Origin of the sequence: Streptomyces sp. NPDC048718 (genome assembly GCF_043198875.1) — a bacterium.
Classification (GTDB): domain Bacteria; phylum Actinomycetota; class Actinomycetes; order Streptomycetales; family Streptomycetaceae; genus Streptomyces.
In genome coordinates this window covers 285,810-343,480 of the sequence record NZ_JBICVG010000002.1, presented here as the reverse complement: position 1 = coordinate 343,480, position 57,671 = coordinate 285,810, and the positions used below count along the sequence as shown (strand labels likewise).

44 protein-coding genes and 1 pseudogene (2 of these 45 cut by a window edge) are annotated in these 57,671 nt (G+C 73.9%); 25 read left to right on the top strand and 20 right to left on the bottom strand.

All coding sequences use genetic code 11. The features are described 5' to 3' along the window. The 7 genes from ACGFRB_RS04535 to ACGFRB_RS04505 all read left to right on the top strand — a co-directional run. Positions 1-336 carry the end of a zinc-dependent alcohol dehydrogenase family protein gene (locus ACGFRB_RS04535; protein ID WP_393238892.1) on the top strand. The gene continues 771 nt to the left of window position 1, outside the view, so the window shows 336 of its 1,107 coding nt (coding positions 772-1,107); the start codon falls outside the window, past its left edge; it ends in the stop codon at positions 334-336. Further along, on the top strand, positions 333-1,277 hold the full coding sequence (locus tag ACGFRB_RS04530) for an HAD family hydrolase (RefSeq protein ID WP_393238889.1): 945 nt from the start codon (positions 333-335) through the stop codon (positions 1,275-1,277). Before ACGFRB_RS04535 ends, ACGFRB_RS04530 begins: the two co-directional genes overlap by 4 nt. Before the next feature lie 158 nt (positions 1,278-1,435). Beyond that, on the top strand, positions 1,436-3,898 hold the full coding sequence (locus ACGFRB_RS04525; RefSeq protein ID WP_393238885.1) for a glycoside hydrolase family 65 protein: 2,463 nt from the start codon (positions 1,436-1,438) through the stop codon (positions 3,896-3,898). 357 nt (positions 3,899-4,255) lie between these two features. Beyond that, on the top strand, positions 4,256-4,924 hold the full coding sequence (locus ACGFRB_RS04520; RefSeq protein WP_393238882.1) for a DedA family protein: 669 nt from the start codon (positions 4,256-4,258) through the stop codon (positions 4,922-4,924). Positions 4,925-5,022: 98 nt separating this feature from the next. Next, complete coding sequence (locus ACGFRB_RS04515; protein ID WP_393238880.1) at positions 5,023-6,252, top strand: sensor histidine kinase; 1,230 nt, start codon at positions 5,023-5,025, stop codon at positions 6,250-6,252. Continuing rightward, positions 6,243-6,887 carry a response regulator gene (locus ACGFRB_RS04510; protein ID WP_393238877.1) on the top strand — a complete coding sequence of 215 codons (645 nt, stop codon included), beginning with the start codon at positions 6,243-6,245 and terminating at the stop codon, positions 6,885-6,887. Before ACGFRB_RS04515 ends, ACGFRB_RS04510 begins: the two co-directional genes overlap by 10 nt. Positions 6,888-6,986: 99 nt before the next feature. After that, on the top strand, positions 6,987-7,424 hold the full coding sequence (locus tag ACGFRB_RS04505) for a VOC family protein (RefSeq protein ID WP_393238874.1): 438 nt from the start codon (positions 6,987-6,989) through the stop codon (positions 7,422-7,424). A 113-nt stretch (positions 7,425-7,537) separates the two neighbouring features. Here ACGFRB_RS04505 and ACGFRB_RS04500 read toward each other — a convergent pair whose 3' ends face one another. The 9 genes from ACGFRB_RS04500 to ACGFRB_RS04460 form a co-directional block, all read right to left on the bottom strand. Next, positions 7,538-8,875 carry a hypothetical protein gene (locus ACGFRB_RS04500; RefSeq protein WP_393238871.1) on the bottom strand — a complete coding sequence of 446 codons (1,338 nt, stop codon included), beginning with the start codon at positions 8,873-8,875 and terminating at the stop codon, positions 7,538-7,540. Beyond that, entirely contained in the window at positions 8,876-9,079 is a 204-nt protein-coding gene (locus ACGFRB_RS04495; RefSeq protein ID WP_363003947.1) for a hypothetical protein, read from the bottom strand. Positions 9,080-9,157: 78 nt separating this feature from the next. Beyond that, positions 9,158-11,059 (bottom strand): ABC transporter ATP-binding protein, encoded by a 1,902-nt coding sequence (locus ACGFRB_RS04490; protein ID WP_393238868.1) that lies wholly within the window; start codon positions 11,057-11,059, stop codon positions 9,158-9,160. 191 nt (positions 11,060-11,250) lie between these two features. Further along, entirely contained in the window at positions 11,251-11,976 is a 726-nt protein-coding gene (locus ACGFRB_RS04485) for a dienelactone hydrolase family protein (protein WP_393238865.1), read from the bottom strand. Between the two features lie 249 nt (positions 11,977-12,225). Then, complete coding sequence (locus tag ACGFRB_RS04480; RefSeq protein WP_393238862.1) at positions 12,226-14,172, bottom strand: hypothetical protein; 1,947 nt, start codon at positions 14,170-14,172, stop codon at positions 12,226-12,228. Further along, a complete protein-coding gene (locus ACGFRB_RS04475) occupies positions 14,169-17,801 on the bottom strand; it encodes a DUF5682 family protein (RefSeq protein ID WP_393238859.1) in 3,633 nt (1,210 codons plus the stop codon). The genes ACGFRB_RS04480 and ACGFRB_RS04475 overlap by 4 nt, the downstream gene beginning before the upstream one ends. 131 nt (positions 17,802-17,932) lie before the next feature. Then, positions 17,933-19,087, bottom strand: coding sequence for an AAA family ATPase (locus ACGFRB_RS04470; protein ID WP_393238857.1), 1,155 nt, complete (start codon positions 19,085-19,087; stop codon positions 17,933-17,935). Positions 19,088-19,247: 160 nt separating this feature from the next. Beyond that, entirely contained in the window at positions 19,248-24,251 is a 5,004-nt protein-coding gene (locus tag ACGFRB_RS04465; RefSeq protein ID WP_393238854.1) for a DNA-binding protein, read from the bottom strand. Beyond that, the gene (locus ACGFRB_RS04460; protein WP_393238851.1) at positions 24,248-25,120 is read right to left on the bottom strand and encodes a DUF4132 domain-containing protein; all 873 of its coding nucleotides are present in this window, start codon (positions 25,118-25,120) and stop codon (positions 24,248-24,250) included. Before ACGFRB_RS04460 ends, ACGFRB_RS04465 begins: the two co-directional genes overlap by 4 nt. 466 nt (positions 25,121-25,586) lie before the next feature. Here ACGFRB_RS04460 and ACGFRB_RS04455 point away from each other — a divergent pair, with 466 nt between their 5' ends. Then, positions 25,587-26,201 carry a hypothetical protein gene (locus ACGFRB_RS04455; protein WP_393238848.1) on the top strand — a complete coding sequence of 205 codons (615 nt, stop codon included), beginning with the start codon at positions 25,587-25,589 and terminating at the stop codon, positions 26,199-26,201. Positions 26,202-26,229: 28 nt separating this feature from the next. Here ACGFRB_RS04455 and ACGFRB_RS04450 read toward each other — a convergent pair whose 3' ends face one another. After that, positions 26,230-27,243 (bottom strand): zinc-binding dehydrogenase, encoded by a 1,014-nt coding sequence (locus ACGFRB_RS04450; protein WP_393238845.1) that lies wholly within the window; start codon positions 27,241-27,243, stop codon positions 26,230-26,232. A 122-nt stretch (positions 27,244-27,365) separates the two neighbouring features. On the opposite strand from ACGFRB_RS04450, the gene ACGFRB_RS04445 reads away from it, so the two are divergent. From ACGFRB_RS04445 to argF, 3 genes are all read left to right on the top strand, one after another. Beyond that, positions 27,366-27,965: a TetR/AcrR family transcriptional regulator gene (locus tag ACGFRB_RS04445; RefSeq protein ID WP_393238842.1), complete on the top strand. Its 600-nt coding sequence runs from the start codon at positions 27,366-27,368 to the stop codon at positions 27,963-27,965. 250 nt (positions 27,966-28,215) lie between these two features. Next, positions 28,216-28,788, top strand: a complete 573-nt coding sequence (locus ACGFRB_RS04440) for a hypothetical protein (RefSeq protein ID WP_363003925.1) — start codon at positions 28,216-28,218, stop codon at positions 28,786-28,788. 337 nt (positions 28,789-29,125) lie between these two features. Beyond that, the gene (argF, locus tag ACGFRB_RS04435) at positions 29,126-30,121 is read left to right on the top strand and encodes an ornithine carbamoyltransferase (RefSeq protein ID WP_393238839.1); all 996 of its coding nucleotides are present in this window, start codon (positions 29,126-29,128) and stop codon (positions 30,119-30,121) included. A 91-nt stretch (positions 30,122-30,212) separates the two neighbouring features. Here argF and ACGFRB_RS04430 read toward each other — a convergent pair whose 3' ends face one another. Continuing rightward, complete coding sequence (locus tag ACGFRB_RS04430) at positions 30,213-31,529, bottom strand: RICIN domain-containing protein (protein ID WP_393238836.1); 1,317 nt, start codon at positions 31,527-31,529, stop codon at positions 30,213-30,215. Between the two features lie 441 nt (positions 31,530-31,970). On the opposite strand from ACGFRB_RS04430, the gene ACGFRB_RS04425 reads away from it, so the two are divergent. After that, positions 31,971-33,335: an alkaline phosphatase gene (locus ACGFRB_RS04425; protein ID WP_393238833.1), complete on the top strand. Its 1,365-nt coding sequence runs from the start codon at positions 31,971-31,973 to the stop codon at positions 33,333-33,335. Positions 33,336-33,517: 182 nt separating this feature from the next. Here ACGFRB_RS04425 and ACGFRB_RS04420 read toward each other — a convergent pair whose 3' ends face one another. Further along, the gene (locus ACGFRB_RS04420) at positions 33,518-33,730 is read right to left on the bottom strand and encodes a winged helix-turn-helix domain-containing protein (protein ID WP_393238830.1); all 213 of its coding nucleotides are present in this window, start codon (positions 33,728-33,730) and stop codon (positions 33,518-33,520) included. 58 nt (positions 33,731-33,788) lie between these two features. Between ACGFRB_RS04420 and ACGFRB_RS04415 the strand changes: the two genes are divergently transcribed. The 3 genes from ACGFRB_RS04415 (at position 33,789) to asnB (ending at position 37,402) form a co-directional block, all read left to right on the top strand. Then, complete coding sequence (locus ACGFRB_RS04415) at positions 33,789-34,790, top strand: alpha/beta fold hydrolase (protein ID WP_393238828.1); 1,002 nt, start codon at positions 33,789-33,791, stop codon at positions 34,788-34,790. Then, a complete protein-coding gene (locus ACGFRB_RS04410; RefSeq protein ID WP_393239445.1) occupies positions 34,703-35,101 on the top strand; it encodes an alpha/beta hydrolase in 399 nt (132 codons plus the stop codon). The genes ACGFRB_RS04415 and ACGFRB_RS04410 overlap by 88 nt, the downstream gene beginning before the upstream one ends. Before the next feature lie 459 nt (positions 35,102-35,560). Beyond that, positions 35,561-37,402, top strand: coding sequence for an asparagine synthase (glutamine-hydrolyzing) (asnB, locus tag ACGFRB_RS04405; protein WP_393238825.1), 1,842 nt, complete (start codon positions 35,561-35,563; stop codon positions 37,400-37,402). A gap of 78 nt (positions 37,403-37,480) precedes the next feature. Here the strand turns inward: asnB and ACGFRB_RS04400 are convergent, their stop codons facing one another. Further along, complete coding sequence (locus tag ACGFRB_RS04400; RefSeq protein WP_363003913.1) at positions 37,481-38,200, bottom strand: FCD domain-containing protein; 720 nt, start codon at positions 38,198-38,200, stop codon at positions 37,481-37,483. Between the two features lie 58 nt (positions 38,201-38,258). Here ACGFRB_RS04400 and ACGFRB_RS04395 point away from each other — a divergent pair, with 58 nt between their 5' ends. From ACGFRB_RS04395 to ACGFRB_RS04380, 4 genes are all read left to right on the top strand, one after another. Further along, on the top strand, positions 38,259-39,047 hold the full coding sequence (locus ACGFRB_RS04395) for a gamma-glutamyl-gamma-aminobutyrate hydrolase family protein (protein WP_393238821.1): 789 nt from the start codon (positions 38,259-38,261) through the stop codon (positions 39,045-39,047). Then, complete coding sequence (locus tag ACGFRB_RS04390; protein ID WP_393238814.1) at positions 39,044-40,522, top strand: amino acid permease; 1,479 nt, start codon at positions 39,044-39,046, stop codon at positions 40,520-40,522. The genes ACGFRB_RS04395 and ACGFRB_RS04390 overlap by 4 nt, the downstream gene beginning before the upstream one ends. Positions 40,523-40,618: 96 nt before the next feature. Beyond that, positions 40,619-40,945 (top strand): DUF6087 family protein, encoded by a 327-nt coding sequence (locus ACGFRB_RS04385; RefSeq protein ID WP_363003907.1) that lies wholly within the window; start codon positions 40,619-40,621, stop codon positions 40,943-40,945. A 320-nt stretch (positions 40,946-41,265) separates the two neighbouring features. Next, the gene (locus ACGFRB_RS04380) at positions 41,266-43,872 is read left to right on the top strand and encodes an Ig-like domain repeat protein (protein ID WP_393238811.1); all 2,607 of its coding nucleotides are present in this window, start codon (positions 41,266-41,268) and stop codon (positions 43,870-43,872) included. An 87-nt stretch (positions 43,873-43,959) separates the two neighbouring features. Here ACGFRB_RS04380 and ACGFRB_RS04375 read toward each other — a convergent pair whose 3' ends face one another. The 4 genes from ACGFRB_RS04375 to mvaD all read right to left on the bottom strand — a co-directional run bounded on the left by ACGFRB_RS04375 (position 43,960) and on the right by mvaD (position 48,495). Continuing rightward, positions 43,960-45,111, bottom strand: coding sequence for a terpene synthase family protein (locus tag ACGFRB_RS04375; protein ID WP_393238808.1), 1,152 nt, complete (start codon positions 45,109-45,111; stop codon positions 43,960-43,962). Between the two features lie 38 nt (positions 45,112-45,149). Further along, positions 45,150-46,238: a terpene synthase family protein gene (locus tag ACGFRB_RS04370; protein WP_393238805.1), complete on the bottom strand. Its 1,089-nt coding sequence runs from the start codon at positions 46,236-46,238 to the stop codon at positions 45,150-45,152. A 164-nt stretch (positions 46,239-46,402) separates the two neighbouring features. After that, on the bottom strand, positions 46,403-47,479 hold the full coding sequence (locus ACGFRB_RS04365) for a mevalonate kinase (RefSeq protein ID WP_393238802.1): 1,077 nt from the start codon (positions 47,477-47,479) through the stop codon (positions 46,403-46,405). Beyond that, positions 47,476-48,495, bottom strand: a complete 1,020-nt coding sequence (gene mvaD / locus ACGFRB_RS04360; protein ID WP_393238799.1) for a diphosphomevalonate decarboxylase — start codon at positions 48,493-48,495, stop codon at positions 47,476-47,478. Before mvaD ends, ACGFRB_RS04365 begins: the two co-directional genes overlap by 4 nt. Before the next feature lie 200 nt (positions 48,496-48,695). Here mvaD and ACGFRB_RS04355 point away from each other — a divergent pair, with 200 nt between their 5' ends. From ACGFRB_RS04355 to ACGFRB_RS04335, 5 genes are all read left to right on the top strand, one after another. Next, on the top strand, positions 48,696-49,874 hold the full coding sequence (locus ACGFRB_RS04355; RefSeq protein WP_393238796.1) for a hydroxymethylglutaryl-CoA reductase, degradative: 1,179 nt from the start codon (positions 48,696-48,698) through the stop codon (positions 49,872-49,874). A gap of 44 nt (positions 49,875-49,918) precedes the next feature. After that, complete coding sequence (gene mvk, locus ACGFRB_RS04350; protein ID WP_393238793.1) at positions 49,919-50,953, top strand: mevalonate kinase; 1,035 nt, start codon at positions 49,919-49,921, stop codon at positions 50,951-50,953. Positions 50,954-51,297: 344 nt separating this feature from the next. Continuing rightward, positions 51,298-52,395 (top strand): polyprenyl synthetase family protein, encoded by a 1,098-nt coding sequence (locus ACGFRB_RS04345; protein WP_393238790.1) that lies wholly within the window; start codon positions 51,298-51,300, stop codon positions 52,393-52,395. Positions 52,396-52,743: 348 nt separating this feature from the next. Beyond that, on the top strand, positions 52,744-53,172 hold the full coding sequence (locus ACGFRB_RS04340; protein WP_393238787.1) for a hypothetical protein: 429 nt from the start codon (positions 52,744-52,746) through the stop codon (positions 53,170-53,172). A 242-nt stretch (positions 53,173-53,414) separates the two neighbouring features. After that, positions 53,415-54,311, top strand: coding sequence for a 4-hydroxy-tetrahydrodipicolinate synthase family protein (locus ACGFRB_RS04335; protein WP_393238784.1), 897 nt, complete (start codon positions 53,415-53,417; stop codon positions 54,309-54,311). Here ACGFRB_RS04335 and ACGFRB_RS04330 read toward each other — a convergent pair. Then, a complete protein-coding gene (locus tag ACGFRB_RS04330) occupies positions 54,193-54,438 on the bottom strand; it encodes a 3-deoxy-7-phosphoheptulonate synthase (RefSeq protein ID WP_393238780.1) in 246 nt (81 codons plus the stop codon). The two genes, ACGFRB_RS04335 and ACGFRB_RS04330, sit on opposite strands and share 119 nt — an antisense overlap. 274 nt (positions 54,439-54,712) lie before the next feature. Between ACGFRB_RS04330 and ACGFRB_RS04325 the strand changes: the two genes are divergently transcribed. Beyond that, positions 54,713-55,192, top strand: coding sequence for an AAA family ATPase (locus tag ACGFRB_RS04325; RefSeq protein ID WP_393238777.1), 480 nt, complete (start codon positions 54,713-54,715; stop codon positions 55,190-55,192). Positions 55,193-55,658: 466 nt separating this feature from the next. On the opposite strand, the pseudogene ACGFRB_RS04320 reads toward ACGFRB_RS04325, so the two are convergent. Both ACGFRB_RS04320 and ACGFRB_RS04315 read right to left on the bottom strand, forming a co-directional pair. Then, positions 55,659-55,994: pseudogene (locus tag ACGFRB_RS04320) on the bottom strand (class I SAM-dependent methyltransferase); the annotation flags it as partial. A 493-nt stretch (positions 55,995-56,487) separates the two neighbouring features. After that, on the bottom strand, positions 56,488-57,671 hold the 3' portion of the coding sequence (locus ACGFRB_RS04315; RefSeq protein WP_363004310.1) for an ABC transporter ATP-binding protein. It continues 679 nt past the right edge of the window; 1,184 of the gene's 1,863 nt are visible here — the last part of the coding sequence; its start codon lies off the right edge, out of view; the stop codon is at positions 56,488-56,490.

Below are 57,671 nucleotides of genomic sequence, written 5' to 3'. Positions count from 1 at the left end.
CCGGTGGGCCGGGTCGCCAACATCGGTGTGCACGGCGAACCCGTGACCCTCCATCTCGAAGACCTGTGGATCAAGGACGTCACGATCACGACCGGCCTCGTCGACACGTTCTCCACACCCATGCTGCTGCGCATGCTCGCGGCCGGCCGGTTGCCGGCGGAGCGGCTGATCACCCACCGCTTCGAACTCGGGCAGATGGAGGAGGCGTACGACGTGTTCGGCCGGGCGGCCGAGACCGGCGCCCTCAAGGTCGCCCTCGGCGGCCCGCAGCACACGGCCGTCGAGGTCTCCACCGGCAGTAGCGGCAACGGCAGCAGCGGGCCGGTCGCCGGATGAGCGGGGCGTCCGCGAGCCCCGCGCCGCCGCGCGCGGTGGTCTTCGACACCGACGGCGTCCTGCTCGACTCCGCCGTCGTGCACGCGGCGGCGTGGAAGACGGCGTTCGACGCCTTCCTCGCCGAGACGGCGCCCGGCGGGGCGCGGGAGGCGTCCGGGACGCCGCAGGCACCCGGGACACCCGGGACGCCCGAGGCACCCGAGGCACCCGATGTGCGCGAGGGGCACGGGGCTGCCGAGGCGCCCGGGCCGTCCAGGGCACCGTCGCCCGGCCTCGCCGGGTCCGTCCCGCCCTCTACCTCGCCCACCTCCGACGCCTGGGCGCCGTTCGACGCGGACGCCGACTACCGCCGGTACGTCGACGGCAAGTCCCGGTTCGACGGCGCCGAGGCGTTCCTGACCGCCCGAGGCATCCGCCTGCCGGCCGGGCGGCCCGACGACCCGCCCGGCCACGACACGATCTGGGCCGTCGCCGCCCGGAAGGAGGCCGCCTTCCAGGACGCCCTCGCCGCCGCGCCGCTCGCCGCCTTCACGGACGCGGCGGAGGCACTCGCCCATCTGCTCGCCCTGCGGATCCCCTGCGCCGCCGTGTCGGCCTCCCGCCACGCGAGGGCGCTGCTCCGGGCCACCGGACTCACCCCCTTGCTCGCCACCATCGTCGACGGCGAGGACGCCGCCCGGCTCGGCCTCGCCGGAAAACCGGACCCCGCGCTCTTCCTGCACGCCGCCGGTCTGCTCGGCCCCGGCCCCGGCGACACCGCCGTCGTGGAGGACGCCCTCGCCGGAGTCCGGGCCGGCCACCGGGGCGGCTTCGGCCTCGTCGCAGGTGTCGACCGTACGCCCGACGGACACGGTGCCGCCGCCCTGCGCGCCGGGGGCGCCGACCTGGTCGTCCCGGACCTCATGACACTGGTCGGGCAGGTCTGGGGGGAGATCGTATGACCGGCACCCGCAAGGCGGCGCGCCGAACGCCCCGGACGCGCCAGAGGCCTCGGACACTCCGCACACTCCGGAAATCCCGAGCGCCCCGGACGAACGGCGGCCGACCCGCGCGCGCCGCCCGGGCCGCCCGGGCCGCCCGGTCCACCCCCACCCCCTGGGTGGCACGCACCCGCCGTACCGCCCGCACCCCGCGCACAGCCACCGGCTGGACCTGGACCTACACCTCCTACGCACCCGAACGCGAGCAGCTCGTCGAGGCGCTCTGCACCCTCGGCAACGGCCGGTTCGCCACCCGCGGTTCCGCCCCCGAATGCCCCGCCGGCCCCGTCCACTACCCGGGCACCTACCTCGCGGGCTGCTACGACCGGCGCACCTCGCTCGTCGCGGGGCGCGAGGTCGAGAACGAGGATCTCGTCAACCTCCCGAACTGGACGCTGCTGCGCTACCGCCGGCTGCCCGTCGACGGACCGCCCGGCGACTGGCTGACCCCCGACTCCGAGGAGCTGCGGCACTACGAGGTACGGCTGGACCTGCGCGGCGGGGTGCTCACCCGGCACCTGCTCTTCGAGGACGGCCACGGACGCGGCCTGCGCGTCGTCCACACCCGGCTCGTGCACATGGGGGACGCCGGGCTCGCCGCCCAGCGCACCGTCTTCCACGCCTATGGCTGGAGCGGCACCGTCGAAGTCCAGTCCGTCCTCGACGGCGCGGTGACCAACGCGGGCATCGAGCGCTACCGGAACCTCGAAGGCCGTCATCTCACCGGCCACCGCGCCGGGTTCGCCCCGGGCGGCGTCGCCTGGCTCACCTGTCGTACGACGGACCCCGGCACCCGACTCGCCCCCGCCGTCCGTACGGTCACCCGCCCCGCGCGCCCCGCCGAACGGTCGGCCACGAACACCGGCACCGTCCAGACGTACCGGCTGCCGGTCGGCCCCCACCGCTCCGCGAGCGTCGTCAAGACCCTCGCCCTGCACAGCGCCCCCGACCGGCCCGCGGCGGCGCCCGCGACCGCCCCGCTCGCCGCTTCTCCCGATACAGTCCTGGACGCCGCCCTCGACGCGGTCACCCGCGCCCCCGCCTTCCCCGGGCTGCTCGCCGGCCACCACGCGGCCTGGCGGCGGCTGTGGGAGCGCGGCGATCTGCGCGTCCCCGGCGAAGCGGGCCGCATCCTGCGTCTGCACCTGTTCCACCTGCTCCAGACACTGTCCCCGCATACGGCCGAGCTGGACGTCGGCGTGCCCGCGCGCGGACTGCACGGCGAGGCGTACCGGGGGCACGTCTTCTGGGACGAACTCTTCGTCCTGCCGTACCTCGACCTCCACTTCCCCGAAGTGGCCCGCTCGCTGCTCCTCTACCGCCACCGCCGGCTCCCCGCCGCCCGGGAGGCGGCGCGCGAGGCGGGTCAGACCGGCGCCATGTACCCCTGGCAGAGCGCGAGTTCGGGCCGCGAGGAGACCCAGCAGCTGCACCTCAACCCGCGTTCGGGCCGCTGGCTGCCCGACCACTCCCGGCTCCAGCGCCATGTCGGCTCGGCCATCGCGTACAACGTGTGGAGGTACGCCCGGACCACCGGCGACCTCGACTTCCTGTACGGGCCCGGGGCCGAGACCCTGCTGGAGATCGCCCGGTTCTGGGCCGGGGCCACCCGCTACGACCCCGCTCTGCGGCGCTACCGGATCCAGGGGGTCGTCGGCCCCGACGAGTACCACGACGCCTATCCGGACGCCACGGCCCCCGGCATCGACGACAACGCCTACACCAATGTGACCGCCGCCTGGGTGCTGGCCCGCGGCCTCGACCTCCTCGACCGGCTGCCCGCCGCCCGGCGTGCCGAACTCTGCGAGCTGCTGGCGCTCGACGCGACCGCGATCGAGCACTGGGAGGACGTCTCCCGCCGCCTGCATGTGCCCTTCCACCAGGGCGTGGTGAGCCAGTTCGAGGGATACGGGGAGCTGGCGGACCTGGACTGGCCCGGCTACGAGGAACGGTACGGGGACATCCGCCGGCTCGACCGGATTCTGGAGGCCGAGGGTGACTCGGTCAACCGCTACCAGGCGTCGAAACAGGCCGACACCCTCATGCTCGGCTACCTCTTCCGGCCCGAGCACCTGTCAGGCCTGTTCGACCGGCTCGGCTATCGGCTGGACGACGAGACCTGGCGCGCCACCGTCGCCTACTACCTGCGCCGCACCAGCCACGGATCGACGCTCAGCAGCCTCGTGCACGGCTGGATCCTGGCCCGGCAGCAGGGCGCCGACGCCTGGCGCCACTGCGAGGAGGCGCTGCTCGCCGACGTGGCCGACATCCAGGGCGGCACCACCGGAGAGGGCATCCACCTGGGCGCGATGGCCGGCACGGTGGACCTGGTCGAACGCGGCATCACCGGGCTGGAGGCGGGCTCGGAGGGCCTGCGGATCGCCCCGGTCCCGCTGGCCGAGATCCCCCGCTTCACCTTCACCGTCGGATTCCGGAGCCACCGGGGCATCCGCCTGCGCGTCCTGCCGGGCCGCCTCGCCGTCCGGGTGCCCGCCTCGCCGCCGGGCGCGCTGACCGTCGTCCTCCCCGGGGAGCGGCGCTTCACCGTCGAGCCGGGGGAGGAGCGGTGGTTCCGCCTCTAGCGGCCGCTCGCCGAGCTTTCCCTCAGCGCAGCCGGGGGAGTGTGGTGCGCGCGATGTCGGCAAGAGCCTTGTAGACCGCGGGAGTCCGATCGGCGTGGAGAGGGTCCTCCGACAAGAGGAGTGGCTTTCAGCGGACGCGTACGGAGGTACCCGCGCCCGGTGGGCCAGGCGCGCCGCACCCTGTGGGAAACCGCAGGGTGCGCCCTGCGGGGAACCCCACCGGGTCCGACGGAGATCCGCATACCGGCGCCGGCCGTTCGATTCCTAGCGTGAGGGATGCCACCGGCGCGATCCGCTCCCGCCGGTCCAGGCCCGCCGCCCGTCCGGGCCGTATCCCACCTGTCTGGAGACCCGACCATGCCGCACCACTTCATGACCCTGGCCCTGGCCCAGGAGCCCGCCGGCGGATTCGCCGGCTGGGCCGCCGGCCTCGTCGACACCATGGGCGGGCCGGGAGCCGGGCTTGCCATCGCCCTGGAGAACCTCTTCCCGCCGCTTCCCAGCGAGGTGATCCTGCCGCTGACCGGATTCGCCGCCGGGCAGGGCGTACTCACCCTGGTCTCGGCCCTGTTCTGGACCACGCTCGGCTCGGTCGCCGGCGCCGTGGCGCTCTACTGGACCGGCCTGCTCTTCGGCCGCGACCGCATGCACGCGATCTGGGGCCGGCTGCCGCTGGTGAAGGCATCCGACCTGGTGAGGACCGAGGAATGGTTCGTCAGGCACGGCACCAAGGCCGTGTTCCTGGGCCGGATGGTGCCCATCTTCCGCAGTCTCATCTCGGTGCCGGCGGGCGTGGAGCGCATGCCGCTGCCCCTCTTCCTGATGCTGACGGCGCTCGGCAGTCTGATCTGGAACAGCGTTCTCGTCATGGCCGGTTACTGGCTGGGCGACCAGTGGGACGTGGTCGAGACCTACGTCGACGTCCTGTCGAAGGCCGTCCTGGTGCTCGTGGCCGTGGCGGCCGTGGCCTATCTGGCGGTACGGCTGCGCGGACGCGGCGCGGCCCGGCACCGGCGTACCCGGTGACCCTCCACCCCGCCGTCCTCCCGGCGGGGCCCCCGCCCCGCTCCGCGCGGCCCGGACGATCTTGCCCGGGCCGCGCGGCCGCATTAGGGTCGAGGGCCGTGGACGACGACTCGCCAGGCAGGACGGCCGGGCGGACGGCCCTCCCCGGAGGCACCGCTCGCGAGGCCGGACGGGCCAAGGGTGAGAGCCCGCGCCCCGGTTGGCCGCGCCGGGGTGCCGGTGTGCTGCTCGGCTGCGGCACGGCCCTGACCGGCCTGGTGTATTTCCTCGTCCTCGGGACCGCCCTCGGTGCCTTCCTGCTGTGGCCCCGCACCCGCCGTGACGCGCTGGGGGTCCTCATGGGCGGCGCCCGCCGCCTGGCCGACCTCGAACGCGCCCGCCGCTCCGCGTTCTTCGGCGACCGCTTCCCGGAGCACTACCAGGCGTCCGACCCGAAGATCCTGCGCTTCCTCGCCGTCCGCTGCTACGCGGGCCTGCTGTGTGCCGTGGTGCTCGGCCTGCTGGCCTTCGGCGCCGCGCTCGCCGTCCTCCTCGCCCGGGGAGCGGTACGCGGAAGCCTTGCGTGGACCGAACTTCTCACCCAGGTACTGCTGGGCGGGGTGCTGCTCTTTCTCGACGTGCAGGGCCTCCTCGCGCTGACAGCCCTCGACGCGCGCATCGCCCGTGAGTGTTTCGGCCCGTCCGAACGCGAGCTGCTGCGGCGGCGCGTCGACGAACTGGCCACCAGCCGCGCCGCCGTCGTCCAGGCCGTGGACACCGAACGCCGCCGTATCGAACGGGACTTGCACGACGGCGTCCAGCAACGCCTGGTGGCCCTCGCCATGCTCCTCGGCCGGGCCCGGCGCAGCCGCGAACGCGATCCGGACCTGGCCGACACCCTGACGGCGCAGGCCCACGAGGAATCCCGGGGCGTCCTGACCGAACTGCGCGAGGTGGCCTGGCGGGTGTATCCGTCGGCGCTGGACAGCCTCGGCCTCGAAGAGGCACTGGGCGGGGTCGCCGAGCGGTGCGGCATTCCGCTGCGCATCGACTTCGCCGTGACCGGCCCGCTGCCCCAACCGGTCGAGACGGCCGCCTACTTCGTGGTCTCCGAGGCGGTGACCAACGCGGCCAAGCACTCCGGGGCCACCGCCGTCCACGTCCGCGTGCACCGGCTGGGGCCGGTCCTGACCGTACGGATCGAGGACGACGGTACGGGCGGCGCCGACCCGGCGGGCACCGGACTGACCGGACTGCGCGGCCGGGTGACCGCCCTCGACGGACTCCTGTGCGTCGACAGCCCCCTCGGGGGACCCACCACCCTCACCGCGGAGCTGCCATGCGCGTGATCCTCGCCGAAGACTCGACCCTGCTGCGGGAGGGTCTGGTCCGGCTGCTCGTCGAAGAGGGCCACGAAGTGCTCGCCGCGCTGCCCGACGCCGAGTCCCTTCTGCGGGAGACCGAGGAGCGGCGGCCGGACATCGTCGTGGCCGACATCCGGATGCCCCCGACCCACACCGACGAGGGGCTGCGGGCCGCGGTGGCAATCCGCGCACGCTGCCCGGAGACGGGCGTCCTCGTCCTGTCCCAGCACGTCGAGCGCGCCTATGCCGCCCGGCTGCTGGCGGTCGGCGCGGAGCGCGTGGGTTATCTGCTGAAGGACCGGGTGGCGCAGGTGGAGGAGTTCCTGGACGCGCTGGAACGGATCCACGCCGGGGGCGCCGCCATCGATCCGGAGGTGGTGCGACACCTCGTCGTCCGTACGGCGCACAGCGACCCGCTGGCGCGGCTCACGCCCCGCGAGCGCACCGTCATCGAGGCGCTGGCCGAGGGCCTTACGAACGCGGCGATCGCGAACAGGCTGCACATCTCGCAGAGTTCGGTGGAGAAGAACCTCAACGCCGTATTCGACAAGCTGGAGTTGTCTCATACCGAGGGCTACAGCCGGCGCATCCTCGCGGTGCTCCGCTATCTGGAGTCGTGACACCGGCCCGTCCGCGGGTCCCTCGCGCGCTGCGGGTCCAAAGCCGCCGGAGTGTTAACCGGTTGAGCCCCTGGCGGGCGGATGGCAGACTTGCCCGCCGTGACGACGACGATCAAGAAGTTCCAGGTCACCTTCGACTGCGCGGAGCCCGAGCGCCTGGCGCGCTTCTGGTGCGAGGTGCTGGGGTACGTCGTACCCCCGCCGCCCGAAGGGTTCGCGACGTGGGAGGCGCACCGTGACGCGCTGCCGCCCGAGGAACGGGACACGGCGTTCGCGTGCCTCGACCCCTCGGGTGTCGGCCCGCGACTCCTCTTCATGAAGGTCCCCGAGGGCAAGGCCGTCAAGAACCGCGTCCATCTCGATGTGCGGGTCGGCACCGGGCTCGTGGGCGAGGAGCGTCTCGCCGCACTCGAGACCGAGTGCGCTCGGCTGGAAGCGCTGGGCGCGGTGCGAGGCACCCTCCTGCGGGCCGACGGCGTGAACGAGTCCTGTCAGAACATGCAGGACATCGAGGGAAACGAGTTCTGCCTCGACTGACGCCGTCGCGGTCTCGGCGGGATCTGCGAGCGCTCGCCCCACGGCATGACAAGCGGGCCGCTCCTGCGGCGTATCGCCTCAGGAGCGGCCCTGTGTCCAGCCGGTCCGCCGCGTCAGGGACGGCCCTCGTCGGTCCGGGTCAGATGCGTGACGGCCTCCTGCCAGGTGCCCGCGAGGACGGGTACCTGCCGCAGCGAAGCCGCCAGTGTGTGGACGGAGTCGGCGGCGGCCGGCCGGGCGATCCAGTTGACGATGGACGCCAGAAGCCGGGGCCGGCTGGGCGGGGCGCCGCCCTCGGGAGCCTGGGTGAGGACCGCGGTGACCGCCGGGCCGGGCTGCCCGGCTCCGCCCGCGCCGGGCAGATGGAGCGCGGCGGTGTCGGGGGCGGTCCGCAGTAGGGTGTACGGCTCGGGCCGCAGTCGCCAGCCCGCCTGGTCCAGTTGCCGGGCGCGCTTGACGAGGTCCGACATCCAGCTGCGGGGGAAGAGCACGGCGCCCCCTCCCTCGCGTACGGCGGCCCCGCACAGCACCGGGATCTCGTCCCGCTCCGGGGCGGCGAAGCGCGCGTACCCGGCCAGCACGGCGTCGAGGACCTCGCGCAGGGCCTCGGGCGTGCGGGCGCGGGCGAGGAGTTCGCCGCCGCGGAAGAGGAGATGGAAGGTCTCGGGCCGCTCCAGGGTGAGGGTGACGGGTGTGTAGCCCTCCTCGGCGACGGCGCCGGTGGCCTCCTCGGCGATCCGGCGGGCCTCGGGGCCGCGGACCGCGATCCCCAGACGCGTCTTGCCCACCGTGGCGGTGAGGACCGCGTCGACGGGCTCGGCGGCGACGTTCACCGAACAACTGGTGGGCGCCTCCACGGTCGTGGCCTTCGGATCGGCGCCGCTGAGGGTGATCAGCGCGTTGCTGACCTCGGCGAACCCGGTGAGCACCTCGGCCGGCCGGTCGCGGGACAGCAGGACGGCGGTGGGCGTGCCCCGCCGCGCGGCGTCCTGGCCGAGGCGGATCAGGCCGGGGTAGGCCGGGATGTACAGCGAGCGGCCCAGCAGCCGGGCGCCGTCGGCGTCCACGAGCAGGACGGAGGCGTCGAGGCGGGCGAGAGCGGCGGCGTTCGCCGCGAGGTCGGCGCCGAGCTGATCGCAGAAGCCGCAGGCCTCTGCCATGGCCACCACGAGCACGGGATGCCCGGGCAGGGCCGCGAGTGCGGCCGCCTGTGCCTCCAGCGAGCCGGGTTCGTCGGTTGTGGTGGACGCGTTGCCCGAGGAGACGAGGCCGGCGGAGCGCCACTGGGTGAAGCAGTGCGCGTGCTGGTCGTGGTGTTCGGGGGCGGGTGGTTGGCCCTGAAGCCAACCAAGGGCGGTCGGGCTGACATAGGCGGCGGCGGGACTGCTGGTGTTCAGCAGGACCGCGCTGCTGCCCAGTTCGGCCACGACCACCCCTGGCGACAACATCACCTACGGCTGCTGGCAGAAGCCGCTGTAGCCGTTGGTGGAGATACACACGAGGCCCGGGCAGCACCCGACGGCTCCCGTGCAGCCTTCACCCTGCACCCGGCACGCCATGGGGGCGAGGAAGGTGTCGGTGAAGATCTCTTCGATTTCGGCGATCATTTCGGTGTCTGGCGTGAGAGACAGTGTCTCTTCCGTGTAAGTGACCATAAATCCAGCATGGGGGTGTCTGTCCGAAGCGTCTAGAGGGGGCGACTCGTAGGAGTGGGGCCCTGGATGGGCGTGCGATTATCCGGTCGTGGAGGTGTGACGGGCGGGGGCGCCGGGCCGCGCGGTGCCCGTGCTCCCGAACGCCTCCGCCTGCGCACGGAAGAGATCGGCGTAAGGGCCGCCCGCGTCCAGCAGCGACGCGTGATCGCCCTGCTCGACGACCTGGCCGCCCCGCAGCACGTAGATGCGGTCGGCGTGCCGCACGCTGCGCAGCCGGTGGGAGATCAGGACCACCGACCGGCCCGTGAACAGTCCCCGCAGCCGCGCGAAGAGCCGGTCCTCGGCGTGCGCGTCGAGGGCCGCGGTCGGCTCGTCCAGGATGACGAGGGGAGCGTCCCGGTAGAAGGCGCGGGCCAGGGCCAGCCGCTGCCACTGGCCTCCGGAGAGATCCGCGCCCCCGGTGAACTCCTTGCCCAGCGAGGTCTCCAGACCATCCGGCAGCTCCGTCAGGAACTCCAGCGCCCCGGCCCGCCGGGCCGCCTCCCGCACCCGGGCCGGGTCGGCGTCGGCGTGCGGACGGCCGAAGACGATGTTGTCCACGGCCGGCAGCTTGTAGCGGGTGAAGTCCTGGAAGACCACCGCCGTCCGCTCGCGATGGGCGGCAAGGTCCGTGACCGGCTCGCCGTCGAGCAGCAGACAGCCGCTGTCCGCCGGATAGAGCCCGGCCAGCACAGCGGCGAGCGTCGTCTTGCCCGAGCCGTTCACCCCCACCAGGGCCACGACCTGCCCCGGCCGCAGCTCCAGACTCACGTCCCGCACCGCCGGGGTGTCCGCGCCGGGATAGGTGAAGCACAGCTTCTCGGCGCGGAATTCACCGAACGGGCCGAACGAGGGGCTTTCCCCTGTCTTTTGACGTGGCATCAAAGTGGGCCGGGGCGTCGCGGCCGGGTCCTTCCGGGCGCCCGTCCCGGTCGTCTCCGCCGCCGACGTGGTGAAGTCCTTCAGATCGATGAGACGGAGCAGGTTCTCGCCGATGCCGCTGAGCATGCCGGCGAAGGTATTGATCCGTACGGAGAGCAGCCACACCCCGGCCACCGCCGCTCCCGCCACGGACAGAGGCAGCAGATGGCGGTCGGCCATCCACCAGAGGCTCCCCACCGCCAGACAGGTGATCGCCGCCCCGGCGCCCTGGGCGACCATCCGGCGTCTGGCGTGCGTCCTCAGCAGACTCTCGGTCTCGCGGATCTCCCGCGCGTACTGCTCCTCCCAGCGCTCCGTCAGCACACCCCCGAGGTCGAGCGCCCGGATCTCCCTGGCCTCGTCCCGGCCGGTGAGCAGCCGCTCCAGGTACTCCCGCAACCGCCGGTTCTCCGACAGTCCGTGGTGCAGATCGTGGTGGGCGCCGCGCTGCGAGCCCGCAGCCCTGAGCGCGGGCACGGCGCTGAGCAGGACGAGCGGCAGCAGCCACCAGGCCATGAAGAGGAACGCGCCGCCCACCGCGAGCACCGTCAGTGCCGCCTGGAACGCGGTGACGAGCAGGACGACGGCCAGGGCGGGCTGGCGGCGCGAGGCGAAGACGGCCCGCTGCAGCCGGTCGTGAAAGCCCGGATCCTCGAACTGCCGCAACTCGGCCGCCACCGCGGCCTCCAGGACCATGCTCGCCACGAGATGGTCCACCTTCACCGTGAGCACCGCCATCCGGGCCGTCCCGGACAGCCGCAGGGCGCCGAACGCGGCGCCCGCCACCAGTACCCCGATCACCGCCGGCACCAGCGAGGGAGACCGCCCGGCCGCCGCCGGCCCGTCCGTGAGCACCGCTCCGAACACCCTCTGCGTCACCACCAGCGCCGCGGCCATCCCCGCCGCCGCCAGCACCTGCACCACGAGCACATGGACCAGGGCCCGCCGGTCGGCCAGCCAGGCGAGACGGACGGCGAAGACCGCGGAGGACACCATGGCGCGCGTACGCCGTTCAGCCATCGAGGGCCACCTTTCCAGCCCCGCCGGCCACACCAAGGGCGGCATTCGTACCAACGGGCGCATATCGCCATCACTGCCCCAGGAGACCCCGGATCACTCGACGATCTTCCCGGCCCGACAGTGCCTGCGCCCGCCGCTCGGCCCGGAGCCGGACGGCGATGGTCAGGGGCGGGCATCAAGAAGCGATCGGATCACTCCGTGACGGGCAGGCACTCGGCGAGCAGAGCGACGATGTCCCGCCAGGCTCGACGCGCGTGCCGGGGGTGGTAGCCGACGCCGGGAGGCGTGGCGTGGGCGACCGTCGGGTGATGGAAGGCGTGCAAAGCCCCGCCGTAGACCACGAGGCGCCAGTCGACGCCGGCGGCCCGCATCTCTTCGGCGAACGCGACCCGTTGCGCGGGCGGCATGATCGGGTCTTCCGAGCCGACCCCGGCCCATACCGGGCAGCGAATGCGTGCCGCCTCGCCCGGTCGGCCCGTGGTCAGCGCGTTGACCGTCCCGATCACGCGCAGGTCGACGCCGTCGCGGCCGAGTTCCAGCGCGACCGCGCCCCCGGTGCCGTAGCCGATGGCGGCGATCCGGTCGGGGTCGGCCCGTGGTTCGGCACGCAACACGTCGAGCGCGGCGTGACCGATTCCTCGCATCCGGTCGGGGTCGGCGAGCAGCGGCAGGCAACGGGCCAGCATGTCCTCGGGGTTGTCCAGATAGCGTCCGCCGTGGAGGTCGAAGGCCATTGCCACGTACCCCAGTTCGGCCAGTGCCTCGGCCCGGCGGCGCTCGACATCGCTGAGCCCCATCCCCTCGGGCCCGATCAGGACCGCGGGCCGGCGCTCGGCACCGGCCGGGAGCGCGAGGTGTCCGATCATCGTCAGATTGTCGGCCGGGTATTCGACCGTGCGGGTGGTGACCGTCGTCATGTGGCTGGACGGTAATGGCCGTTGCGCCCGCTCGGGGGCGGTGTTCACCGATGGCAGACAGCGGTCTGTCCCGCCCTCATGCCCGACCTCATCGCCGGCGAGGAGGACAGCCCCGCACCGGAGCCGACCGTCATCCTTGGCACGCCCGACAAGGCCGCCGCCTTCCCCGCCCGATACGGCCGCCGGGCGGGGCGACCGGCTCCCGCATGTCACCCCACCCGGCGGCCGGGCGTCCTGCTTCCAGGCGCCTCAGTTCCAGGAAGCGGCCACCAGGAAGCGTTCCGCGGCGGCCAGATGGACGGCCGAGGCGAGCCAGGCGCGCGCGTAGCCGTCGGCCGACGGGTCGAGGAGACGGCCGAAGGAGTCGCGGGGGCGGCGGTCCGCCTCGGCCGTCAGGTCCTGGGCCAGCCGGGCCGCGCCGACGAGCCCGGCCCGGCGCAGCGGCACGGCGAAACCGGCCGCCTCCGTGCCGCGCGCCGCCTCGGCGACGGCCCGCCGACCGCCCGCGACGCCGGTCTCCAGCAGCCGTCGCACCCGCCACAGCGGGGCCTCCGCCAGCGGATCAGGACCGGCCGAGACCGGACCGGGGCCGGTGCGCGAGTCCGCGCCGGCCGGTGCCACCCGCGGGACGTTGTCGCCCTGGAGCCGGTCGTAGCCCAGATCGGCCCGCCCCCGCCACTCCTCCGGCAGCCGCAGGGTGTGCGTGGTCCCCGGCACCGGCCCCACCGCCAGCGGGCGGAGCGTCGCCGCCCGGTCCAGATCGGGCCGGCCGAGGACCCGCAGCGCCAGCCCCGGGAACGCGGCGATCAGCCGCAGATTGGCCGCGTGCGGCAGCTCGGGGTGCGGATGGGCGGGGCGCAGCCGCACCAGCGGTCCGCCGCCGAGCACCCGGGCCACCAGATGGTCCCCGGCCGCACCGACCACCTCGACATCACAGCCCAGCAGCCCCGCACCCGGCGCGTCCGGGCCCGTCCCGCTCTCCGCGGCCACCGCGAGCGCCTCGGCCACCGCCTCGTGCACCGGCCGGGCGAACAGCGCCGCCACGGGCGCCTTCGACCAGTCCACCCCGCGCAGCGGCGTGGCGCGTACACTCCGGCCCGCGCCGAGCCGGCCATCGGCCGAGACGGTCGCACCGGCGATCAGCAGCCCCCCGCGGGCCAGCCCGGCGTGGTCGAGGATCCCGCCCCCGAGCGCCACGGAAGCGGAGCCCGCGCCCCTGGCCCGGCCCAGGCCACCGGGCCGTACGTCGGAGAGGGTGTAGCCGCTGCCGTCGGCGCCGAGCAGATGGGTCGTCACACCGCCGTAGCCGGTGGCGGACAGCACGGGTTCCCGGCACAGGCCGTACACGCGCAGGCTGCCGCCCTGTTCGTACGCCCGGCGCGCGCCCCCGGCCCACGCGGCGCCGGCCGTGCCGGAGGCGAGCGGCGCGGCACCGGCGAGCAGTGCGCGGAAGGCGTCCGCGAGATCGCCGAGCCGCTGCCCCTGGCTCCGGTCCCGCGCCGCGCGCAGGCCCCGTACGACCCGCAGCGCGGCGGCCTCGGCGCGGGGCAGCCCGGCAAGCCGCGCGCTGTGGGCGGCACGCAGGAGTTCGGCCTGGACGACCGCCCCGCCGGCCGCGACCCCGGCGGACAGGGCCTCGGCGGCCGCTTCCCACAGAGCGGTTCCGGCCCGGGTCTGCGCGGGCGTGAGCGCGGTCTCCCCGGCTCCCTCAGAAGGTACGGACCCGGTGGACGACGAGGGGGAGGACGAGGGGGAGGGCGACGAAGGGGCGGGTGACGCGGGGGAGGGGACGTACGGTGCGGTGGGCCGGGCCGGGACGGCGGCCGGTTCCCCGTCCGCCCCGCCGCCGGACCGGGCCGACGCGTCCGCCCCGGGCTCGGTCGGTCCGGACAGGCCGGACACCTCCGCGATCGGGGCCGCCCCCAGCACCGCCGCCCGATGCAGACAACGCGGCGCCAGAAGGCAGCTGCACACGGCCTGTCCGGCCTCCGTGACCGCGCCCGCCGGACCCGGTCGCAGGGTGACCACCGTGTCCTCGCCGAAACGCACCTCGACCGCCCCGTCCGCACCGGCCGCGGCCCGTTCGCCGCACTCCGCGATCGTGGCGTCGAGCTTCTTGCGGAGCCGCGCGGTCAGCTGCTCCACGGCCCCCGCGAGGACCTCGGGGGCGACGGGCGGCAGGAGTTCGGTGCTCAACGGGCTTCTCCACGAAGGCGGTCGCCGACCCAGCGGGCGAGGGCGAGCGGACTGAGGGCGGCCACCGGCATGCCGGCGGCGACGAGCTGGCGCGCCACCGGAACCGAGTAGCGGGGCGTCCCGGTGTCGTCGAGGGCCGCGCACCCGAGCAGATGCGCGCCGGACGAGGCGAGCGCGCGGACCTCGGCGAGCAGCCCGGCGACCGGCGCGCCCTCCTCGAAGTCGCTGACCACGACGACGAGGGTGCGGCTCGGCACGGTGATCAGCGAACGGGCGTGCGCGAGCCCGGCGGCGATATGCGTCCCACCGCCGACGCGGACCTCCAGCAGCAGGGACAGCGGGTCCTTCACCCGGTCGGTCAGATCCGCCACCTGCGTGGAGAAGGCCAGGAAGTGCGTGGACAGGGTCGGTACGCCGCCCAGCACCGCGGCGGTCAGCGCCGACCAGATCACCGAGGCCTCCATCGAACCGGAGACGTCGACGACGAGGACGAGCCGCCAGTCCGCCTCCTTCGCCGACCGGCTGCCGAACACGGGGCGTTCGGGGACGACGACCACCCGGCCGTCGTCCGTGCGGCGCGTGTGCGCCAGATTCGCGCGCAGGGTACGGGCGAGGTCGAGACGGCCACCGGGGCGCCGGGTGGGACGCGGGGTGGAGAGTCCGGACAGGGCCGGGCGTACCCGGGTGGCGAGTTCCCGGGCGAGTTCGTCGACCAGTCGCTTCACCAGTGGCCGCAGCCGGGCGAGCCGGGCCTCGGGCAGGCCGCCGGCCAGGGACAGCACCGAACTCAGCAACTCCACCGACGGGCGCACGGACGCCGGGTCCAACTCGGCGAGGACATCGGAACGTCCCGCGCCGGCGGCGTCCGCGAGCACCTCCTCGCGGACATCGGGGCCGAACAGCGCCCGGAGTTCCTCGGACCACTCGCGGGCCGTGGGGAACGAAGCCTCCCGGCCGCCTTTGGACCCGCCGCCGAGATCCTCGGCGCCCTCGCCGCGGCCGTGCCCGTACAGCTCGTCCAGGGCGTTCGCGTACCGGCGGGCCGCACCGTTCAGCCGGTCCTGGTGACGGCCGAGGAGCAGCCGCCAGCGGTCCGCCCCGCCGAGCCGGCGCTCCGGCACGGGCGGGGCCGTGGGGACGGGCGGCGTCGGGGCGACGGGGTGCGTGGGCACGCCCTCCGCGCGGTTCTCCACCATGCGGTCGTCCGACGTCGGCGCGTGCGTGCCGGCCGCGTCGGCGCCGGGCAGAGCAAGGGCCTTCAGTGCGGCGAGCCCGGCCGCGTCGGCGGCGGCCCACAGGGCGAGCAGTTCGGGCGGGGCGTCGAGGGACAGGTCGAGCCGGTCGCCGAGCCGCTCGGTCACCGTGGTCAGCATGCGGTCGCGGGCGGCCGGGGTGAGGACGTCGAAACCACCGCGCAGCGCCGGGAGCCGGTCCAGGAACTCCTCGTCCGTGAGGGTGCCGACGCGGTCCAGCAGCGGGGTGAGCGCGGCCGGGGACGACTGGAGCAGCGGCCCGGCGGCGGTGAGCAGCCCGCCGAGCCGCTTCGCCAGGGCGCGCCGCGCGTCGGGGCCGGTCGCCCCGTCGATCCATCCCGCCACGCGCTCGCCCAGCCCGTCGGCCGGATCGAGGTCGAGCAGCACACGGACCGCCCGGGCCGCGCCCTGGACGAGCGGGGAGGCGTCGGCGGCGAGAGAGGCGAGCACATGGTCCATCCGGAGCCCCGACTGCCGGGCGGCCGCCCGGCCCGCCAGCGCCACCAGGGCCGCCGCGTCCGCGGGGGAGTCGCTTCCGGCGAGACCGGGCAGCGCGCGGACGGCGGCTTCGAGCAGCTCGCCGGTCAGCTCGCCCGCGACCGTGCGGGCCTCGGGAGTGGTCCCGGGATAGTGGCCGCGCCGCAGTCCCTCCAACAGATCGAGGGCCGAGAGGAGTTCGGGGAGGTCTGCGGTGGCGGGCAGCACGGCGGCGGCTTCACGCAGCCGGTCGTCGACGAGTCCGGGCAGATCGCAGCGCGCGGCGGCGGTGAGCCCGGTCAGGACCTGTGCGGCGGTCGGGCCGCCCTCGGCTGCCTCACGGCGCGCGGTCTCGCGCAGCGTGCCGGCCGCGGCCTGCGCGGCGGTGACCCCGCGGGCGCCCGCGAGATCGAGGCGGGCGGGCACCGAAGGCGTCCACGTCAGCCGCCACTTGCGGCCGAGCGCCGTGCCGTCGCCGGTCGCGTTGACGGCGACCGGCTCGCCGTACGAGGTCCCGATCACCCGCAGGCGTTGCAGCAGCACCTCGCGCTCGCCGTCCAGCGGCGAGCGCAGGGGGTCCAGCCGCACCTCCCGGGACTCGGGCTCCTCCGGGCGCGGCAGCCGCAGCCGGGTCAGCTCCTCCTCGACGGCCGGGCCGAGACCCGAGCGTGGGGCGTGTGGCGATATCCGGCCGCGGGCGGTGCCGACGAAGACCGCCTCCAGGGCGCGCGCCAGCGCCCGGCCCCGGCCCAGGGGCTCGCCCTGGCCGAGAACGGAGGTGACGGCTTCGAGGAGTTCGCCGCGCCCGGGCGCGGGCAGTCCGCGCAGCGACGCGAGGTCGCAGGCCACGCGCAGGGTCTCGGCCGCCTCGCCGGTGCCGGCCGGGTGGCCCGCCCGGCGCAGCTCGCGGCACAGACCCGTCAGCGCGGCGGCGGCCGCGTCGCGGAGCCGCTCCGGGTCTCCGCCCGCCTCGAACACGGCCTGCTGCCAGCGCGGGTCGCGGATGCCGGCGGGGTAGCCGGAGCGGGAGTCGAGCAGATCGAAGGAGTACGGCACGAACGAGGTGACGGGCACTTCGGCGTCCGCCGTCGCCGTCCCCGTGCCGAGGCCGGCCCGCGCCTCCCCGTCCGGGCCTTCGGCCGTGTCGCCGAGGGCTTCGGCGCCGACCGCGTCCCCGGTGCCGTCCAGGAGGAGCGCCGGGGCATGGAACGCGCCGATCACGGCGGCCACCCGCCGGCCGCCCGCGGCGGCCTCGGCGACGACCCGGCGCATCCGGGCCTCGCGGGCGAGATCGGTCGCGGGCACCGCGCCGTCGGAGCGCAGCGCCCAGCCCACCCCGAGCGCCGCCCGGCGGACGGCCTCGGGCGAACCGCCGGGTGCGAGCACCTCGACGGCGCGGTCCCACAGGTCGTCGCCGTCCCGGCCGGTTCCGGCGGAGGAGAGCGCGGCGGCGAAGGAACGGCGACCGCCCCCGCCCGGCCCTTTCGCGCCGTCCGCGTCCTGCGCCTGTTCGGCACCGGCCACACTCTCCGCGCCGTCGGTCGGCAGAACAGGCGCGGACGCCAGGGACCAGCCGGGGTCGGAGAGCGGCAGATCGCAGCAGACGACCTCGGCGCCGCGCTCCCGGGCCCAGCGCACCGCCGCCAGCTCCGGGGAGAAGTCGGCGAAGGGATAGAACGACAGCCGCCCGTCCCGCCCCGAACCGGCCAGCGCGACCGGCGCCGTGGTCTCGGGGTCGGCGAGATGCTCCAGCCACGGCCGGAAGTCGGCGGGCAGCTCCACGCAGACCGTCTCGGCGCCCGCCGCGTCGAGGAGCGCGGGCACCATCGCGGCGAGCGCCGGGCTGTGGTGGCGTACCCCCAGCAGATACGGGGTGCGCGACGCGGCGAGCGCGTCCACCGCCTCCCGGGGCCCGAGCCCGTCGAGCCTGTCGAGACGGCCTGAACGGCTTGAACGGCCAGAACGGCCAAGGCGATCGGGGCGATCGGGGTCGTCGGGACCGCCGGGGGGATCGAGGGGTACGACGGCGGTCACCGCAGGCTCCCGCGCAGGTCCCAGAGGCGGCGCCACATGGCCGAGCCGTTCTCGGCGCGGCGGCGGACCGGGCCGTCCCAGTAGCCGAGCAGCCGGGCGTGGTCGGCCGGGTCGTCCTTGCGGACGACACCCAGGAGATGGCCGGGGAGCAGATCGAGGACGTCCCCGCCGGGCAGATACGCGGCCGCCAGACCCATGGAGGCGGCGACCTGCACCGCCTCGGCGGTGGACATGACGGTGCCGGGCCGTTCCACGTCCCAGCCCTCCGTGGAACGGCCCGACCGCAGGTCGCGGAAGACGGTGACGAGGGCGTCCAGGACGGCGTCGTCGACACCGAAGCCGGCACCCGCCCGCTCGACCGCGGCGACGGCCTGACGGCGGATCAGGACGGCCTCGGCGTCCGCGTCGGCGATGGGGTGCACCGTCTCGAAGTTGAAGCGGCGCTTGAGCGCGGCGGACATCTCGGAGACGCCCCGGTCGCGCAGGTTGGCGGTGGCGATCACCGTGAAGCCGGGGACGGCGCTGACCACGGCGTCCTCGGTGGCGGTCAGCTCGGGAACGGTGAGACGCCGGTCGGACAGCAGGGACACCAGGGCGTCCTGCACCTCGGGCAGACAGCGGGTGATCTCCTCGACCCGCACCACCCGGCCGGTGCGCATCGCGGCCAGCACGGGGGAGTCCACCAGCGCCTCGGGGGTGGGCCCCTGGGCGAGCAGCAGGGCGTAGTTCCAGCCGTAGCGGAAGGCGTCCTCGGTGGTCCCGGCGGTGCCCTGCACGGTCAGGGCACTGGTGCCGCAGACGGCGGCGGCGAGCAGCTCCGACAGCATCGACTTCGCGGTGCCGGGCTCGCCGGTGAGCAGCAGTCCGCGCTCTCCGGCGAGGGTCACGACACACCGCTCCACCAGCGCCCGCTCGCCGACGAACTTCGGGGCGATCACGAGCTTCGCGGGCAGGCCCGCCCGGCGCTTCGGCAGCGCGAGTTCCACCCCGTCGCTGCCGCAGACGAAGGTGACGACGGCACGCGGCGTGAGCGCCCAGCCGGGCGGGCGGGGGCCCGGGTCCTGGGCCGCGAGGAAGGCGAGTTCGGTGGCGTGGCGCTCCTCGGCCGGAAGGACCTGCCGGGCGGGCGTGGACGATGGGGTGACGCTCATGCGTGGGTTCCTTGTACGGGTGGAACGGTCCGCGAGGACCGGTGAACGACGAACGACGACGGAGAGGTGGGGACGGGGCGGCGGGACGGTGGTGCGGGGCGGTGGGCGGGGCGCACCCCGAAAAGGGGCACGCCCCGCCCGCCGCCCGCCCGTTGTCGGTTCAGCGGCGCCGGCGGGTGCGCTTCACCTTGAGCTCCTCGAAGCGCGGCAGGTCGCCCTCGGTGATCCGCCGCCACGCCCGGGCGTACAGCTCGGCGACCGGTTCGACCGGCACCAGGGCGCCCAGCGCGGGCCGGTCGCCCGCGAGCGGCCCGTACATCGGCAGCTTCCACCGCTCGACGGGCGGCACGGGCGCCGTCTGCTCGACCCAGGCGCCGGGCAGGAACAGCGAGCGTCCGGCCCGGGCCCGGACCGCAGGCACGACCAGGTCGGTGGCGGCGAGTTCGGCGCGGGCCGCCTTCAGCCGGGCCGGCTTCCACCCGGTCCACCGTGCCGTGTTCCGGTCGGTCGGGTCGGGCAGCGCGAGGAGCATCAGATACAGCGTCGCGGCGTCCGCGCCGAGACCATGGGTCCCGGCGGCCTCGGCGACCAGCTCGGGCACCGAACGGGACGGGTCCTGCGGCCACCAGGTCCCGTCCTCGTCCCGCTCGCCCGCCGCGGGCGCGCCCGGGTCGGCCAGGAGCCGGGCGAACACCGGGTCGTGGGCCCGCCGCAGCGCCACCTCGACGGCCGTCGGATGCTGCTCGGCGCCGCGCAGCAGGGCCAGGTACGGGTCGGAGCCGGTGGAGTCGAGCAGCGAGGTCCGCAGCGCCGGCAGAGGCCGGTCGTCGTGGGTGGCCATGAGGACCGCGCCGTACCGCTCGTGGTCCGGGGCCGTCTCCGTCGGCGCGCCGGCGGCCTTGCGGAAGTCCGCGAGAGACGTGTAGTGCCCGATGGCGAGCAGCAGTTCCGGTGCGGCGAGCCGCTGCCGTACGGCGGTCAGCGCGGCCGGCAGTGCCGCCCGCGCCGCGTCCCCGGCCGGCAGCCGGTGGGCCAGCCAGGCCGTCAGGCTCAGCGTGCTCACCAGCACCGTGTGGGTGAAGGAGGGCTCGTCCGGGACCACGGGCTCCGGGCGGTCGTTCTTGATCCGCCAGGCGACGTCGGTGCTCAGCTCCGCGGCGGACCGAGGGTCGAGCAGCGCGGACAGCGCCCGGGGCGTGGGCCAGCCGCCGCGGACGGCGCGGGTGGCCTCCGTGGTCAGCCAGTCGGGGACTCGCACCCGCTTGCCGACCCGCGCGTTCCACACCTCGGCCGCCGCCGCCACGTCCGGGCCCTCGGTCCACAGCGCCGCCGGGTCCTCGGGCAGCAGCGCCGCGACGACCGCTCGGCGTACCTCGTAGGACAGCGCCCGCAGTTCGTCACGGGCGAGCCTGGCCTCGGCGACCTTCAGGCCGAGGGTCTTGCGCAGTTCGGCGGGAAGGAAGTTGTTCTCCCAGCTGTCGATGCCGGGCATGCCGACGACGACGATCCGGGCCAGGGCGCCGGTGGCTCCGGTCAGCCGGGCGAATTCCTCGGCCGCCTCGGCGGCGAACGGGGCAGGCCCGCGCGCGCCCGCCTCCTTCAGGAACGCGGTCAGCCAGTCCGCGCCCCGGGCGGGGTCGCCGACCGCCGCGCTGCCGCGCAGGGTGTAGGGGCCGGGCACCTCGAAACGGCCGCTCGGGTCGTGCAGCAGCGCGCCGAACTCCCGGCCATGGGTGGTGGGCGTGGTGCTCGCGTGGTGGACCTGATGTCCGGTGTACTCGACCGGCTCCGTGAAGCCGAGCGCCGCCCCGCCGCCGAGCGGAAGCACACTGCGATGGGAGGGATTGCGCCCCTGGCCGTCCGGCGCGGTCAGCTGCGCCTGCTCCAGCCGGACGGTCACCCGGCGCCAGTGCCCGGCCGATCCGGCGGCCGACGCCAGACCGAGGGCGTCGATCCGCCCGAGCACGGCGAGCAGGGCCGTCCGGTGCTCGTCCGCCGTACCGGGAGCGACCGCCCGGAAGGCGAGTGCGGCGGGCTGGTCGAGGATGGCGGTGAAGGGCAGCCCGGAGTACGGCAGGGCCGGAAGGTCGAAGTGGACCCGGCCGGGCACGGCCTTCACCGCGGTGTCGGCGCGCGCCGCGGCCAGTTCCGTCAGATAGCGGTGGGAGACGTCCTCGTCGGCACCCCGGTTGTAGTACCCGGAGTCCACGATGCCGTGGAGCGCGGCGCCGAGCAGATGGTCGGACGGGCCCTGGGCGCGGGCCCCGGCGGGCTCGTTCGCGGGGTCGAGCCGGTCGGCCACGGCGGACAGCGCCTTCTGCTGCTGGACGGCGAAGTGGAGCACCCGCACCACACCGGCGACCAGTTCGGAGGTGGCGACGTCCGGCAGCGCGGCCCGTACCAGCGCGGGGAAGTCCGTGACGCGCGGCGCGGCGACGGCCGCCTTCAGCAGGTCCGCGGCGCTTTGGTCGTCGGCGGCGCGCAGGGCGGCCGACCCGCGCGGGTCGCGGGCGCGCAGCGCGTACAGGAAGGGCAGCGGCGGCAGGGCCGACGCCGCCGTCTCGAAGATGTCGTCGTAGCCGGCGTGAGCGGTCGTGGTGACGACACCGTCCGGGTCGCCGAGCGACAGCGTCCGCCACTCCCGCGTCAGCGAGCGGGGGCGGTCGTCGCCCGGGAAGGTCAGGGCCGCGACCGGCCGGCGGCTGTCCTCGGGCAGGGTGATCTCGCGCCCGGCGGTGTCGGAGGCGTGCCAGCCGGCGCCCGGCAGCCGTACGACGCGCCAGCCGAGCAGACCGTCGGCGGGCGTGCCGAGGACGGAGCCCTCGACCGTGGGCGCGGGCCGCACCCAGGAGTCTTGCGCGAACAGCCGGGCACCGGGCGCGTGCGGGAGCAGCGCGTCGGCCAGGAAGCCCGGCTGCGAGCGCCGCCCGTGCGTGCCCTCGGCGGGGTCGTACTCCCTCCAGCCGCAGTCGGCCGACCCCTCGGGGCTGTCCCACACCCAGTACGAGGAGCCGTCGGACAGCACCGGACTCTCCCTCGGCACCCGGGTGTCCCCGGCGTGCAGGACCCCGCGGCCGGTGGTGCGCCCGCCGCCGGGCAGCGCGAGGCTGAGGTGTTCGGAGCGCATCCGCCACTCGTCGACCCCGTCCAGGGTGAACACCCGGTCGGGATCGGTGTGCCAGTAGCCCTGGGGTTCCTCGCGGCCGTAGGTGCTCCAGAACACCAGGAGCGCGCCGTCCACGTAGTGGAAGCCGTACTTGCGGACGTTGGCCGGGCGCCCGCGCAGATCGTGCACGAGGACGGTCGCGTCGGGGCCGACGACCCGGACCTGGGCGCTGTTCGCCACGATCAGATACGGCCAGGACTCCACGACGGTCAGGCCGCCGCGCCCGTTGCGCGCCGGGGCCAGTTCCGCGAGGGCCTCCTCCCAGGCGGGCCAGTGCAGTTCCTCCCACAGGCCGCCGCGCAGGGTGCGGGCCAGCAGAGCGCCGAGGTCGGCGCCCGTCGCGGCGGCGACCTCCTCCTTGGCGAGTGCGAGGGCCTCGGTGGGCAGCCACGACAGGCGGGCGATGGCCTTCGGCAGTCCCGGCAGTCCGGCGGACACCGATTCCCGCGCCACCCGGCGCGCCCACGCCGTGAGCAGTGGCCGGCCACCGGCCGAGGCGGCGAGCCGCCGCATCACGGCCACGCTCTCCGGCCCGGCGTCGTACTCGTCGGCGCCCGCGTCGAAGGCGGCGTGGAAGCGCGGGTCGGCGGCGATCGCCGCAAGATCCCGGGGTTCCTCCGAACGGTGCCAGTCCGTCAGTCCGAGCGCCCCGCGCCGGCGGCGCGCCTCCGGGTCCGGGTCGGGGCCGGCCACCGGAATCTCCAGGGCCAGCAGCAGATCGAGCAGATTGACGTCCTCGACGCCGATCCGCAGGACGCCCGCGCCGTCGGGGCGGGCCGCGAGCTCGGCGCGCAGCCGTCCGGCCGCCCGGGTCACCAGATCCAGCAGGGCCGGCGGCGTCGGCCGGGAACCCCAGCCGCGATGGCGCGCCGCGTGGAAGCGTTCCAGCCAGCCGGCGGCACCGTCCGCGCACCGGGTCTCGGCCGGAGCGTCCTCCTCGGTCAGCCCGGCGTCAGCCCCCGAGTCCGCGAGGATGCCCAGCCACAGCGCGGCCATCTCCCCGTTCTCCTCGGGCGGAGTCAGCGACAGCAGGGTGCCGCGTACGGCCGGGACCCGGCGGGCCAGCGCGACCAGCGCCGCACGGTGCGTCTTCCACCAGCCGCCGGCCGCCCGCAGGGTGGCGGGCAGCGGCAGCAGCTCCGCGAGGTACTCCTGCTCCGCCTCGCTGCCCGGCCGGCCCGCGGCCCGGGCCAGCCGCCGCAGTTCGCCGGCCGCCTGGGCGGACGGGGCGAGCCCGCCCGCCGTCCGGCGTACGCACAGCCGCCGGAAGCGCTCGTACGCCTCGGCGGGCGCGAGCCGCGCGGACAGCTCCTTGCCGTACCCCGTGAGGACCTTCACCGGCAGCGCGCCGGCCAGGGCGAACTCCAGGAAGACGGCGTCGAGCCGGTCCTCGTCGACGGGCAGCCCGTGCTGGGCCTCGCTGGTGCGGGCGCGGCCGAACAACTGGCCCGCGTACGCGGTGTTCTCCACGCCGAGGAAGACGCGCGCGGCCTGCTCGTAGAAGACGGGCAGGAAGTGGGGGACGGACGCGGCGAGCCGGCCGGCCAGTTCGCCGACCGCGTCCAGCGCGGCCTTCGGCTTGGTCTTCGCCTGCCGGGTCAGCCGGTCCAGCTCCGGTACGACCGCGAGCGCGTGATGGCCGTCCTTCGGGTGGTGGACGAGCACCCACTCGGGGAAGCCCAGTTCCCGGCGCCGGCCGAGGCCCACCACGGCCGGCTCGGCCACGGGGGCGAGGCCGAGGAAACCGGCGGCGAGATCCTCCGCCGGGCCGAGTTCGGCGGCGGCCAGACGGACCACCACCCGCTCCTCGCCCAGTACCGGGTGGCCGTAGCTCCGCGCGGTCAGCGGGACCGCCGAGGGGCCCGCCCCCTCGGTGCCGGCCGGGAGGACGGCTCCCGCCGCGAGCAGCCGCCGGTCGTCCGTCGCCGCGGTCGTCCCCTCGGCTGTCCCCGCCGTTGTGGCCGTGGCCCTGGCCTCGGTCGTGGTCGTGCCGGTCACGCGTCCCCACCCTTTTCGATCGTGCGGCCCGCGTAGAGCGCCGCGGCCATGCGCATTCCCTCGGACCAGGCGACCGGTCCGACCTCCGTCAGCCGCATCGCGCGGCCGTTCTCGTCGTGCCAGCCGAGCGCGCCGGTCTCCGACTCCCCGTCCCAGTAGGGTTCGCCGATCCAGACCGACGCCTCCCCGGTGCGGTCGCCGTCGCGGACCTTGCAGGTGGCGTAGCCGCCGGACACCCGGTAGCCGAGGCTCGTGGCGCGCGCGGCGAGACCGAAGCGGGACGCGAACTTCCCGCCCGCGTAGTCCCGTACCTCCGTGGCCGACGAGGACCGCGCGGCGCCGGTCCCCGCGTCCTCCGGGCGGGTCCAGGTGGCCCGGTGGATCTGCTCGACCCGCTGGGTGATGCCGAGTTCGGCCGCGAACTCCCGTACGTCCTCCAGATCGGGGAGCAGCACGGGGTGCGGAAGGGTCACGGTGCGCGGCGCGATCCGTACCGTCTCGCCGTCGAGGTCGACGAGCCGCAGCTCCCCGTCAGCCGACACGTCGCGCAGGAAGCCGACCTCGTCGGGGTCGTCGCCGACGACCGCCATGTCGCGCAGGGCCGACCGCCAGGCCTCGTCCGGCCATACCCGGGCTATCAGCTCGGTCGGCACCGGCAGCGAGGAGACCATCCAGGTGTCCACCTGGGCCAGACACGAGGCCGTGTGCCGGTCCAGCCACTCGGACAGCCGCCGCAGCCGGTCCACTTCGGGGTCGTCGCGCAAGGCCTTCGGCAGACTCTTCAGCTGCCGCCCCCCGGCGCGCCGCGCGACCACACGCCCGTCCTCAAGGGTGATCTCGTACCCCTCACCCGCTGCCAGCCACGCCATCAGCCGTGCCCCTCCGTCCAATTCCGCTGGAATCGTGAATCCGCGCAGCCCGAACCAGAGGCCCCGAGGCCCCCCTGACTGCGGTATGAGAAGGACACTATCCAGGGCCACTGACAACGGCCGCGCGGGTGGGCACACCGGGGCACTTCGGCCACCGTCGTGCCAGGTCGGAGGGGTGACAGGGGGCGGGTCGGGCACGACGGCCGGGGCCTTGGCCCTCCTGCGGTGCGGGCCGAGGCCCGTATTCCGCCCGGCCGCTGACGGCGTGCCGGCCGCCGGCGGCCCGTCAGCGGCTGTCCTGGGCCGACCTCGGCCGTCCGCGCGCCGCCTTGCTCACGGGCGGGTGAACCCGGGCGGTTCACCGGCGGCGGGGCGGCCCCGGCGCCGAAGATCGGCAGGACATCCGAGGAACCAGGACGGAAGCCGGACCGGCGGGCCCGGGACCGGCGAAGACGAAGGACGGGACATGAACCGGAGTCCGGAGCAGCAGGTGCCGATGAGCGATCTCTGTCAAATGCTGTACGGCCTGTCGGCCGCGACCCCGGAGGCCTTCCTCAACTACGGCAAGGTGCTGATGGTGATCGCCGGTTCGGACGGCGAGCTCAGCGAGCCCGAGTTCGACTGGCTGATGAAGCACCAGGAACTGATGGGAGCGCCGCGCGAAGTCCTCGATCTCTACCGGGACTTCGACTACCGCGATGCCGACATCGAGGAGCTGCTGCCCGCCATCCGCACCGACGTGGACACTTGGCGGGCCGCCCCGCACCTCGTGTACCACGCCATCCAGATGTGCGGCGCGGACGGGGTCTACGCGGCGGCCGAACGGGCCCAGGTGATGCGGGCGGCCCGGTTGATGGGCGTTCCCGACGACATCGTGCTGGCGCTGCACGCGCTGGTGGACATGGAGCGGGCGGTGTACGACCTGCGGGCCGCGCTGTTCCACGTCAGCACCGCTGCGGACGGGCCCGGTTCGGGGGATGGGGGCGGGGTCGGGGGCGGAACCGACAGCGGGGCGGCCGGGGAGGACGGAACCGACGGCGAGGTGGCAGGGGAGGACGGAACGGGCGCCCGCCGGCGGTGAGCACGGCGGGCGCCCGCTGCGGGGACGGTCAGGGGCGCAGGATCAGCCGGATCGGGTCGCCGGTCTTGTGCGTGAGCCGCTCCACGGCCTCGGCGGCCCGCGCCAGCGGGAGTTCACCGCTGATCGAGGCGGAGAAGTCCAGCCGGCCGCCCTTGAGGAGGGACAGCAGTTGCGGCAGCGCGACCGGCATGTCGGAGCCGTAGTGGCCGAGGATCCGCTGCTGGAGATAGCTGAAGCGGGTGCCGTCGGCGACGGTCAGCGGCTGGTCGGTCAGGCCCACGAGCACCAGCCGGCCCTTGGGCGCGAGAACCGTCAGGGCCTGCTCGCGGACGGCCGGCACTCCGGCGAAGTCGAAGGCGGCGGCGAGTCCGGCCCCGCCGGTCGCCGCGCCGATCCGCTCGCGCAGCGCCGGGTCGGCGGGGTCGAGCGCCAGGTCGGCGCCCTGGGCGAGGGCGCGTTCACGGGCGGTGGGGTTGGGGTCGACGGCGATGACGGGGCAGGCGCCGACAGCCCGCAGCAGCTGGACGGCGTGCACGCCGAGCCCTCCGACGCCCCAGACGCCGACGGCCTCGGCGGGCTTCACGGCACCCGTGACGGTGATCGCGCCCCATGGCGTGGAGACCGCGTCCGGGATGATCGCGCCCTGGTCGAAGGGGATGGCATCGGGCAGTTCCGTGAGGGCGTGCTCGCAGGAGAGCGCGTACTCGGCCCAGCCACCGTCGTAGTCGACACCGCGGGTGTACGTGACCCCGTCGCGGACCTCGCCCGCGTACAGCACCACCCGCTGCCCCGGAGTCCAGCGGGTGACCCCCGGACCGGTCTCCGCGATCGTGCCGGACACCTCGTGGCCCAGGGTGACCGTGTCGCCGCGCAGGAACAGCGGCGTGAGGGTGCCGTCGATCAGATGGACGTCCGACAGGCAGACGCCCGCGGCCTCCACCTTCACCAGGACCTGGCCGGGACCGGGGGCGGGCTTCGCCACCTCCTCGATCCGCAGCGTGCGGCTGGGGACGTGCAGCCGGGCGGCGAGCATCTGCTCCATGACGTGGCCTCCTTGACGCGGTGGCGACCCCGGGGCCTCGGGCCCCTTAACGCAAGTCGCCTTGCAAAGAAACGTACGCCCGCCCTCCACTTAAAGCAAGTGGCCCTGCGTTACCATGGATCATGGCCACGCCCGACCGGAACACCCCGCCCCTGCGCCGCCGGGGGGCCCGTATGCGCTCCGCCGTCCTCGCCGCCACCGTGGACGTCCTGACGGAACACGGACTCGCCGGCACCACCGTCGGCGCCGTCGCCCGGGCCGCCGGTGTCCACGAGACCTCCGTCTACCGGAGGTGGGGGACCCGCGAGAACCTGATCCTGGAAGCGCTGACCGAACAGGTCGACACGGCGATGCCCGTCCCGGACACCGGGCGCGTCCACGACGACCTCGTCGCCTACTTCGGCGCGCTGGCCGGCCTTCTCGCGACGGCGCAGGGCGAGGCGCTGCTCCGGCTGAGCGCCGAACGCGACGACAGCCTGCCGGATCGCCGCCTCCCCTTTTGGACCGAACGCCTCGAACGCGGCGCGGTCATGGTCCGCCGGGGCGTCGAGCGCGGCGAACTGGCGCCGGACACCGACCCGGGCCTGGTCATCGAGGCGGTCAGCGGCCCCCTGTTCACCCGCGCCCTCATCAGCGGCGCCCCGCTGGACGAGGACTTCGCGGCGCGACTGGTCGGGCTGGTGCTGGCGGGGGCGTACCAGGGGGCGCGGGCCCGTCCGTGACGCCCATCGGCTGCGGGTCCTTTCGGCCCGGGGCCGGCGAGGCGGCGGAAGGACCGGATGATCTCCCCGGCGCGCAGAGGCAAGCGCGCGCCCCCTCGCACCACCGTCCGCCCCGGCGCGCGTGGCCCTCGCCCGGGGAATATGCCGGAGTTCGCCTGCGCCACGTCCGGCCGGTCGGCCAGGGTGGGACCTCGTGCCGCTGCGGCGCCCCGCGGCAGCGGTCCCGCGACGAGGGAAGGGGAGGCAGGCCATGTGGGAGCTGGACAGTGCGGAGGGACACCGGGGGCGGGTGGGGGTGCTGCTGCCGGACGGCACCGTGCCCGGTCCGGTGCACTACGACATCGGCAGCGGCGCGACCTTCCACAAGTCCACGGACTGGCATATCTACGACGGGACATTCGGCGCACCGCGCGCGGAGCGGATGCGCGGGGCGTGCGCCTGCGGCTGGTTCGGCGAGGACACCTACCCGATCGAGTGGGACAAGGTCTCCCGCCGCGAGCCGTACCGCTACGACATCACCGGCCCGCAGGAGGACTGGGCGACCCACGCCCGGGAGACGGCAGCGCGCGCGTGGCCGATCCCCGAGGACCTCGTCGACCTGATCGCCCGGCTGCGCGTACGGGTCGACGAGCTGGAGCACGGCGACATCCTGGCCGGACTGCGGGTCATCGGCGAACTGGACTCGATCATCGCCTGCTCCGGCGGCTACTTCGCCCGCGCCGCCACGGGCAGGTATCCGGATGCGGAGATCGCGCAGGCGCTCGGCAGCACCGAACAGGCCCTGACCACCCGCCTGCGCCGGTACGACCGCGGCTACTACTGAGCGAGGACGCCCCGGGTCAGCGCAGGCCCCGGCCCCGTCGGCCCGCCGTCCCGTTCTGCCCTGCCGCGCCCCGGCCCGCCGCGGGGCGGCGCGGTCCCGCGAGCGACCCGCCTTCCGGTTCCGGGCGCCTTCCACTCGGGCGTCTTCCCGGGCCGGGGCGCGGCGGGGATTTCGCGCCGCACCCGTGTTCCGGCCGACCGGGGGACCGCGCCACGGCGGCTCACCCGCCCGGGGCCGCCGGGGTGCGCCCCCGGCGGCCGTCGAGCACGCTGGCGACAACAGCCCCCGCCCGACGGCACTCCGTGCGCGGGACGCGTCGACGAAGCCGGAGAACACGATGACGACCCAGACGAGCATCCTGTCCGAGGCCGGCCGGCCGACGGTGACGGGCAAGGTCCCCGGCGACCTCCTGCGGGTGAGCGACCTCGATCCCCGGACCCTGGTGGAGCTGCTGGACCTGGCGGCGGCCATGAAACAGGAACCGCTGGGGTGGGAGCGGGATCTGCGGGGCGGCGCCATCGGATGCGTCTTCGAGAAGCCTTCCACCCGGACCCGGGTCTCCCTGGCCACCGCCGCCCACCGGCTCGGCATGAAGGCGATGGTGCTGAACAAGGAGGACATGCAACTCGGTCACGGCGAGACCCCCGCCGACACCGCCCGCGTCCTGTCGTCCTTCCTCGACGCCCTCACGATCCGCACCTTCGACCACGCCATCGTGGAGCAGATGGCCGATGCCGCGACGGTGCCGGTCGTCAACGCGCTCTCCAACACCCACCACCCCTGCCAGTCCCTGGCCGACCTCCTCGCGCTGCGCGAGCACTTCGGCACGCTGGACGGCCTGACCGTGGCCTTCATCGGGGACGGCGCGAGCAATACGTGCAACTCGTTCCTCGCGGCGTGCGCGGCCTCCCGCATGCACCTCGTGATCGCCGCCCCGCCCGGGTACGAGACGGACGCGGAAATCCTCGGCGAGGCACGCGAACTGATGGCCCAGCACGGCGGGTCCGTGTCGCTGACCACCGATCCGGTCGAGGCCGTCGGCTCCGCGCAGGCCGTCTACGCCGAGGTGTGGGTGTCCATGGACAAGCACCACGAACGTGCCGAACGCGCCAGGGACCTCGCCGCCTACCGCGTCGACGACGCCCTGCTCGCCCACGCTCCCGGTGAGGCGGTGGCCATGCACTGCCTGCCCGCCGTCCGGGGCGAGGAGGTCACCTCCGAGGTGCTCGACGGCCCCCGGTCCCTGGTCTGGCGCCAGGCGGCCAACCGGCTGCCCACCGCCCAGGCCCTGCTCCACACCCTGATCACCACGGCCCGCCGGCGTACGGTCTGACCGCGGCGCTCACACGCGATGGTGCCGCCGCGATCACACACGACGGCGCCGCCGCGGATGACCGCGACGGCGCCGGCACGGACTCGGCACGCTACTCGCGGGGGTGCAGGTAGAAGGTCTCGTTGGCCACGGGATCGGGCTGGTGGGGACCCGGCTGGTACGTCCACTGGATGACCCAGGCGCCGTCGCCGGTCTCGTTGCGGTTGATGTTCGCGTACAGACCGGTCCCGTTGTCCCGCAGCACGGTCAGGTTCGGGAACACCGGGTCGGGGTGTTCCAGGGTGAAGTTCTGGGTGTCGCGGCGCGGGCCGCCGGAGCCGGGCTCGCCGATGGAGGGGTGGCAGTCCCAGATGTTCAGGTAGTCGCCCGCGTGCGAGTGCTGGCCGTTGGCCACGTCGACGCACTTGCCGCTGGCCTTGCTGACGATCCGGTACATCGGCTTGCCGGTGTCACCGAGGATCCCCAGCCACCGCAGGTACCAGCGCTGGTTGTCGCCGCCGTCGTCGTGGTACTGGATCACATGGGTGCCGTTGGCGCTCTGCGCCCCGTACACGTCGAGCAGCCGGTCGCTGTTGTCCGCGTGGATGGTCAGCTCGGCGGGGCCCGCCGCGGCCCGCAGGGCCCCGAAGCGCACCGGCCAGTGGTCGCTGCCGTAGTTGGGCAGCACACTGGCCTGCCAGCGGTCGGTGTCCACGTCGGAGACCATGTAGTCGAGTTCGTTGCCGGACTGCTGGGTGGCTTGTCCGCCGTTGTAGATACGCGCGTTCTGGGGCAGGCCGAGCGCGGGCAGGTCCTGCGGGGAGCGGTTGAAGTCGCCCAGCGCCGCCCAGTCCAGGAACCCCTGATAGAAGGCGGTGTCGGCGATCCGGCGCAGCAGGGACCCGGCGTCGTTCCCGCCGCCGGAGGCGGCGTGCACGGACGCGAACAGGATGCCGTCGGCGCGGTTGACCACCCCGAGAGCCGGTCGGTAGACACCATTGATGGGCAGCACGTTGTCCGGCTGCCAGGCGGTGACCATGCCGAGGTTCCGGGTGGTGGTGCGCAGGATGTACAGGTGGCGCAGCGGCCCGTTGTCCCCCTGGATCCAGAGGTAGTGCTCGACGCCGTTGACCATGCCCTGGTAGTACGACCCCGCGGGCTGCCCCTGGGGTACTTCCTGCAGGGCCACGACATCGTGGGTGCGGGCCAGGTTGTAGGCGCCCGCCCAGCGGTCGGGTCCGGCTTGCATGTTCCAGGTCGCGGCGACATGGCTGTCGGGGTTCGCCGCCTGTGCGGCCTCGCTGGTCGCGAAGAGCCCCGCGCAGGCGAGCAGCAGTGTGATCACGGTGGCCGCCACGCGGTGCGGGCACGCGCGGATGCCCGGCCGGCGGGAGCCGCCGACTCCGGCATTTCGACGACTGGTTGTCATGTGCCGCACTGTCCCAGGGCGCTCGTGCCGGAACCAGGGGCAGGGCAATCGAACATGCGGGCACGGGCGTGTTCCGGTCCGCCCTGCCTCTGTCTTCCCGGGGCAGGAGTACGCGCGGTCCTCGACCCGTACGCGCGGCCCCGTACCCGTACCGGCTGCGCCGCATCGGACCCCCGGCCCCCGTCTCCCGTACCGCCGGGAGGCCGCCGGGACCCCACCGGGAAGGCGTCCCGGCCGCGTCGGAGCAACGTTCCGGGCGCGCGTTCGTTTCCGTGGTGGAGGGTGTGCCTCCGCCCGCGCGGCGATGCTCCGTCCGACACTGGATGCCTCCGGGATACGTGCCTGCGGCGGGCAGTTCACCTGGGCGTCGCCCACGCCTGATGGTCTGGCCCAGGCCGGACACCCGCGCCGGTCCGTTCGTCACCTCGAGGAGGGGTATTCGTGCCCAAGTCCACTCGCCGCCGCATCGTGGCCGCCGCAACCCTGGTCGCCGCGACCGCGGCCGCCGTGGCCGTCACGTCCACCGCCGGTGCCTTCGACACCGTCCAGCGGACGAAGGCGACGATCCAGGGGGGCAAGGCGAAGAACGTCATCCTGCTCATCGGTGACGGAATGGGTGACTCCGAGATCACCCTCGCCCGCGACTACACGGTCGGCGCGGCCGGCCGGCTCGCCATGGACCAGTTCCCGCTGACGGGCGCGTACACGACGTACGCGGTGCACGAGGACGGCACGCCCGAGTACGTCACCGACTCCGCGGCCAGCGGCAGCGGCTGGGCCACCGGCGTGAAGACGGTCAACGGCCGTATCTCCAAGACGCCCGGCACCAACAAGCCCGTCCCGACCCTGCTGGAGCTCGCCCAGCGCAAGGGTTACGCGACCGGCAGCGTCACCACCGCCGAACTGACCGACGCCACCCCGGCGGTGCTCGCCTCGCACGCCACCGATCGCTCCTGCCAGGGCCCGGCCGACATGGCCAAGTGCCCCGTCGACACCCTCGCGGCCGGCGGCCTCGGTTCCATCGCCGAGCAGTCGGTCAACCACAAGGTCGATGTTCTTCTGGGCGGCGGCAAGCAGCGGTTCGACCAGAAGGTCACCGACGGCGCCTTCAAGGGCCTCACCGTCACCGAGCAGGCCCAGAAGCTCGGCTACCAGGTCGTCACCGACGACGCGGGCCTGAAGAACGTCAAGGCCGACCGCCCCGTCCTCGGCCTCTTCGCCCCCGGCAACGTGCCCGTCGAGTGGGCCGGCAAGCCGGCCGCCGTGGGCGGCACCGACCCGCAGCGCTGCGTCACCGCCAACCCCAAGCGCCCGGCCACCACGCCGAGCCTGGCCGACTCCGCGACCAAGGCCATCCAGCTCCTGGAGGACAAGCAGAAGAAGAGCCACTCCAAGGAGGGCTTCTTCCTCCAGATCGAGGGCGCCTCGATCGACAAGCAGGACCACGCCGCCGACCCGTGCGGCCAGATCGGCGAGACGGCCGCCTTCGACCGCGCGGTCAAGGTCGCCCGCGACTACGCCGCGAAGCACCCCGACACCCTGGTGGTCACCACCGCCGACCACGGCCACAGCAGCCAGATCGTCCCGCTGGAGGCGGCCCCGCCCGGCCTGTCCGCCACGCTCGTCACCGACGAGGGCCAGCGGCTGAAGGTCAACTACTCGACCAACACCCCGGGCCAGTCCCAGGAGCACACGGGCACCGAGGTCCGGATCGCCGCCCAGGGCCCGCAGGCGTACCGCGTGCTCGGCGTCACCAACCAGACCGACCTGTTCACGACGATCAGCGAGGCGTTGCGCCTGCGCTGAACTCCCTGACCGCGGTCGGACCGGGTAAGGCCGCGTAAGGGAGACGGGGGGACGAAGGGGGATCCGGCCACCGGGTCCCCCTTCGCGTATTTCCCCCCTCCGGCATTCCCCGTGACGGGCCTCCTCGCCACCGGTTCCACCAGTGTTCGCCGATTTCCCTCGGCCCCCGCCCCGGAGTGCCGTCACCGGTTCGCCGCCAGCCGGGAGCCCGCCGGGGTACGGCGATAGAGCACCGCGCGTCCGGCCCGGGCCCGGGTGACGAGCCCCGCCCGGTACAGGACGCCCAGGTGGTACGAGACCGTGGCCGGGCTGAGGAAGTGACGCTCGGAGAGCTGCGCGGTGGAGGCCGGACGGACCAGGGCGGCGAGCAGTCCGGCGCGGGTCGGGCCGAGCAACCGGGCCGGCTCCGGGGCGGGCGGCGCCTCGGCGGCGGCCCAAGGCGGGACGGCAGGGGTGGTCGGGGCGACAGGGGCGCGGTCCGGAGGGGACGGGGGTCTCTCCGGCGCCGCGCCCTGCCCCGGCCTGACGGGCTACACCTGCGCCACGCTGACCGTCCCGCTCGACCATGGCGGCGGCGATCCGGGACGGCTCGGCCTGAAGGTCGCGATGGCGGACAACGTGACGGCCCCGAAGGGGGTCCTGCTCTTCCTCACCGGCGGCCCCGGCCAGCCGGGCGTGCCGTTCGTCGAGCGGCTGAGCCAGAAGATGGCGCCCGTACTGAAGGACTACCGCCTCGTCATGATCGACCAGCGGGGCACCGGCGGCGGCGCGCTCCAATGCCCGCGATTGCAGGAGGAGATGGGGTCGTCCGACCTCACGCCGCCGACCGTGCGGGCGGTGACGGAGTGCGCCGCCGCCCTTGGTCCCCGCCGGCGTTTCTACGGCACCGCCGACACGGTCGCCGACCTGGAGCTCCTGCGCCAGGCGCTGGGCGTACGGAGGATGACGCTCGACGGGGTCTCGTACGGCACTTACACCGCCGAGCGGTACGCCCTGGCACACCCGGGGAACGTGGCGCGGCTGGTCCTCGACTCGGTGGTGCCGCAGACCGGGGGCGACCCGATGGACCGGGTCGCCCTGCGCGCGGCACCGCGCGTGCTGACGGAGGCGTGCCGGGCGACCGGGTGCACCACGGACCCGGCGGCCGATCTCGCCGAGGTGGTCCGCAGGTACCGCAACGGTCCCGATGTGATCGACGCCCTGACCACCTGGGAGTTCGTGGACCCCGACTACACGGAGATGATCGGGGCCCTCCACGAGGCGGCGACCGGCGACCCGGCGCTGCTGCGGGCCCTGATCGCCGGCGCACGGGAGGGTGGCGCGGCGAGCGCGGAGGAACTCAGCCAGGGGCTGCACGCGGCCACGCTCTGTCTGGACGGGCGCTTTCCCTGGGGCAGCTCGGACGCTCCGGTGGCCGGCCGCCGGGGGCACTGGAGAGGGCGGCCGAGAACCTGACCCCGGCCGACTACGGTCCCTTCGACGCGGCCACGGCCACGGGCCTCGGCTCCCTGCTCGGCTGCCTGCACTGGCCGAGCACGCCGACGGAGGAACTGCCGCCGCCGCGGCGCGCGCTGCCGGGTGTGCCGGTGCTGCTGCTCGGCGGGAGCCGTGATCTGTCGACTCCCGTGGAATGGCTGGACGAGCAGAAGAGGATGACCCCGCGGGCCAGGGTCGTCGTGGTGCCGGGCGTGGCCCACTCGGTGCAGAGCAGGGCGGCCGACGACCGGGGGCGTCAGGCGGTGTACGACTTCCTGCTGGAGCGCTGAGAGGGGCACGAGGGGTACGGGAGGGGTACGGGGCCGAAGGGCGCGCCGGTGACGGCGTGCCCTTCGGCCGTGGCGCCGCCCGGCAGCACCCACCAAAGGCGTGAATGCCCGCAGCCGTGAATGCCCGCAGCGCGAAGACGGGCCGGCGAGCGGCAGGAGGCGGGAGAGCCGGCGGCCCGGACGCGTGGGGAGATCCGGGGGAACTCTTTACCCATGGCCGAGATCCGACCGCACACGTGGGACGCCCGCCTGATTGGTGCGTACACGTATCGCAAAACCAGGCCGAAACGGTGGGGCGGCGGGCGCCGGCCGGGGCGCGGCCGAGTTGACCGCCCCGCGCGCGGAGCGCACGCTCGTCATGTAGCTGCTCAATACAACTTGTTTGTCCGGGCGGCCGGAGGCTCTGCCGGAGCCACGGGCGAACGGGCCGTGCCGGCACACGGGACCGGGAGGTAGCGCATGTGCGGCATCACCGGATGGGTCTCCTTCGACCGCGATCTGCGGACCGAGCAGGCGACCGTCGACGCGATGACGGAGACCATGGCCTGCCGGGGGCCCGACGACCGGGGCACCTGGATCGAGGGGCCCGCCGCCCTCGGGCACCGCAGGCTCGCGATCATCGACCTGCCCGGCGGGCGGCAGCCCATGAGCGTGGAGACCCCGGACGGCACCGTCGCGCTCGTCTACTCGGGGGAGACGTACAACTTCACCGAGCTGCGCGGCGAGCTGATCGGCCGGGGTCACCGCTTCACCACCGACTCCGACACCGAGGTCGTGCTGCGCGGCTACCTCGAATGGGATGACGGGCTCGCCGAACGGCTCAACGGCATGTACGCGTTCGCCCTCTGGGACGGCCGCCGGGACACGCTCGTGATGGTCCGCGACCGCATGGGGATCAAGCCGTTCTACTACCACCTCACCGCCGACGGCGTTCTCTTCGGTTCCGAGCCCAAGGCGATCCTCGCCCACCCGCACTTCCGCGCCCGGGTGCGCCTCGACGGACTGCGAGAGCTGTTCGCGATGATCAAGACGCCCGGACACGCCGTCTGGGACGGGATGTACGAGCTCGAACCCGGCACCGTCGTCACCGTCGACCGGCAAGGACCGCACCGGCGCGTGTACTGGCGGCTGGAGACCCGGCCGCACCCCGACGACCGGGACACCACCATCGCGACCGTCCGCTCGCTCCTCGAGGACATCGTGCGGCGGCAGCTCGTCGCCGATGTGCCGCGCTGCACCCTGCTGTCGGGCGGCCTGGACTCCTCCGCGATGACCGCTCTCGCCGCGCGGCGGCTCGCGGAGAAGGGCGAGCGGGTCCGCAGTTTCGCGGTGGACTTCGCCGGACTGGCCGACAACTTCGTCGCCGACGATCTGCGCGCCACCCCCGACACTCCGTTCGTGCACGACGTGGCCCGCCACTCCGGCACCGACCACCAGGACATCGTCCTGGGCTCCCACGCCCTCGCCGATCTCGGCGTACGGGCCGCGGTGATCCGCGCCCGTGACCTCCCGATGGGCTTCGGGGACATGGACACCTCGCTCTACCTGCTGTTCCGGTCGATCCGTGAACGCTCCACCGTCGCGCTGTCCGGGGAGTCCGCGGACGAGGTCTTCGGCGGGTACCTCCAGTTCTTCGACGAGGAGGCCCGCCACGCCGACACCTTCCCCTGGCTCGTCCGCTCCGGCTGGCACTTCGGCGACGACATCGACGTACTGAGTCCCGTCCTGACCGAGGCCCTGGACCTCGGCGCGTACATCGCCGAGGGCTACCGCACCGCCGTCGCGGGCATCGGGCGGCTGGACGGCGAGAGCGACTTCGAGTACCGGATGCGGCGGATCTGCCACCTCCACCTGACCCGCTTCGTACGGATCCTGCTCGACCGCAAGGACCGCGCGAGCATGGCGGTCGGCCTGGAAGTACGGGTGCCGTACTGCGATCACCGGCTCGTCGAGTACGTCTACAACGCCCCCTGGTCCCTGAAGTCCTTCGACGGCCGGGAGAAGAGCCTGCTGCGGGAGGCGACGGCGGATCTGCTCCCGAAGTCCGTCTACGACCGGGTGAAGAGCCCCTACCCGTCGACCCAGGACCCCGGGTACGCCGTCGCCCTCCAGGGGCACGCCAAGGACCTCCTCGCGCGCCCCTCCCACCCCGTCTTCGACCTGGTCGACCGGGAACGGGTGCGGCGGGCCGCCCATCGTGACACCCCGCAGATCACCCAGGACTCCCGCCGCGGCCTGGAACGGGTGCTGGACCTCGCCCTGTGGCTGGAGCTCTACAAGCCGGAGCTGTCCCTCGACTGACCGCCGGCCGGGCCCGGTCCCGGGCCCCGGCGGCTCCTGGCCGAAGAGTTCCCGGCCGAACGGCTACTGGACGAAGGGCTACTGGACGAAGGGCAGGAACAGATCGGCCGTGGCCTGGGCGTGGACCGCGAAGCACGCGCGGGCCCGCGCCGGGTCGCTGCCTTCGATCGCCCCCACGAGACCGCGGTGCTGCTGGTCGGGCGTACTGCGCGCCTCCACCCCGCCGGGGTGGTCGGCCAGCAGCCGGGTCAGCTCGTCCTGGATGCCCTGCTCCGCCTCCAACAAGCGCCGGGATCCCGAGAGTTCGGCGATGTGGAGGTGGAGGCAGGCGTCCAGGGTGCGATACCCCTCGGCGTCGGCGACCGCCTCGTCGGCGGCCGTCTCCAGCTCGCGCAGCCGGGCCAGCCCCGCCTCCGAGGCGTGCCGGGCGGCCCTGGCGGAGGCCTCTCCCGACACGGCGACCCGCCAGGCCGTCAACTCCTCGATGTCCTCTTGGGTGTACGGGTGGAGGGCCGTCAGTTCGCGGATCCGGGCGAGGACGTCAGGGACCACGTAGGTGCCGGCGCGATGGCCGCGCCGGGTCTCGATCAGCCCCTCCTCGCGGAGCACCGCCATGGAATGACGGATGGTCATCACGGCGACGTCGAACATCTCGGCAAGGGTCTTCTCCGGGGGGAAGCGGTCGCCGCCGACGAGCATCCGCGCGCCGATGAGTTCGCTGAGCCGTCGCGCGATGGCTTCCGCGGCTCCCGCGGCGCGCACCGGCGCAATGTGTTGCGCCCAACCCTTGTCGTCCATGAAACCTATCCTCTAGATTTCGCATTCCTACCGCAACCTGCGATCAATGGGAGAGCCTATGAGCACGCCCGAGTACCCGGCACCCCGCATCGGCATACCCGTCCGCCTCAGCGACGCGGACGCGCCCGGTGCCGACCAGCGCGTCATCGAGGCGAACCGCATCTTCGACGACGTCGTCGAACTGATCCGCGCCGCCGGCGCCGAGCCTGTCCTGCTGCGCCCGGAGTCCGAGGGTGTCCCGCTGGACGCTCAGGTCGCCGGCTGCCGCGGCTTCGTGGTGCCGGGCGGCGGCGACGTCGATCCCGCGCTGTACGGAGCGGACTCGGACCACCCGGCGCTGTACGACGTCAACCCCGCGCAGGACCGGCTCGACATCGCCGTCATCCGGCACGCCCTGGAGAACCGGCTGCCGATGCTCGGCATCTGCCGGGGCATGCAGCTGCTCAACATCCTCCGGGGCGGCTCCCTCCACCTCGACCTGCCGAAGACCTCCGTCGCGCACGACCCGGTGGGCGGCGAGGAGTGGGCCGTCCATGAGGTGGCGCTCGCCGCGGGCAGCACCGTGGCCGGGGTGTTCGGGGCCGACCGGATCCCGGTGTCCTCCGGCCACCACCAGGCCGTCGACCGGGTCGGCGAGGGCCTCGTGGTGTCGGCCCGCGCCGACGACGAAACCGTGGAGGCCATCGAGGTGGACCCGGACGCCGAGAGCGCGGCGACGACCGCCTGGAGCGTCGGCGTCCAGTGGCATCCGGAGGCGTTCGTACCCAGCGCGGAGCTGCGACTGCCGCTGTTCCGCGCGCTGCTGGAGCAGGTGCGCTTCGAGCGGCCCGCGGGCGGCCGGCCGTGACGGGAAGCGAGGGGCTGACGACCCCCGCCGGAGCCGGGAGCGGCGAGACGAAGCCGGGCGGCCCCAGGGCGCTCGGCAGCGGCGACGCGGCCGGGGTCGAGGTCAAGGCCGACACCGGCAAGCCCTCGCTGGCACGCAGCCTCCACAGCCGTCACATCACCATGATCAGCATCGGTGGTGCGGTCGGCGCCGGACTCTTCGTCGGCTCCGGAGTGAGCATCCAGCAGGCGGGCCCCGGCATCCTGATCGCCTACGCGCTGACGGCCGCCATCGTCATCCTGATCATGCGCATGCTGGCCGAGATGTCCATCACCCGGCCCGACACCGGCGCCTTCGCCGTGTACGCCCGGATGGCGTTCGGCCGCTGGGCGGGATTCGCCAGCGGCTGGATCTACTGGGTCGGCTGGCCCCTGGGGATGTGCGTCGAGTCCATCGCGATCGCCCGGATCGTGCACGGCTGGATCCCGGCACTGCCGGTCTGGCTGACGGCCCTGGTCATGATCGGCATCGTGACCGCGGTCAACCTCACCTCCGTACGCGCCTACGGGGAGATGGAATTCTGGGTCGTATGGATCAAGGTCGCGGTGATCGCGCTCTTCATCGCGGTCGGCCTCGTCGCGGTCGCCGGCCTGCTGCCGGGCACGGACGCGCCCGGCGTCGGCAACCTGGTGGACCATGGGGGCTTCCTTCCCATGGGCCTCAGCGGTGTCGTCATCGCCACCTCCGGCGCGATGTTCTCCTTCTCCGGAACCGAGATCGTGACCATCGCCGCGGGCGAGACCGAGGACGCCGCGGCCGCGATCCGCAAGAGCACCCGCACCATCCTCTTCCGGGTCACCGTCTTCTACCTCGGCTCGCTGGCCGTGATCGTCCTGCTCCTGCCCTGGAACAGCGCCGCCGTGGGGGAGAGCCCGTTCGCCGCCACCCTCGGCCATCTCGGGCTGCACGGAGCCTCCACCGTGCTGAACGTCGTGCTGTTCGCGGCGATGCTCTCCACGATGAACTCCCAGGTCTACGCCAGCTCCCGGATGCTCTTCGCGCTGGCCCGGGACCACGACGCCCCGTCCGTCCTCGCCCGCACCTCGCGCCGCGGGGTGCCGCACACGGCCATCCTGCTCACCGTCGCCCTGACCGTGCTCTGTCTGCTGTTCCAGGTCTTCCACCCGACGACGGCGTTCAGCCGGCTCGTGGACATCACCGGCGACACCGTCTACGTCACCTGGATCGGCATCGCCGCGGCCCACCTGGTACTCGGCCGTCACGACCGCGCCGATGGACGCCGGCCCGCATCCGGCGCCGGAGTCTGGCTCTTCCCCTGGCTCACCTGGGCGACGCTGATCGCTCTCCTCGCGCTCTACGCGGTGATGATCGTCCTGCCGGAATCGCGCGCGGACGCCGTACTGGCGCTGGCGCTCACCGTGGCCACGGCCCTCGGCGGCCTGTGGCTGCAGCGCAAGCGCCCGACCGTTCTCTGAAGCCCTGTCACCTCGCCGCCGCCGGCCCGCCGACGAGTGTCACCCGCACGGGGGACACGGTGGCGGGCGGGGGCGCCACTGCGCCACGATGCGGCGATGGACGATGAGGAATCGTTGGAGGAGTGGGCGCGCCGGCGCGAGGAGCGCCGGGCCGCCTCGACGGGCAAACTGCGGGCCGTACCGCTCGGGAGCGGGAGACACCGTGGGGCGCATGTCGACCCGGGCGCGCCGAGAGCGATCGAGAGATGGACCGGCGAGCAGTGGGAAGCGGTGGGGGTCGTCGACGACCTGGCCGCCGCCAAGGCCGTGCTCTATCCGCCCCGGCCCGCCAAGGAGCGGCCCGCCGAGTGGGACCGTCCGCCGATGGGAGAGGCGCGGGGGCGGCACCGGAAACAGGACCCGGCGGAGGAACGGGACCAGTAGGCGTCGCCACGGGGGGCGGAGGGTGACGCGCGTGGCGCGGGCAGGCGACATGTGCGGCGCCCGGCACCCGTACCCCCTCGGCCCTCCGTACCCCTGCGACCCTGACCGGTTCCGACGCTCCCTCACCCAGGTCGGCGAGGGGGCGTCGGAAGCGATCAGGGTCGTACGCGTGAGGGATGCGGCTGGTCGGGGCCTTTCCCGTGTGGCGCCGGTGTGTCGGCCGGGGGCGGCCGATCGGGACCCGTACCAAAAGAGTCATGAAGAGTGCGGAAGCGTCGAGGCCGAGGCCGAGTACCCCTGGAAGCGGGGCCTTCAGGGTCGTGCTCGCCCTTCTGGCGGCCACGCTCTGCCTGATCGGGCCGGCCGCACCCCCGTCGCCGGCCGCCCAGCCGCCCACGCCTGCCCGTACCCCTCTCCTCCTCGGCTGGGGCCTGAACCGCGACGGTCAGGTGGGGGACGGGAGCACCACCAACCGCTCCACGCCGGTCCAGGTGCGCCTTCCCGCCGGTGTCCAGGTGGCGTCCCTCGCGAGCAAGGGCGAGTACCACAGTGTGGCGTTGACGACCGACGGCCGGGTCTTCGCCTGGGGGTACAACGGCGTGGGCCAGCTGGGCGACGGCACCACCACCAGCCGCTCGATCCCGATCGAGGTGCACATCCCCGCCGGCGTCCGGATCACCGCCGTGTCCACGGGCTACTACTTCAGCATGGCGCTGACCTCCGAAGGCCGGGTTCTCACCTGGGGCAACAACACCGAGGGGCAGCTGGGGGACGGCACCACCACCGCACGCCACACCCCGGTCGAGGTGCACCTCCCCGCCGGAACCGAGATCGCGGCGATCTCCGGCGGCGGCGAGCACGCCACGGCGGTGACGACCGACGGCCGCGTCCTCGCCTGGGGGCGCAACACCTACGGGCAGCTGGGGAACGGGGCTTCCGGCGTCGGCATCGTCCCCACCCCGGTCCAGACGCTCCTGCCCGCCGGAACCGAGGTCGCCCTCACCTCCGGCGGCGGCCAGCACACCCTGGCGCTCACCACCGACGGCCGGGTCCTCGCCTGGGGGCGCAACAACGAAGGCCAGCTGGGTGACAACACCCTCGTCCAGCGCACCACCCCGGTCCAGACCCACCTGCCCGCCGGCACCGTGGCGACCGGCATCGCCGCGGGCGGATTCGGCAACGCGCACGGTCTGGCACTGACCTCCGAGGGCCGGGTCCTCGGCTGGGGGCGCAACAACGAAGGCCAGGTGGGCGACGGCACCAACATCCAGCGCCTCACTCCCGTCGACACGCTCCTGCCCGCCGGTGTCAGGGTCACCGAGATCGCCGCGGGCAGCCGGGACAGCATCGCGCTGACGTCCGAGGGCCGTATCTACGGCTGGGGCCAGAACGCGAACGGGGAGCTGGGCGACGGCACCACCACCAACCGCTCGACCCCGGTCCAGACCCGGCTGCCCGCCTACACCCGGGCCACCACCATCGGGGCGGGCGAATTCCACACCCTGGCCGCGGCCGAGCGGGCCGTGAGCGTCACCACGCTCACGGCCTCCCCGACCACGGCCGCCCCCGGGCAGCCGGTCACCCTGACCGCCGAGGTGGCGTGCAGCGAGGGCACGCCCACCGGCACGGTCGAGTTCCGCAGGCAGGACGGCACGGTCGTCGGCACCGCCGAGGTTGGTCCGAACGGAGCCGCCACCCTCGTCACGAGCGACCTCGGCGAGGGACAGCACACCATCACCGCGTACTACCTGGGCGACGACACCTGCCCGCCGTCCACCTCCGCCCCCGCCACCGTGACCGTCACCCAGGCGGTGAGCACCACCACGCTGACGGCCTCCCCGACGACGGTCGCACCCGGCGACCCGGTCACCCTCACCGCACAGGTGACCTGCAACGTCGGTACGCCCACCGGCACCGTCGAGTTCTTCGAGGGCACCACCTCCCTCGGCACCGCCCCGCTCGGCCCGGACGGCACCGCGACCCTCACCACCACGGACCTCGCCCTCGGCTCCCACCACATCACCGCCCACTACCTGGGGGACGGCACCTGCCCGCCCTCGGTGTCCGGGGAGGTCGTGGTGGTCGTCGAGCAGTCCCCGCACCCCTCGCTCGGCCTGGACAAGCGGGTGGAATCGACGGGGCCGTTCCAGGTCGGTGACCCGGTCGCGTACGCGTACACGGTCACGAACACCGGCAACCTCGTCCTCGGGAACGTGACGGTCACCGACGACAAGGTCACCGGCGTCGTCTGCGACACGATCACCCTGGCCCCTGGCGAGAACACCACCTGCCACGGCAGTCACCTCGTCACCGAGGCCGACATCACCCCGTGCAGGCCGGTGGACGGCGGGTGCGCGCTCACCAACCTGGCCCAGGCGAGGGCGCTGGAGCCCACGGGGAACGAGGTCGCCAGTGAACAGGCCACGGCCACCCTCACGGTCGAGCGGCGGCAGACCGCCGAACTGACCCTGGTCAAGCGGGTGGAGTCGGCCGGGCCGTTCCGGGTGGGCGACACGGTCGCGTACGCGTACACGGTCACGAACACCGGCAACCTCGTCCTCGGGAACGTGACGGTCACCGACGACAAGGCCGCCGGGGGCGTCTGCGACGCGACCACCCTGGCCCCCGGCGAGAGCACCACCTGCCGCGGCAGCCACACGATCACCCAGGCCGATGTCACCCCCTGCCGGACGCCCGCACGAGGTAGCGGGGACGGGTACGGGGACCACGAGGTCACGCGCTGCGAGGTCACCAACACCGCCCACGCGGCGGCGACCGACCCCCAGGGCGGCCACGTCACGAGCAACCAGGCCACCGCCACCATCACGGTGGAGGTGAACAAGGAGCACGAGGGCTACTGCGACGAATCCCGCGACGGCTGCGCCGCCCGCGATGGCCGGAACCGCCTTGACCCCGAACAGCACTGACGGATAGTCGGTTCCGGTTCGTCGACCGCGCCCCCTGGCCCCGGACATGTCGGGGCCAGGGGGCGCGGCGTGTGGGGTGGTGTCCGTTCAGCGGAAGACGGCCCGGGTCTCGCGGTAGCGGGGGCTGCGCATCTGCCAGGCCCAGGTCGCGCGCAGGGCGTCCCGGGCGGTGCGCGTGAACTCTTCGAGACTCTCCCTCGGTTCGCGCGCACCGATCCCGGCGGCGCTCGTCTCCAGGGCCGCCGCCGCGTCCAGGAACCCGGCGGTGTGGTGCCGGACGCGGTCCATGGTGGCGGCGATCGCCTGCGCGAGGGTGAGCCGGGGGCGGTTGAGGGCCTCGACGACGACGGCGTTGGCGTCGCAGTTCTCCCGCAGCTCCCGGGGGAAGGAGAAGAGGTCGTTGGACAGGCAGCACGCAGCGCAGATCCGGTGGAAGACCTGGTCCACCAGTGCGTCGGTGCCGGACGCGGCGAGGTCCCGCCGGGTGAGGAACCGGCCGGCGGCGAACTCGCCGAGGCTGATCGCCCCGGGCATGCCGGAGATGACGATGCGGCGCTCGGTGTACTCCTCGGCACCGGGCAGGAATCCGGAAGCGCGCGCGTTCTGGTCCCGGCACATCATCGCCACGTGGTCGGTCCACTGCCCGACGAACCGGTCGTACCACTCCCGCGTCGAGCCGTCGCGCAGTTCCTCCAGCACCTGGAGCATCGCCTCCTCGACCGGGTCGGCGGCGTCGGTGCCGTCCCCGGCGCGGCCGGCCGCGGCGGGTCCGTCGCCGGGGTGCCCGTTGTCCGCCCCGGCCGCCCGGAACAGCGCGATGATCCGTTCCCGCCTGCGCGCGGCACGGACCCGCTCCTCGCCGGACATCGCGGCGAACTTCTCGCGTCCGATGGTGTCGTCGAGGTACCAGTCGATCGCGTACGTCTTGCCGATCGAGGTGAGCCGTTCGAGATCCGCCCGGGGGTTGAGCCAGGAGCCCATGTCCAGGACGTGGTCGCTGAGGCCCGCCAGCCAGATTCCATGGTGTTCGGCGAAGCGCCGGACCGCGGCCCCGCTCGCCTCGGCGTGCGGGTTGGGCGCCGTGTCCCGGCAGTACTCCTCGATGGAGAAACCGTCGTGATCGAACATGTCGCTCAGGGCGAGAGGTAGCTCCCCGAGTGACGACAACCGCTCGCACTCCTCCGCGAGCCGGGCGAAGCGTGCGGCGTGCACGGCCGTGTACGGAACGGTCTCGGCCATCTCGGGCCTCTTTTCGCTGCCTCGGTCCAGGCTCTGTATCAGTCCACGTCCCACCACCATGAGACGGCCGGGTAGGGGAGGGGACGGTCGTCGGCGGGCGGGGTGGCGGTGAGTCCGTTCCACCGCAGGTCGATGGCGTCGGGGTGGGTGCCGTCCGGGTCCGTGTAACGGGCGGCGCGCGGGGCCCAGTCGAGGTGGTCGCGTACGACGGCGAGCGCGATGCCGAGCAGGGCACGGGTGTCGTCGCTGTAGGGCCGCGAGGCGGCGCGCTCGGCCAGGCGAAGAGCCCGGTCCATGATGCGGTCGCGGATCAGGACGAGCCGGAGCGCGGCCTCGGCGACGGTGCTCCGGTGTTCGCGCATGAGGATGGGGATGGGGGTGGGTTCGGCGAGCGGGTCGCGGCCCGCAAGCCGGGCCGCCCGGTCCTCCCTGGGGAAGGAGTACAGGTCGTTGTCGAGGGTGATCAGCAGACCGGCCGCCTGGGTGACGGCACGGACGAGCGGATCGTTGCGTTCGTCCTCGGGCACCCGCAGCCCCGCGGCGATCTCGGCGCAGACCAGGGTGCCGAGACCCATTCCGAGGTCGGGGCGCACGGTGAGGAACGTCGCGAAGCCGGCGAGCCGGCCGCTGGTGCGGTGCGACGTTTCCCAGAGCGCGGCCCAGGCCATGGCCTTGTTCTCGGTAAGCCATCGGCGCCACAGCGCCGGGGTGGTCGCCGCCCTGATCCTCGCGGAGAGGTCGGCGACGGCCGGGTAGAACACGTCTTCGGGAAGAGGGGTGGTGTCCAGGGTGGTGCCGGCGTAGTCGAGGCCGGAGAACCACAGGCACAGGGCGGTGGTGTCGGCGCTCGAGGGGCCGGAATCGGTGCGCCGGTCGTCGAGGGCGAACGCCATGTAGGCCCAGTCGACAGAGAGCTGGACCGGATCGGCGGGGGCGTCGGGGGTCATCCGGGCCATCAGTTCGTGGGAGCGGGTGTGGGCGGCGCGTACCCGGTCCACCGGATCGGCGGTCAGCCCCCATGCCTCCAGATGATCCAGGCCCCGTTTCTCCAGCAGCGCCTCGTCGGGGTGGGGGCGGGGTGGCGGCAGCGGACAGTACAGCGGCGGTATCTCGAACCGGATGGTCATGGGCTGGCTGCTCCTTCGCTCGTCGCGGGCCGGGCCGGGCCGGGGCGGGGCGGGTGCCGGGGGTCGGGGGTCGGGGACCGCCGGGCCGGCCGCGGCTGCGGACAGTGGCTCGGCCGGCGCTTGCCGTGTGCGTGCCGGGGGCCCGGGCCCGGCCGGCTCACGCGTCATCGGCCCTCCTCCCCGACATCCGGTGGCCGGTCGCGGACACCGGCGCCGGAGTCGTACGGGTCCGTCGGCCGGTCACCGGACCCGTACGTCCCGAGCGGACGGAGGCCGCCGGTGTCCGGGGCGACGTCCAGCGGTAGGGCGTCGAGCCGCCGCCACGCCCTGCGGACCTCGGCCAGCGGCGCGCCGTCGGGGCCGACGGCGATGACACAGTCCCCGCCCACCGTGCCGGAACTCTTGGCGGCGACGCCGCGGTCGGCCGCCGCGCGCGTCAGCAGCGCCATCCGCGCCGCCTCCCCGGGGGCGAGGCGGCGCGCGAGATCGTCCAGGAGGGTGCCGTAGGCGGAGAGCGCGTGCCGGAATCCCGCCCAGTCGCCGGCGCGCGAGGCGGCCCAGAACCGGTCGAGTTCGTCGTGCAGGGCCGCCAGGAAACGGTCGACCCCGGCCTTGCCCATCCGGTGGAACCGGTCGATGCCGGCGGGGGTGGAGGCGCTGAGCCCGCTCCAGGCCACGGCGAGGTGCGGCCGGGGCGGTACGGGGGCGGGTTCGGCGTGCGGAGTCCCGTCCGCGGTGCGGTAGCCGACCCAACCGCCCAGGACGGCGGCGGCCACGTCGCCGCCGCTGCCCCGGCCGCCCTGGTGGGCGCGGTGGACGTCGACGGCGGCCGGCAGCAGGGCCCGGCGGAGGGCCGGTGAGGTCACGTCGTGGCCCGAGGCGGCCGCGAGAGCGCCGAGGACCGCGACGACACTCGCCGCGCTGCCGCCCAGCCCGATCTTCTCGCCGGCTCCCCAACCGTGGCCCCGGACCGTCACCCGCAGCGGCCCGGGGCCGGTGAAGACCGCGTCCCCGGCCTGGACGGCCTCGGCGAGCAGGCCGGCGCCCGAGTCGCGGGGGACGTCCTCCAGCGGCATGTCGACACCGAGGTCCGGTGCGCTGAGCCACCAGCCGGCCGCCTCGGCGGCCCGGCACTCGATGCCGGAATCCACGGCGGCTACCAGGGCCCGCTCGCCGTGGAGCACGGCGTACTCCCCGATGACGAACAGGCTTCCCGGGGCGAACACCCTCACCTCGTTCATGCGGCCGGGCCCTTCTCGTCCCCCGGGGGGCCCGGTGAGGCGTGGGGCGCGGCCCAGGAGGGGGGCTCCGGGCCGGTCCGCGGCGCGCCGCCGGGACGCGAGCGCAGGACCCGCAGGACTCCGGGAACACCGGCGAGAGCCCGCTCGACCCGGTCGGCGTCGGCGGGCTCGCACAAGACCTTCACCTGCGGCCCGGCGTCGACGGTGAAGAACGCCGGCACACCATCCTCCCGCAGGCGCCACACCTCGCGCATCACTGAGACGGTCGTGGCCTCCCAGTAGAGCAGGGGCGGTTCGGCGCCCAGCGCGGCGGCGTGCATGCGCAGGGCGTTGCGTTCGGTCGCCGCGCCCAGGGCGGGGAGGTCGCGCGCGCGTACGGCTTCCCGAACGACGGTCAGATCCACCCCGCCCGCCGTGAGCCAGGCCTCGTAGAAGGGTGAGGTCGCCCGGGTGCGCAGCATCCCCTCGCGCGACGGGACGCGTTTGGGGCCGGCATCGGTCACCGCGACGAGGACCGCCAGGGGCCAGTGTTCCGGGGGCGCGAGCTGGGTGACGGCTCCGGCGTCGGCTCCGGGCCGCCACTGGACGAACCCGCCGAGCATCGAGCGGCACGCCGAACCCGAGCCCTGTCGGGCGAGCGCGGCGAGCCCGTCGGCGGACGGCCGGCCGGGCGCGAGCGCCGCGAGCGCGGTGGTCAGGGCGGCGTAGGCCGAGGCAGAGGATGCCAGGCCGGCGGCGACGGGGAAGTTCGAGGTGATCAGGACGTCGAGCGGGTGTCCGATGCCCAGTCGCGCGCGGGCGAGTGTGACGAATCGGCTCAGCTCCGCGACGGGGCCGGGAGGATCCCAGCCGACGCGGTCGGCGCTTCCGGCCGGCCGCTCCTCCACCCGGGCGCCCGAGGCGAGGCCGTCCAGCGTGAGCGACACGCTGGTGCCCGCCGGCTGGTGACCGGGCCCCGGCGCCCTTCCCCAGTACTTCACCAGGGCGACATTGGAGTGGGCCACGGCCCAGATCACGACCGGCCCCGCACGCCGCCGCACATGGCACACACAAACCCTGCCATACATCCGATGATGCACGCTGAATTCGACGGTGCAAGACGAGAGATCGCCGTCGATTCCTACGAGGATTATCGCCTCGATTTCTTGTCCGCGCGAATCGGGGGTAGCCTGGGGAAACGCTCCTTCGCATCCTTCCCCGGGGAAGAAGAAACGTCATGACTTCCCGCCTGCCGGGCTTCTACCGGCTTCCCTTGCGGCAGCGCCAGAATGTTCTCGCGGAAAACGTTGGATTTTCAATTTCGGACCGTGCCGCACTCGCGAGCGACACACCTCTCGAACTCCCCCAAGCCGACCTTATGATCGAGAATGTGGTCGGCATATTTTCTTTGCCTTATGGTGTAGCCGTCAATTTTCTGGTGAACGGGCGCGACTATCTCGTGCCGATGGTGACGGAGGAACCGTCGATCGTGGCCGCGGCCTCCCACGCGGCGCGCCTCGTCCGGGACGGCGGCGGCATCGAGGCCGAGGCCGACCCCGCCCTGATGACGGGGCAGATCCATGTGATCGACCTGCCCGACGCCGAGGCGGCGGCGACCCGCGTGAAACGGTCCGCTCCCCGGCTGGTCGAGGTGGCGCGCGCACTCCAGCCCCGGATGTCGGCCCGCGGCTGCGGGGCCCGCGAGATCACCGCCACCGTGCTCCCCGACGGGACCCTGCTCGTCCACCTGACAGCCGATGTCGGCGACGCCATGGGCGCCAATGCCGTCAACACCCTCGTGGAAGGGATGGCCTCGCACGTTGTCGACGTGACGGGCGGCACGCCCAACATTCGTATCGTCTCCAACCTCGCCGACCGGCGCCTGGCGCGCGCCCGCGCCCGTGTCCCGGAGGCGCTGCTGCGCACGCGCGAGCGGGCGGGCGGGGACGTGGCCCGCCGTATCGTCCGCGCCTGCGACCTCGCGACCCACAGCCCCCACCGGGCCGCCACCCACAACAAGGGCATCATGAACGGCATCGACTCCGTGGCCCTGGCGACCGGCCAGGACTGGCGGGCGATCGAGGCCGGTGCGCACGCCTTCGCCGCCCGCGGCGGCACCTATCAGCCGCTCGCCACCTGGCGGTACGACGACGGCTGCCTCTGCGGCCGGATAGAGATCCCGCTCGCCGTCGGCACCGTCGGCGCACGGATCGGCTCCAGCCCCCGGGCCGGTCTGTCCCTGCGGATGCTCGGGGTGGCCGGGGCCCGCGAACTGGCCGCCGTCATGGCGGCCGTGGGCCTCGCCCAGAACCTCGCCGCGCTGCGCGCGCTCGCGGACGAGGGCATCCAGCAGGGCCACATGGCGCTCCACCGGCGCACCGGCGAACACCCGCGGCCCACGCCCCCCACCTCATGAATCCCCTGAACCCCCGGACGAGCACGCGGAGCGCACCGGGGAAAGTGATCCTCTTCGGAGAGCACGCGGTCGGCTACGGCCAGCCTGCCATCGCGACCCCGATCGACCGCGGGCTCACCCTCACCGCCATCCTGCGCGGCGACGGGCCCGCGACCCGCTTCGGAGGCCCGGCCCTGAAGGGCCCGTCCCCGCAGAGCGGAGAGGAGCCGGAGGCGGTACGGCGTCTGGAGGAGGCGATCGGCACGGCGGCCGGCTACTTCTCGCTCGCCCCCTGCCGGATCGCGATCGGCATCGAATCCGACATCCCGGCCGGCTGTGGTCTCGGCAGCTCCGCCGCCCTCAGCGTCACCCTGCTCCGTGCACTGGCGGACCTCGCCCGGAGCGGACCCGACAGGGCCGAGGGCGGGGCGTATCCGGGCGGAATCGAGCCGTACGGTCGCGATCCGGGCCGGGCGGAACAGGGCGGGGCGGAACCGGGCGGGGCAGAACCGGGCGGGGCAGAATTCCTGGAACGCGCCGGGGAGGTCGAGTGCGCCTTCCACGGGGTGTCCTCCGGTCTCGACGTGGCGGCGGTCGGGCTCGGCGCGACCGTCTGGTTCCAGCGGACGGCCCGTCCCCATGCGACACCGCTTCCGGTCGGAAGATCGTTCGAGCTCGTGGTGGCGACGACCTCACACTGGCGCTCCACCGCCGACCAGGTCCGGCAGGTGCGCCAGGGGGCGGGGTCCCGGCCCGATGTCTTCCACCGGCGGTTCGCCCGGCTCGGCGACCTCGCCCGGTCCGGTCGCGACGCCCTGCGCACGGGCGACCTCGCCACCCTGGGCCGCCTCATGGACGAGGCCCAGCACCTCCTCGACGGCATGGGCCTGTCCACGCCGGCACTCGACCACGCGATCACCACCGCGCGCGCGGCGGGCGCCCTCGGCGCCAAGCTCACCGGCGCGGGCGGCGGAGGTGCCGTCATCGCGCTCGCTCCCGGAAACGCGGCGGCAGTCGCCTCGGCTGTCCGCTCCGCGGGCCACCGGGCGTTCGTCAGCCGCGTCCACGCGACCCCTCCACCGGGTCCCGCATTCCCATGAAGGGATCTGAAGCCGTGCGCGTTCCCCCTTTTTCCGGCCCGCCCCCGGCGCGGATTCCGCCGTGCGTCTTCGACGGGGATTCCCGGGTTTCGGAAGCGTCCGGATTCCCGTCCGTTTCCCGGGGAAATGCTCTTCGTCCGCCGTACGGGACGTCGGCCCGGTCTTCGGTCGCGCATCGAGTGGAAGGGAACACGACGGGTGACCGCGATGCCACTCCCGCGAGGTGTCCGGACAATCCGGTCTTCTCGCGCTGCGTTCATTCCACGTATCGCCCATCATGGCGTTCGGGAGTCTCTGGAGGGAAGGAATCCCGACACGGCGGCAGCCGGGGAAGCGGCGGGACCATGACGGCACACGGCACTGGAGAGAAGATATCCGCGGTGGACCTGACGGAAATCCGCCGTGCCGTCGATTCCGAGCTGGAGGAATTCCTCCGGCGCAAACTGCGGGCCGCGGCCGGTCACCGGCTGCCCCCCGAGGCTCCCGAGACCCTGCACCGGTTCCTGTTCGCCGGCGGCAAGCGGCTGAGGCCCCTGCTCTGCGTGGTCGGCTGGCACGCGGCGGCGAAGGCGGGGGACCGGATGCACCCCGGGGTGTGCCGGGCCGCGGCGGCGCTGGAGATGTTCCACGCCTTCGCCCTGGTCCACGACGACATCATGGACCGCTCCGACACCCGCCGGGGGCAGCCGACCGTGCACCGCGCCCTCGCCGCCCGCCACGGCGGCGGGCGCGACCGGGCGGACCGCGCGCACCTGGGGGTCAGCGCGGCGATCCTCGTCGGGGACCTGGCGCTGTGCTGGTCCGACGAGCTTCTGCACACCGCCGGGCTGCCGGCCGAGCGACTCCTCGCGGTGCTTCCCGTCATCGACAGCATGCGCTCCGAAGTGATGTACGGGCAGTACCTCGACCTGCTGGCCTCCGGAAAACCGGCGGGCGATCTGGAGACCCCGCTCGAAGTGATCCGCTACAAGACCGCGAAGTACACCGTCGAACGCCCCCTGCACGTGGGGGCCGTCCTCGCCGACGCCGATCCCCGGGTGCTCGCCGCCTGCACCGACTTCGCCATGCCCCTGGGGGAGGCATTCCAGCTCCGCGACGACCTCCTCGGAGTCTTCGGCGACTCCGCCCGAACCGGCAAGTCCCACCTGGACGACCTGCGCGAGGGCAAGCACACCGTCCTGCTCGCCCTCGCCGTCCAACGCGCCGACTCCCGGCAGCGGGAGGCCCTCGACGCCCTGGTCGGCGATCCCGGCCTCACCGACGACGACGCCCGGAGCATCCGCGAGATCCTCGTCGCCACCGGCGCCCGCGACAGGGTCGAGGAGATGATCCGCACCCGCCGCGACCATGCCCGGCGCGTCCTCGACCACGCCCCCTTCTCGGCCGACGCGGTCGCGGCCCTGCGCGGGATCGCGGACAGCGCCACGCGGAGGGTCGCGTAGTCCTGCCCGTACCCCTTCCGAGGCCCTCCGCGTGGTGGTGGACCCGAGCGGTCGGCGCGTGGCCAGGCCGGGGGTGAACTCGGATCACCGGTGGGCTTGGGGAGGAAGCACACTTCAGGGCGATCGGTGGAGTTCTCGGCCCGGGCTGCCCCTAATCCGGGGCCCAGGCTATTTCGGAGACTCGGGACCGGTTCGGTGCCGCTTTTCCCCGAGGTGTATCGCCCGTGTCGGCGGCTATGTGGCGGAAAGGCTCGGAATTCCGGTCGAGGGTTTCGAGGGCGAGGGGCTGGAGGACGGCCTCACCGATGTCGTCGCGAACGTGGCGGGGCCCCCGAGCATGATCTCGACATGGAAACGGCCACGCTCCTCGACGAGAGCCTGGAGGCGGCGTCCGGCGAGGTCGACGACCTCACCCGCTGGCACGCACTCGCCCAACTCGTGCGCGTATACGAGGCGCTGGGCGATCTCCGGCTGGAGTACGAGGCCCTCGCCGGGCTGACCGCGCCGAGCGGGAAACTGGGCTGCCCCACCCTTCAGGGCCGCGCCCGGCTCCGGCTCGCCCGCTGCGCACGCGACCTCGCAGGAGTGAAGGCGGCCCGGGACGCCGTGGCCGAGGCACTCGCCGCCGGCGACGAACGGCACCCGCGGATCTCCGCGGCCGACGCGGTGCGCGCCCGGCTCCTACTGGTCTCCTGGCAGGCCGAATTGGGCGACCTCGCGGAGGCCGCACGGCTCGCGGCCGAGGTATGGCGGGCGGTCGCCCAGAACGCGATGTGACGAAACGATGACCGCGCAACGGGGGCCCCGTCCCGTCCGCGCGCCCGCCCCCGGCGGCCGGCGCACATCCGGGCCGGCGTTCCGGCTTGGACGTCACCGGCGGACACCGGAGGGACTTACGGAAAAGCACTTCGCCTGCCAGGGCGGGTGAATCCCCCGCGGGCCGAGCATCAGCGCAGCTTACGAGAGGCATCAGGAATCGGCGATGGACGCCGGGCGAGAAGTCCGGCGAAGATGAATTCATGGAACGCAGCACGGAGTTGAGCGGAATCCATGTTCCGCTGATCACGCCCTTCACCGCCGACGGCGAAGTGGCTCTCGAATCGCTGGAAAGGCTGGCGAACGAGCTCCTCGCGGAGGGAGCCGCCGGCCTCGTGGCCCTCGGCACGACTGCCGAGGCCGCGACCTTGAGCGCCGGCGAGAAGGCGAGCGTCGTCGAGGTCGCCGCCCGGGTCTGCCGCGAGCACGGCGCGCCCCTGACGATCGGTGCCGGGAACAACGACACCGCCGCCAGCGCGGGGGAGTTGACGGCCCTCGGAGCGGTGCCCGAGGCGGTCGCCGCCCTGACGGTCGTCCCGTACTTCACCCGGCCCTCCGAGGCGGGCGTGATCGCCCACTTCACGGCACTGGCCGCCGCCAGCCCCGTACCGCTGATCGTCTACCACATTCCGTACCGCACCGGACAGGAACTCGGCGTTGGGGCGCTGCGGCGGCTGGGAGAGCTGCCGGGGATCTGCGGGGTGAAGTACGCGGCCGGCGGGATCACCGGCGCCACCGTGGAACTGATGGCGGACCTGCCGGACGATTTCTCGGTGATGGCGGGCGACGACATCTTCCTCTCGCCCCTGCTCTCCATGGGCGCCCACGGCGGCATCCTGGCTTCGGCACACCTGGCCACGGGCGCCTTCGACAGGCTGGTCAGGACCTGGCACGCGGGCGACGCGGCCGAGGCGGGGGCCCTCGGCCACCGGCTCGCGCGCCTGTCCGCGGCCCTGTTCGCCGAGCCGAACCCCACCGTGCTCAAGGGCGTCCTGCACGCCCAGGGCCGAATTCCCTCCGCCGCCGTCCGGCTGCCGCTGCTGCCGGCCGCGCCGGAATCGGTCGAGGGCGCCCTGAGCGTGCTCGACGAGCTTGCGTGATGAAACCGAGTCGGCCGGGCGTGCGGTCCGGATCGATCCGGGCGGCGAGCGCGAGGACGTCGTCGACGCTCGCGCCCGGGCCCAGCTTCACCCCGACCGGGTTGGCCACACCGGCCGCGAACTCCACATGGGCGCCGTCGTTCTGCCTGGTCCGCTCGCCGAGCCAGAGGCGGTGGCCCGAAGGCCGTACCGGTCCCCGGCCTTCGGGCGGGCGGCCCCGTCATGAGCGCCATGGAACGAAGGAGGCGGCATAGCCTGGAGGGGATGAACGGCGAACAGCACCCGCCCGGCCGGGTGTACGGCGGCGATCGCGGCGGGGGCCCTGGGCCTTGTGGTCCGCGTAACGCGCACGGCGGCCCATGTCCGTACCGCACCGCTTTCCTTGGCATCGGAGGCTGCCGATGACCCCGCTCTCCCTCTCCGACGGCACTCTGTGCGTCCTCATCGGCCCGCCGGGGTCCGGCAAGTCGACCTTCGCCCGCCACTATCCGGACAGCTGGCGCGTCTCCCTGGATCTCTATCGGCGCTTGGCCACCGACTCCGAGACCGACCAGTCCGCCACTCCCGTCGCCGTCGAGATCCAGAACATCCTTCTGGACGCCCGCCTCGCCCGCGGCCTGAACACGGTGGTGGACTCCACCAACGTGCACCCGCATGTGAGGGCCGGCCTCGTCGCCCGCGCCGGCTACTGGCGGCGACCCGTCATCGCCGTCCTGTTCGATGCCCCGCTGGACACGTTGGAGGCGCGGAACGAGGCCCGTGACCGCCGGGCGGTGCCCGTGGACCTCGTCCGCGAACACCACCGGCTGCTGCCCACCCCCGACCAGCTCCGCGACGAGGGCTTCGCCGCGGTCCACCTGGCCTCCGAACTCGGCTCCTGAGCGGGGCCCTTGAGGGTCGGCCTCCTTCTCGGAACCGTCGTGGAGCTTTCCGGCATGCGGGCGGGGAGGTCGAAGGGCTTGCGGAGTCCTTCGCGGGGACGGGGTGGTCACGCGCAGGGCGGCCGGCGGGCCAGGGTGTGTACGAGGTGGCCGAGGTCCCGGTGAGGGCTGCGCCAGGAGGCGGCCCACTCCAGCTCCAGCGATTCCGCGTACGTGGCCGGGGCGGGGACCAGCTGTCGTCGAGGTGGTCGTGGAAGATCCGTACGCCCTGCCAGGGCAACGGTGCGAGCCCGTACCGGGCCGCGAGCCGGTCGAGTTCTTCGGCGGTGTCGCCGCGAGTCGTCACTTCGAGATTCCCGACGCTCCGGTCGGCGCCGGACTCGATGAGCCGACGGGCCGTCGCGCTGTCCCCGCGCAACGCCTCCCGTACCCCGATGGCATGACGGTTCTTGGCGAGGACGCTCAGCAGCCCACCGGGTGCGACGAGCCCGGCCAGGCGGGCGATCGCGGCGCCGGGCTCGTCCAGGTGCATCAGCACGCTGTGACAGCACACCAGGTCGAATCGCCGCCCGCCGAGAGGGAGTTCCTCGATGCCGGCCCGCATCCACCGGATGCGGGCGGAGAGTCGCGGCCGGGTGGCGAGCCGGCCGGCCGCCGCGGCCGGCATCCGGGCGGACGGGTCGGCCCCGGCCACCCGATGCCCGGCCGTGGCGAGCCGGAGTGTCATCTCGCCGCTCCCGCAACCGACGTCCAGGATCCGGCACGGCCGGTCCGGCAGCTCGGCGAGGAGCCTGCGTTCCACCAGATCGTGCCGGAGCCGTCCGCGCGCACTGGTGGAGTGGGCGGTGTACGCGGCCCCTACCGCGTCGAAGCCGGTCACCGCGCCCACCCCGAGGCCCGGGAGCGGGCGAGGCCACAGCCCGGTACGAACAGGTGGCCGCCAGTGGCGTGGCGCTGGAGACGCGGGCCCCGTCGAACACGGTCGACGAGGACCGTACCGAGGGTGACACGGTCGGGCCGGCCGGTGCGGCCGGCCGACCACACCGGCCACACCGGCCTCTCTGACCCCTCCCGCCCCTCCGGGCGGCGGGCCGGGTGCGGGGGCTTCTCGGTGGTCGCGGGGACGGGAGAGGGTGCGGTGGGCATGTCGTCACCTTGGGGGTAGCGGAGGGCGGGCGGAGATAGAGAGGGGCGGAGGGGCGGGCTGAGGGCGAGCCGGGGTGGTGGGAAGCCGGAGCCCGAAAGCCGGGGCCCGGAAGCAGACCCCTCTCATCCGGCATGCGAGGCGGAGCGGATCACGGGTGCGTCCCGTTCCTCCGTTCGTCCGCCTCCGAGGTGACCTGATAGGAGAGCAACTGACGGAACAACCCTGGCTGTTGGGAGAGCTGAGAGAAGGTGCCCTCCTGGACGATCCTCCCCTCGTCGAGGACGACGATCCGGTCCGCGACGGCGACGTTGGTGATGCGATGGGTCACCAGCAGCACCACCCGGTCCCGGGCGAGGTCCCGCAGCCGCTGGAAGATCCGGAATTCGGCGCGAGGGTCGAGATTCGCCGTCGGCTCGTCGAGGACGAGCAGCCCGGCCTCGCGGAAGAAGGCCCGCGCGAGCGCGATGCGCTGCCACTGCCCGCCGCTCAACTCCTCTCCGTTGAGCCATTCGCGGGCCAGGAGCGTGTCCAGTCCGGAGCCGAGCCGGTCGACGACCTCGTCGGCCCCGGCGGCCGCGCACGCCTCGCGCACCGCGGCGTCGCCACCGGCGGTGGGCTGCCCCTGAGTGACGTTCTCACGCACGGTCAGGGGCCAGTGCGCGTAGTTCTGCGGCACGAGGGCGACCTGCTTCCACAGCGCCTGTGGGTCGGCGTCGCCGGTGGGGACACCGTCCCACAGCACGCGCCCGCCGGTGGGCAGGTACAGGCCGCTGACCAGCCTGGACAGCGTCGACTTGCCCGAGCCGTTGAAGCCGACGAGAGCGACGACCTCGCCCCGGCGCAGGGTGAGCGAGACCTCGGACAGTGCGTCACTCTCCTTGCCCGCGTACCGGTGGGTGACCGACTTCAGTTCGATCGTCTTCGGCGGATCCGGACGGTACGGCCCCCGCCGCATCCGGAACCCGCCCGCCTTGTCCAGGAACCGTGTCCAGTCGTCCATGTACAGCCCCGTGCGCACGGCGCGTGCCCCGGAGGCCACGAGTCCGCGCACCGACTGCCCGACCGTCTGGAGGGCGAAGACGGCCGTGCCCGCGTGCCCGACGCTGATCCGGCCGTCGGCAAGCAGCCATACGACCGCCGCCCACACCACCGCGGACCCGAGCCCGCCGCACACCGCCCCGACCAGGGACATACGGGCGCCGGTGTCGGCGGCGGCCCGGTCCTCGCGGTTGATCCGGGCGACCGTCTGCCGGTACCGCCCGGACAGGAAGCCGGCCATGGTGCCGGCGCGGATCTGATCGGCGGCGTCGCGGGTGAAGATGTGCCAGCGCA

Excerpts from the sequence above, each read along its gene's own strand:
- ACGFRB_RS04530 (WP_393238889.1), top strand. The coding sequence starts at position 333 with ATGAGCGGGGCGTCCGCGAGCCCCGCGCCGCCGCGCGCGGTGGTCTTC.
- ACGFRB_RS04520 (WP_393238882.1), top strand. The coding sequence starts at position 4,256 with ATGCCGCACCACTTCATGACCCTGGCCCTGGCCCAGGAGCCCGCCGGC.
- ACGFRB_RS04510 (WP_393238877.1), top strand. The coding sequence starts at position 6,243 with ATGCGCGTGATCCTCGCCGAAGACTCGACCCTGCTGCGGGAGGGTCTG.
- ACGFRB_RS04495 (WP_363003947.1), bottom strand. The coding sequence starts at position 9,079 with ATGGTCACTTACACGGAAGAGACACTGTCTCTCACGCCAGACACCGAA.
- ACGFRB_RS04490 (WP_393238868.1), bottom strand. The coding sequence starts at position 11,059 with ATGGCTGAACGGCGTACGCGCGCCATGGTGTCCTCCGCGGTCTTCGCC.
- ACGFRB_RS04485 (WP_393238865.1), bottom strand. The coding sequence starts at position 11,976 with ATGACGACGGTCACCACCCGCACGGTCGAATACCCGGCCGACAATCTG.
- ACGFRB_RS04470 (WP_393238857.1), bottom strand. The coding sequence starts at position 19,087 with ATGAGCGTCACCCCATCGTCCACGCCCGCCCGGCAGGTCCTTCCGGCC.
- ACGFRB_RS04460 (WP_393238851.1), bottom strand. The coding sequence starts at position 25,120 with ATGGCGTGGCTGGCAGCGGGTGAGGGGTACGAGATCACCCTTGAGGAC.
- ACGFRB_RS04455 (WP_393238848.1), top strand. The coding sequence starts at position 25,587 with ATGAACCGGAGTCCGGAGCAGCAGGTGCCGATGAGCGATCTCTGTCAA.
- ACGFRB_RS04450 (WP_393238845.1), bottom strand. The coding sequence starts at position 27,243 with ATGGAGCAGATGCTCGCCGCCCGGCTGCACGTCCCCAGCCGCACGCTG.
- ACGFRB_RS04445 (WP_393238842.1), top strand. The coding sequence starts at position 27,366 with ATGGCCACGCCCGACCGGAACACCCCGCCCCTGCGCCGCCGGGGGGCC.
- ACGFRB_RS04440 (WP_363003925.1), top strand. The coding sequence starts at position 28,216 with ATGTGGGAGCTGGACAGTGCGGAGGGACACCGGGGGCGGGTGGGGGTG.
- argF (WP_393238839.1), top strand. The coding sequence starts at position 29,126 with ATGACGACCCAGACGAGCATCCTGTCCGAGGCCGGCCGGCCGACGGTG.
- ACGFRB_RS04430 (WP_393238836.1), bottom strand. The coding sequence starts at position 31,529 with ATGACAACCAGTCGTCGAAATGCCGGAGTCGGCGGCTCCCGCCGGCCG.
- asnB (WP_393238825.1), top strand. The coding sequence starts at position 35,561 with ATGTGCGGCATCACCGGATGGGTCTCCTTCGACCGCGATCTGCGGACC.
- ACGFRB_RS04400 (WP_363003913.1), bottom strand. The coding sequence starts at position 38,200 with ATGGACGACAAGGGTTGGGCGCAACACATTGCGCCGGTGCGCGCCGCG.
- ACGFRB_RS04395 (WP_393238821.1), top strand. The coding sequence starts at position 38,259 with ATGAGCACGCCCGAGTACCCGGCACCCCGCATCGGCATACCCGTCCGC.
- ACGFRB_RS04385 (WP_363003907.1), top strand. The coding sequence starts at position 40,619 with ATGGACGATGAGGAATCGTTGGAGGAGTGGGCGCGCCGGCGCGAGGAG.
- ACGFRB_RS04375 (WP_393238808.1), bottom strand. The coding sequence starts at position 45,111 with ATGGCCGAGACCGTTCCGTACACGGCCGTGCACGCCGCACGCTTCGCC.
- ACGFRB_RS04370 (WP_393238805.1), bottom strand. The coding sequence starts at position 46,238 with ATGACCATCCGGTTCGAGATACCGCCGCTGTACTGTCCGCTGCCGCCA.
- ACGFRB_RS04365 (WP_393238802.1), bottom strand. The coding sequence starts at position 47,479 with ATGAACGAGGTGAGGGTGTTCGCCCCGGGAAGCCTGTTCGTCATCGGG.
- ACGFRB_RS04355 (WP_393238796.1), top strand. The coding sequence starts at position 48,696 with ATGACTTCCCGCCTGCCGGGCTTCTACCGGCTTCCCTTGCGGCAGCGC.
- ACGFRB_RS04345 (WP_393238790.1), top strand. The coding sequence starts at position 51,298 with ATGACGGCACACGGCACTGGAGAGAAGATATCCGCGGTGGACCTGACG.
- ACGFRB_RS04340 (WP_393238787.1), top strand. The coding sequence starts at position 52,744 with ATGGAAACGGCCACGCTCCTCGACGAGAGCCTGGAGGCGGCGTCCGGC.
- ACGFRB_RS04335 (WP_393238784.1), top strand. The coding sequence starts at position 53,415 with ATGGAACGCAGCACGGAGTTGAGCGGAATCCATGTTCCGCTGATCACG.
- ACGFRB_RS04325 (WP_393238777.1), top strand. The coding sequence starts at position 54,713 with ATGACCCCGCTCTCCCTCTCCGACGGCACTCTGTGCGTCCTCATCGGC.